Source organism: Halomonas sp. H10-59, assembly GCF_040070555.1.
Taxonomy (GTDB): domain Bacteria; phylum Pseudomonadota; class Gammaproteobacteria; order Pseudomonadales; family Halomonadaceae; genus Halomonas; species Halomonas litopenaei.
On sequence record NZ_CP098828.1, the window covers coordinates 620,044 to 677,164 of the forward strand.

Consider the following 57,121-nt stretch of genomic DNA (forward strand, 5'->3'; position numbering starts at 1 on the left):
CGTCATGGCGTTGTCGTACTCCCGCTGCTTGGCCGTGGCGGGAAGGCGTCTGGCGACACCCGCCCGTGGGCAGGAAAAGGCCCGAATATCAAAGCGCCGTGCCGGAATGAAGTCAAGACGGCAGGGTCAGTCGGCGTCGATCTGGATCGACTGAATGTAGCGTTCGTGACGACGAGTACGATCCTTGACCCGTCCTACCAGCTGGCCGCAGGCGGCGTCGATGTCATCGCCCCGGGTCGAACGGATCGGCGCGGTATGACCCAGTTCGTAGAGCCAGCGCTGGAAGCGCATCACCTGGTTGCGGGAGGGCTTCTCGTAGCCGGAATGGGGGAAGGGGTTGAAGGGGATCAGGTTGATCTTGCAGGGCAGTTCCTTCAACAGCTCCGCCAGTTCACGGGCATGCTCCTGCTGGTCGTTGACGTCCTTGATCACCGTGTATTCGATGGTGACCTGGCGGGTGTCGTCGCACTTGGCCAGATAACGGTGGCAGGCGTCCAGCAGTGAGCGGATGTTGTACTTGCGGTTGAGCGGTACCAGTTCGGTGCGCAGCGCATCATTGGCGGCGTGCAGCGAGATCGCCAGGCTGACGTCGAGTTCGTCGCCCAGGCGGTCGAGCATCGGTACCACCCCGGAGGTGGACAGGGTGACACGGCGTTTCGACAGGCCGTAACCCTGATCGTCGAGCATCAGCTTCATCGCCGGCACGACGTTGTCGTAGTTCATCAAGGGTTCGCCCATGCCCATCATCACCACGTTGGTGACCGGACGATTGGCGCTGTCCTTGCGTGAGCCGCCACTGTTGGAGGCGACCCATACCTGGCCGATGATCTCGGCGCTGGTGAGGTTACGCTGAAAGCCTTGCTTGCCGGTGGAGCAGAAACTGCAGTCCAGCGAGCAGCCGACCTGGGATGACACACACAGGGTGCGGCGCTTGCCGTTGTCGGCGGGGATAAGCACGGTTTCGACGTAGCTGCCGTCCTCGACCTCCACTACCCACTTGCGCGTCCCGTCCTTGGAGGCGCCTTCATAGACGACCTTGGGACCGCGTACCTCGGCGGTTTCCTCGAGGCGTGCGCGCAGCGCCTTGGACAGGTTGGTCATGGCGGCGAAATCGTCGACGCCTTCGTGGTGAATCCATTTCATCACCTGGGCGGCACGGAACTTCTTCTCGCCGATGGAGAGGAAGAAGGCTTCCATCTCTTCTCGGGTCATGCCGAGCAGGTTGACGCGTTGGGGAGCAGCGGTGGTGGTCATGGCAGGTTCAGCGGGTCGGTGGGCAGAAAGGAGCGAACGGATGCCAGGGGCATCCGTTCACCGATGGGGCCGCAATCACGAGGGTCGGACCCCGACGCCCTTAGCGCGGGCAGATCTCGTCTGCGCCGAAGAAGTAGCTCACTTCGCGCTCGGCGGACTCGGGGGAGTCGGAGCCGTGGACGGCATTGGCGTCGATGGAGGAGGCGAAGTCGGCGCGGATGGTGCCGGCGTCGGCTTCCTTCGGGTTGGTGGCGCCCATCAGCTCGCGGTTCTTGGCAATGGCGTTGTCACCTTCCAGCACCTGCACCACGACCGGACCAGAGGTCATGAAGGACACCAGGTCGCCGAAGAAGGGGCGTTCCTTGTGCTCGGCGTAGAAGCCTTCGGCCTGCTCCTGGGACAGGTGAATCATCTTGGCCGCGACGACCTTCAGTTCGGCCTTCTCGAAGCGCGTGATGATCTCGCCGATGACATTCTTGGCGACGGCGTCGGGCTTGATGATGGACAGAGTGCGCTCTGTAGCCATGAAACTCTCCAGTAGTTGGGCCCAGGAAGTGGGCATGGATGCCAGGTAGATGGCGTCGCGCCGCCCCGGGGACCGGGGCGGCGCGACGCGGGAAAACGAAGCGATGCGGCGTGTTGCGCCGAAGAGCGCAGATTATAGCGTCCTCGTGGCGCCTTGAACACAATTGTTCGTCGCTGCGCCGGCGAGTCCTGCCGCTATCACGGCGAATTCAGACGGTAAAGCTCTCGCCACAGCCGCACTCGTCCTTGACGTTGGGATTGTTGAAGCGGAAGAACCGGTTCAGCCCCTCGTTGACGTAGTCGACCTCGCTGCCGTCGAGCATCTCGAGCGCTTCCGGGGCGACATAGACCCGAGCGTCGTGTTCCTCGAACAGGGCATCGTCGGCCTGGACGTCGTCGGCGAAGTCGAGGACGTAGCTGTAGCCGGAGCAGCCGCTGGGCTTGACCGAGACCCGCAGTCCAAGCCCCTGGCCTCGCTCGTCGAGCACGCGGCGGATCTGGTCGGCCGCGGCGGGGGTGATCTTCAGGTGTGCCATATCATTCTCCTGGGTCGGGCGCTGCCGCCTGGGCGGCAGTCACCGAAACTGTCTCTGTCGTGCGCTGCCTGTCGAAGGGTGATGTTCTCAAGGCATGTCTCAAGGCATGGCGCGGGGCTCAGGCCTCACGGCATGGCGCGCTGGCGCAGGCCAATCAGCGCGGTGCGCAGGGCCTGGCCTGCGCGGTCGATGTCGTCTTCGCTGGTGAAGCGTCCGATGCTCAGGCGCAGCGAGGCCAGCGCCAGGCGGCGCGGCACCCCGATGCCCTGGAGCACGTAGGACGGTTCGACGCTGGCCGAGTTGCACGCCGACCCGGTCGACAGGGCGATGTCGCGCAGCGCCATCAGCAGCGACTCGCCGTCGACGCCCTCGAAGCCGAGGTTGATGATGTTGGGCACCGAGGCCTCGAGGCGGGTGTTGCAGTGCACGCCGTCGAGATCGGCGATGGCCTCGAGCAGGCGATCCCGTAGGCTCTGGATGCGCGCCTGATCGGCCTCGCCTTCGTTCGCCGCCAGCGCGAAGGCCTCGCCCATGCCGGCGATCTGGTGGGTCGCCAGGGTGCCGGAACGCATGCTGCGTTCGTGGCCGCCGCCATGGATCAGCGCCTCGAGGCGAAGATCGGGGCTACGCCGCACATAGAGCGCGCCGATGCCCTTGGGGCCATAGGCCTTGTGGCCGGACAGCGACATCATGTCGACCTTGCTTCGCCCCACGTCGAGGTCGATGCGGCCCACCGCCTGGGCCGCGTCGACGTGGATCATGGCGCCGTGGTCATGGGCCACCTCGGCCAGGGCGGCGATGTCATTGATGGTGCCGAGTTCGTTGTTCACCGCCATCAGCGATACCAGCACGGTGTCGGGGCGCATGGCCTCGGCCAGCTGGCCAGGGCTGACGCTTCCGTCGGCCTGGGGCGTCAGCCAGGTGACGTCAAAGCCCTCTCGCTCTGCCGCCTTGGCGGTATCGATGACCGCCTTGTGCTCGATGATGGAGGTGACCAGGTGGCGGCCCTTGTCGCGGTTGGCCCTGAGGAAGCCGGTAATGGCCAGATTGTCCGCCTCGGTGGCGCCGCTGGTCCAGACGATCTCTCGCGGGTCGGCCTTGATCAGGTCGGCGACCTGGCGCCGGCCGTTTTCCACCGCCTGCTCGGCCAGCCAGCCGGGCATATGGCTGCGCGACGCCGGGTTGGCGAAGGTGCCCTCGAGGGTCAGGTGCCGACTCATGACCTCGGCGACACGGGGGTCGACCGGGGTGGTAGCGGCGTAGTCGAGATAGACGGGTGAAGTCATGGCGATGTCATCGTTGGCGGGCAGAGGGGCGAAAGTCTAGCTCAGGGCGCCGAGGTCACAATGTCGTCGTTGTGCTGGCGACGGCGCTGACGCCCGGCGATCTCGGCGATCTCCTGGCGCTCGGCCAGCTCGCCCAGGGTGACGCCGTCGAGGAAGTCCTGGATGCGCTCGGACAGCTCGAACCACAGGTGATGGGTCAGGCAGGTGTCGCCCTTCTGGCAGTCGGACAGACCGCCACAGCGGGTGGTGTCCACCGACTCCTTGACCGCATCGATGACCCGGGCCACCGAGATGGACGCTGCCGGCTCCGCCAGCAGGTAGCCACCGCCTGGCCCGCGCACGCTGTCGACCAGGCCGGCGCGCCGCAGGCGGGCGAACAGCTGCTCGAGGTAGGACAGCGAGATCTGCTGACGCCGGGCGATGTCGGCCAGGCAGATCGGGCCCTGGTCGGCGTTGACCGCCATGTCGAGCATGGCGGTGACAGCGTAGCGTCCCTTGGTGGTCAGGCGCATGGGGCGAACCCTCGACGCCGACATGGGTCGGCGGTCCGGAAAGTGTGGGCGTGGTCGGTAGCCGACGACGCTTGGATCAAAGCGATATTATGGGAAAGACCGAGTGTCGTGGTCAACTATTGGCGCCGTGCCGTCGTCGCCTCGTCTTCCCGCTCGGCCCCGTGCTCGGCGTCATTGGCCGTCTCGCTGCCGCCGGCACTGTCCTTGTCGGTGGTGCCTTGGTTGGAGGTGTCTGGGTCGGAGGTGCCTTGGTCGGAGATGCCTGGCCCGACGTCTTCATTGCCGCTGGCGCTTTCGTTGCCGCTGGTGGCGGTGTCGGAGCCCAGGATATCGGCGTTGGCGTCACGCCCGATCACCGGCGCGCAGGCGCGGTCGACGTCTTCCAGTATCTCGGCGAAGTCCTCGTCGCGAATTTCCGGCATCTGGCCGTCGCGGTAGCTGTGGTCCAGTTGCCTCAGGGTCTTGCACATGCCGCTGATGCGTTCATCCACCGCGTGCATATGGTCGAGCATGGCCTGCATCGACTTGGCCACCGGGTCGGGCATGTCCTGGCTCATGCCGTAGGCGTCGAAGCCGAATTTCTGGCACATCGCCTCGCGACGGGCCGGGTCGACCTCGAGGCCCGGGTCGCTGTCCGGGTCGCGGCGCTGGACGATCTTGCCGGGGATGCCGACCACGGTGGCGCCGGCCGGGACTTCCTTGGTGACCACCGCGTTGGAGCCGACCTTGGCGCCAGCGCCGACGGTGAAGGGGCCGAGAATCTTGGCGCCGGCACCGACGATCACGCCGTCCTCCAGGGTCGGGTGACGCTTGCCCTTGTTCCAGCTGGTGCCGCCCAGGGTCACGCCCTGGTAGAGGGTGACATCGTCGCCGACGATGGTGGTCTCGCCGATCACCACGCCCATGCCGTGGTCGATGAAGAAGCGCCGGCCGATGGTGGCACCGGGGTGGATCTCGATGCCGGTGAACCAGCGGCCCAGCGTCGACAGGGTACGCGCGATCCATTTGAGATTGCGCTTCCACAGCTGGTGGGAGATCCGGTGCAGCAGCAATGCGTGAAGGCCAGGATAGTTGGTCAGGACTTCAAGAAAGTTGCGCGCCGCCGGATCCCTGGCAAATACGCTGTTGATGTCTTCGCGTAGGCGTTGAAACATGCGGCGGTCCCTGAGTCGGTCAAGAGAATCATAGTGGGGGCTGGTGGTGGGCCATTCAAGCCTGCCACCTGTCGAGTCAGTGATCTGGTTAAGCTCAGCGGCTCGATGGTGGACGCCGTGTCGCTCCAGAGCCGCCGGCCTGGCGCTGATCCTGCTGTTGGTTCTGCTGTTGGTTCTGCTGTTGGTTCTGTTGTCGGTTCGGGCTAGTCCTGGGTCGGCTTCTGGCCCTGGTGCGTGTCATGTTCTTGCTGTAATTCCGGCTCGCTTTCGCGGGCGCCCAGCGCCTGGCCGCCTGCGGCCTTCTCGGTGGCACTGAGGATGCCACGCAGGATGTTGAGCTCCATGCGTTCGGGGCGCGAGCGCAGGATCACTCGGCGCAGCCTGGCCATCAATTGGCGAGGCTTCGCCGGGTCGTGGAAGCCGATGGTGATCAGCGCGCGTTCCAGATGAGCGAAATAGTGCTCCAGCTCCTCGTGGCTGGCCAGTGGCTGCGCTTCTTCCTCATCGTCCTGTGCCGGGCCTGGCTTATTCTGGGTCTGGGTCTGGGCCTGGGCCAGCCAGGCAAGGCGGCATTCGTAGGCCAGCACCTGCACCGCCGCGGCCAGGTTCAGCGAGCTGAAGTCGGGATTGGTGGGGATGTGGACGTGGGCGTGGCAGCGTTGCAGTTCGGCGTTGGACAGGCCGCTGTCCTCGCGGCCGAAGACCAGCGCGATGCGGGCCTCGGGCGTGGCCAGCTCGGCGGGCAGACGCTCGCCCAGCTCACGCGGGGTGATCATCGGCCAGGGCAAGGTGCGCGAGCGCGCACTGGCTCCCACCACCAGGGTGCAGTCGGTGACCGCCTGCTCGAGGCTGTCGACCACCCGAGCGTCGTGGACCAGGGCGTCCGCTCCGGAGGCGCGGGACACACTGTCGGCGGTGATGACCTCGCAGCGTGGTGCGACCAGGGCCAGATCGGCGAGTCCCATATTGTGCATGGCGCGGGCGGTGGCGCCGATATTGCCGGGGTGGCTGGTGCCGATGAGAACGATGCGAATGCGCTCGAGCATGGAAGATCCTGTAACGACGCGGCGGGTTGATGCGGTGGTTGGTGCAGTGGTCCATTCAATGACCGATGCAAGGGCGCTGATGGCGGACCGGTCGGCAGCGCCAGGGGCGCCAGTCTAGCATGGGTAGATGCGCGCTGGGGCGAAGTGCGTGGCATTCATGCCCGTGGTCTGCTAGGATTCGCGCCGAGTCAGTTACCCACGTCGACTCCGTTCTTTAACACCACCGACTCCCAAGGCCCGATCATGCATCCGATGGTCCAGTACGCCCTGCGCGCTGCCCGCAGCGCCGGCGAACAGTTTCTGCGCATTCGCGAACGAATCGAGAATGCCCACGACGAGCACAACCTCGACCGTCTGCTCGAGGACACGGCTCGCAACGCCGAATCCCTGATTACCCGCCAGCTGACCCGCGGTTATCCCCAGCACGGGGTCGTCGGTCGCTACACGCCCCACCGTGCCGGTGAAGGCGAAGGCGCGGATATCCTGTGGCGCATCGAACCCTTCCACGGTTACTCGAACCTGAGTGTGGCGTCCCCTGAGTTCGCCCTGTCCGTGGTATGTCTGATCAAGGGCCGTCCGGAGCACGCGGTGGTGATCTGCCCCTTCAGCGATGACGAATACCTTGCCAGCCGTGGCCGTGGCGCCCAGCTCAATGGCAAGCGTCTGCGTGTGTCCAAGATCAAGAGCGCCGCTGGCGCCCGCCTGTCGCTGGGGCTTCCCGATACCTACCTGCGCTCGCGTTTTCTGCCGACCTACCTGACCCTGGTGCAGCAGCTCGGCCCCCAGGCCGAACAGCTTCAAGCCAGCGCCTGTGGCCTGCTCGACATGGCCCGTCTGGCCGCCGGTCGTGCCGACGCCGCCTTCGTGCTGGGAGTCGAGGAGCAGGACCTGGACATCGGTTCGCTGCTGCTCAAGGAGTCCGGTGCCCTGATTGGCACCCCGGATGGCCAGCCCTCGGTGCGTATCGAAGGCGCCCTGATGGCCGCCAACCCGCGCCTGTTCAAGGCGTTGATCAAGCAGCTTGCGCCCCACGTGCATACCGCGCCCAGTCAGCCCGAAGAGGACTGATTCGGCACCGCTCGCGCGAGCGAGCGGTGATCGTGACGCCGTCACAGTAACGCCCCCGCGGCCTGGCCGCGGGGGCGTTGTCGTCTGTGGTGCCGGCCGTTGGTCGCCGCCATGGCGCGGGCTAGGCCAGCGCCTTGGTCAGCGAGAACACGAAGCCGGAAAACTCCGCTCGCTGCATGTCCAGGTGGTGAAACATCACATCCGCCGCCGCTCCCTCACGCTTGTCGGCGATGGCCGAGACGATTTCGAGATGCTCCTCGGCCGACATGCTGCGCATGCCGGCGATGCGGTGGATGTGCCCGCGATAGGGCTCGATCTTGCGTCGGATGTCGGTGATCTGGCCGGCCAGGGTCTCGTTGGCGGCCAGGCGATAGATCGCTTCGTGGAACGCCCTGTTGGCGCTGGTGTAACGTTCGGCGGTGATTGCCGCGGTGTCGATGGTTTCCTGGGCCGCCTGCAGCAATGGGGGAATGTCATCGGCGGTGCTCTGGCGCGCGGCGAGCCTGGCGGCGGAGGACTCCAGCAGCGCCAGCATCTCGAACATGTCGAGAATATCCTTGAGCGAATTGCGCCGGACGAAGGCGCCCTGGTTGGCCCGGTGTTCGACCAGGCCCTCGGAGGTGAGCATCCGAATGACCTCACGGACGGGAGTACGAGAGACCGCGAACTCGGCGGCCAGGTCGCGCTCGTTCAGCCGGTGTCCGGGCGGATAGCTGCCCCGCAGGATGCGATCCTCCAGCTGCTGGCGAATGTGTTCGGTGGTCCTGGTGGGCGATGCCATCGAGCGGTCCCTGCAGTAGACACGTGGACAGAGGGCGGCACCCGGACGTCGTCTTGCCGGATGCCGCGGTCGAGATTACTGGAGATAGCTGCGGTAGACCTCCACCAGCGCACCGGCGGACTCGCCGAACTCCTCGATATACGCCGACAGGTACTTGTCGCGAAGGCTGTCGGCAAGCGCCAGATCCTCCTCGCTGAAGGTGTACACCGTCTCGGCCTGTTCATCGACCGCCTGGCGAAGACGTTCGGACTCCTCGGTGAAGTTGGCGCTCGACCACTCGATGGTGGCCTCGACCGCCCGATGGAGTTCGTCGCGAGCGTCCTGGCTCAGTCCATTGTATTTGCGCAGGTTCATGATGAGCGGATAGGGCGTGCGCACCATCGAGCTCGCAAGCACTACTGGGGCGACCTCGGAGAGCCCGAGATTGACGTAGGAGGAATCGGTGGTGATCACACCATCGACGCCGCCGGTCTGAAGCTGCAGAAACTGCTCGGCGGCACTCATGAACACCACGGTGGCGCCAAGGTCTTCGAGCGCCGGGTCGGTGTAGCCGCCCACGCCACGGATCTTGCGACCTTCGAGTTGATCCAGCCCGTCGATCGACTCGGCCAGGAACAGCGTGGTCTGCCCGGAGGAGTTGATGAACCCCAGCAGCTTGACCTGGGAGGCGGCAAAGGCTTCGCCCAGCGGTTCGAGCACGCGCGGGTCGTTGGCGAAGGCCAGCACGTCGGCGTCGTCCAGGGAGTCGGGCGGAAACGGCACGGTGAAGATCTTCATCATGCCCACGGTACCCACCACGTAGCCGCCGAACAGGCTGTACAGATCTACGGTGCCGCGTGCCGTGCCCATCAGACCGTCGCGTCCCTTGACCAGGGATTCCGAGGGGAAGACGTCGATTTCGAGCAGTGTCGGGTCGAGCTGGTCGGCCAGGTACTGGGTGGTACGCCCGCGGAAGTCCTCGGCGGGAAAGTAGTGGCCCAGACGCAGGGTTTCCGCCGCCTGGGTCGTGGTCGTGGTGAGCAACCCCGCGACCAGGGCCGTCGTCAGGGCGATGGCCAGGGTGGGGGACGGCGCGGGGGGCAGGGGTGAGATGAAGCGACGACAGCAGAGGGAGGGTTTCATCTTGTTGTCCTCTTGAGGAAGGTCCGGCGGAGCTCGGACGTAAGCTCGGTCGCAAGGGGCGGGACATCACTGGGTCAGCGACCGGTGACCAGTTCGGGAAATGCGCACAGGATGACGATGGATACGACGTAGAGGGCGATGAACGGCAGGGCGCCGCGCACCACCTGACTGATTCGGATGCCCTCGACACAGTCCCTGACCACGTAGAGGCACAGGCCGATGGGGGTGTAATCACCGCGAAGCACATGTTGACCATCACCACCACGCCAAACCAGACGGGGTCGAAGCCGTAGGCGAGGATCGCAGGAAAGACGATGGGCACGGCGATGATGACCAACGAGATGGCATCGAGCAGGGTGCCGAGAACGAACAGCATCAGCATGACCAGCAGGAAGAAGGTCCAGGCGCCGAGTTCGGCCTCCACCACCACTCTGGCAAGCTGCTGGGGTAGCTGGGCGTTGCTCAGCGCATAGCTGAACAGCATCGCCGAGGCCAGGATGGCGAGCAGCATGCAACTGGTGCGGGTGGCCTTGATCAGCGCCGTGGTCAGGCTCTTTCGCGTCAGGCCCCTGCGCCCGAGGGCAATGATCAGTGCGCCGCCGACGCCAATGGCGGCCGCTTCGGTAGGGGTGGCGATACCGTGATAGATGCTGCCGATGACCACCACGATCAGGGCGATGACCGGGCCGGCCTGGAGCAGTGACCTGATCCAGCCCAGATCGGCGGCAAAACCGATCGTCGACGCCCGTTTGCCTGACAGGCCCTGGACGACGCAGACGTAAGAGGCGAACAGCGCGGTGATCACCAGCCCCGGCACAATGGCGTGGGAAAACAGCTCGGCAATCGAGGTTTCGGTGACGACACCGTACATGATCAGCGGCAGGCTCGGAGGAATGATCATGCCGAGCCCCGAACTGGCGGCGACGGTGCCGGTGGCCATTTCGGGACTGTAGTGGCGCTTGAGCATCTCCGGGATGGCGACGCTGCCGATGACTGCCGCGACGCCGACGGCGGTGCCGCTGACCGCACCGAAGATCGCGCCGGCGACGATGGCACTGATGGCGATGCCGCCGGGCAGGCGTCCCAGCCACTTGTCGACGCTTTCGAACAGGTCGCGGCCCACCCCGGAAACGTTGACGATCTCGCTCATCAGCACGAACAGCGGTATGGCTACCAGTACGAACTCCGAGGTGGTGCCCCAGATGATGTCGGACATGGCCAGGCTGGCGGCCAGGCCACCCTGGTAGATGATGCCCACCAGGGCCGCGAGCCCCAGGGCGAAGGCCACGGGGACGCCGAGGATCAACAGGATGGCCAGGCTCAGGGCGACGCTGAAAATCATCATGGCGTGGGTCCGTCCTCGTCGGTGGCGGGCGCCTTGAAGTGCGCCAGCTTCTGGTGGATCTGAGCGATCAGTTCCAGCACAAAGATCGCGGAGCCCGCCGGCATCAGCGACTGGGGCAGATACAGCGGTACCGCCAGGGTGGTCGAGGACCGCCAGTTGAGCTGATAGGACAGGAGAGCGAGTTCCAGGGTGGCCCAGAAGGCGAAGGCCGCGAACACCAGGGTGCAGCCGTCGACGACCAGCCCCAGACGGTTCTGGGCGGCGATCGACAGCCGTCCCTCCAGCAGCGACATGCGGGCATGACCGCCTTCCCGATAGACCCGGGCGATGGCCATGAACAGGATGCCGGAGACCAGATAGCCCGAGACCTCGGTGACCCAGACGGTGGGAGCCCCCAGCAGGTATCGACTGATGACCTCCCAGATGATCGAAGCGACCAGGAACACCATGATCAGCAGGGCGGCGAAAAAGCCGGCATCGCCCAGGGTGCGGCACAGCCGGAGGAAGGGATTCATGAGGCACCTTCGGCCGAGCGGCCAAGGTAGAGGGTTCGATGGTTGTCCCTGAGCTCGGCCTTGATCACCTTGCCCATGGTGTTGCGTGGCAGGTCGTCGGCGACCAGTACCCGCTTGGGAACCTTGTAGGCGGCCAGTACATCGCGCAGACGGCGGCGAATGGCATCTTCGTCCAGGGTGGCGCCAGCGGCCGCCACCACCACGGCGGTCACCGCTTCGCCGAAGTCGGCGTGGGGCAGCCCGATCACCGCGGATTCACTGACCTCCTCCATGGCGTCGAGCAGCGCTTCGACCTCGCCCGGGTAGACGTTGTACCCCCCGCTGATGATCACATCCTTGCTGCGACCAACGATGGTCAGGTAGCCATCCTCATCGATACGGCCGTTGTCGCCGGTGCGAAACCAGCCGTCAGGGGTGAACTCCTGGCGGGTCTTCTGTGGCTGCCGCCAGTAGCCCTTCATCACGGCAGGGCCTTTGATCTGGAGGTGTCCGACGTTGCCGCTGGCGAGCGGGGTGTCGTGGTCATCGGTGATCCTGAGGCTGACGCCCTCGATGGGGAGGCCCACCGAGCCGAGGCGACGTTCGCCAACCACCGGGTTGGAGCTGATGATGGTGGCCTCGGTCATGCCGTAGCGCTCCAGGATGGTGTGCCCGGTCAAGGCGTGAAAGCGTCTGGCGGTGGCCTCGCTCAGGGGCGCGGAGCCCGAGACGAAAAGACGCATCCCCGAGGTGGCCGCGGCGCTGAGGTCAGGGTGCTCCAGCAGCCGGCTGTAGTAGGTAGGGACGCCCATCATCACCGTGGCTTCGGGCAGCAGGTGAACCACGGTATCGGCATCGAAGCGCGGCAGCAGGTGCATGCGACTGCCGGACAGCAGCACGCAGTGGGTGGCGATGACCAGGCCGTGGGCATGAAACAGCGGCAGGGCGTGGATCAGCACGTCGCTTGAGCCGAACTCCCAGAGTCGGGTCAGCGCCCTGGCATTGCTGGCCAGGTTGGCGTGGGTGAGCATCGCCCCCTTGGGGCTGCCGGTGGTGCCGGAGGTGTAGAGAATCAGGGCGACGTCGTCGCCTCGACGAGGCTGGACTCGGTGGCGCTCGGCCTGCTCCGACACGAGTGTCATCAAACTGCCAGTGCCGTCCGCCTCCAGGGTGAGCCGCTGGATATTGGGGTGGCGGTTCAAGGCTTCTTCGCTCGCGGCCATGCACGCGCAGGAGGCGACATAGAGCACCGGCGCGGCGTCACTCAGAAAATAGGCGATCTCGGTGGCGGTATAGGCGGTATTGAGTGGCAGATGGATGGCGCCCTGACGCAACACCGCCAGGTACAGCAGCAAGGCTTGCGGGGACTTGTCGACCTGGGCGGCGACGCGATCCCCCGGCCTGACACCGAGCGCTGTCAGGGCGCGGGCCAGGCGGGCACTCTGGGCCATGGCGTCGGCGTAGGACAGGGTGGTGGAAGGCTCGCTGGTGGCTCTGTTGGAAGCCCCGCTGGAGGCCCTGTTGAATGGCGCTGTGGTCAGCAAGGGTCCATGCCCCACCCGCTCGGCGACATCCTGAAACATCCGAAAGACGTTGCGGCAGCTGGCCTCAGTGTTCATCCCAGGCCTCCAGGGTGTCGATGATGCCAAGCGCGTGGAGGTGTTCGGCGCTGGCTTGTGGATGATCGCCTCTAGGCGTGATCAGCGCGGCCACCCGTGAGGGCAGGCTGCGAACGCGTCCTCTGGCGGTGAGTCTCACCTGGCTTGCGCAGGCGGCGAGGGCGAGATAGATGCCACCTGAGAGTTCACCATCGATCACCAGCTCAACGGCGGCACCCGAGCGCACTCGGTGCTCGATGGTGCTGGCCAGGCGCACCAGCGCCAGGCTCTGTAGCCTGGCTTCATCGATGGCCCTCAGGCTGTGGCAGCTCCACTGGCAGCGCAGGATCAGCGAAAGCCCAGCGGGGAGGCGCTGGATTGCCTGAGCAAGGTCTGCAAGATCCAGGTGATCCGGCGGGGCGCTTCCGTGGCAGGTGATCCAAGCGTGCTGCTCCTGCTGCGACCGGCTTACCCGAGCTGACGGCAAGGTGGCGACGGATTCAGTAGCGGAACCGACATTGAGGTCGATTCGACGTGACGAGGCGAGCCACCTGGCGATGTCGTTGCGCAGCGCTGTCGGTGTTCCGCTGGTGGCATGGCCGGCGGGATCGCGCCTGAGTCGGGACGCCGCCGAGATGACGGCGTCCACTCGGTGCTGGTGGAGATTGCGGGCATACAGCAGGCGAGGCCCGCTCATCGCCAGACGGTTGGCTGGCGTGTAGAGACGCTGGTCGGCGCACATGGCCACCAGGCTGGCACCGCCGAAGGTATTGTGCCCCAGCACCGCCAGGACCCCGGGGATGCGCTGGCGTCCGACCAGCAGGTCTCCTATCAGGGCTCGCAAGTCGCCCTGTACCGCCACGCCTTCGTCGACCTTGGCACCGGCGGAGTCGATCAGCATCATCAGCGGCAGGCGATGTTCGCTGGCCGTGGCGATGGCCTGGCGAAAGATCGCGGTTTCCCGCTTGCCGATGGCGCCTCTGGCACGCTCCGGTAGGGTGGTAACGGCGACCAGGCGAGTCCCTTCAAGCTCGATCACGGCACTCTGTGCTGCGGCCGGGGAGAGCGGATCCGACAGCGGAGTCTGGGGAGCGATGTCCTGAAGCAGATGAGAGGTCATGGTGTACGTCACCTTCGGCATGCCTGGTGGGTTGTCTGGTATGCCATTTAAGGCTAGATGGCATGCCCTGGTGCGCCATACCTCCCAGGAGGTAGCGGCTATTAGGCCGCTGGAGGGGGCGATTCATGGCGGTTGGACGGGGGCATCGGATGGCCGCTGTGGAGAGCCGGTGCGGCTCTGGCCCCGCCAACGACGACGCCCCCGCGGCCTGGCCGCGGGGGCGTCATTCGTTGTTGGTGCAGTGAGTTCGGTGCGACCGTGGTCAGGGCGCCAGCGCGGCCACCACCTCTTCGACCTGGAGGCGGGTGCTGTCCAGGCCCTGGCCGGCCAGATACCAGAGTCGCGGCGAGCCGACGGCGATCGCCAGATCGTCACCGACGGCCTGCGTCAGCGCCTCGACATCGAGAGGCGTCTGGCCGATGGCGGCGCTGCGGTCCACCACCCACACCAGGTCGGGCTGGGTGGCGGCGATCTGCGCCGGCGTCAGCGGCGTGAAGGTACGCTCACCACGCGTCACGCTCTCGACGTTCTCGGGAAGTTCAGGCGAGGCCAGTCCCATCAGGTCATGCACGACGGCGTTGTGCTGGACGATAAGCTTTCCGTCGTTGTGGACGACCACCAGTACCTTCGGCGTCCCGTTGATCTCGGCCAACTGCTGATCGAGCGCCTGGCGCAGGTCCGCAAGCGCCTGCTCACCCGCTTGCTGTGCATCGAACAGCGCAGCCAGATCGTCGACCCGATGTTCGAGCTGGTCCCAGGCGTCCTCGCCCTCGGTCGCCACGGCGTAGACAGGGGCAAGAGCTTCCAGATTTTCGCGTTCGGCTTCCAGGCGCCCGCTGATCAGGATGGCGTCGGGTGACAGCGACTCAAGGACTTCCATGTCGGCGACCTTGAGGGTGCCCACGTCGGTGAAAGCGTCGTCGGCATAGTCGGACAGATAGTCGGGAAGCGTTGCCTGGGCGACACCGGCGATACGCTCGCGCTGCGCCAGGTTGTCGAGGATGTCCAGGGCCGCGTAGTCGAGGGCGGCGACCCTTTCCGGCACCGGTTGCGCCCAGGCCTGGGCAGTGACGCTGAGCAGGGTGGCGATGGCGAGAGGCTTGTACATGCTTTCTCCATTGATAATCATTTTCAATGGAGATGTTATCGCAAATGCTCGGGCAAAGGGGGAGCGTCGCCGTGCTACGTTGCGTTGCGTACTGGCGAACGCTCCCTGGCGCTGGGTTCAGGAACCCTGGCTGGCCGGGTCGCCGGAGTCTGTCTTGGCTGACCTGCCTTGTCGACGCTGGGTCCAGCGCTGCTTGGCGTACTTGCGCATATTGGTGACGTTGTCGGTCTCGTCGACGATATCCTGGCCGAGCACCGTCTCGATCACGTCCTCCATGGTGATCAGCCCCACCCAGGTGCCATGGTCGTCATACACCACCGCCAGATGCTGACGATCCCTGAGCATCATGGTGAAGACATGCTCGACGCTGTCGTCGGCCTGTACCGAGGGGGCGTCCTGCATGATCTCTTTCATGTCCACGGATTCATCCGCCTGGTAGGCGTCGGCCTTGTGCACATAGCCGATGGCCTGCTCGCCGCCGTCCATCACCGGAAAGCGGGTGAACGGCGAGCGCACCAGTTCCTGTTCGAACTGGGCCACGGTCATCGATGGGCGCACCGTGACGCACACGGTTCTTGGCGTCATCACCTTGCTGATCTTGATCTCGTGAAGGTTGAGGATGTTGGTGATGGTTCTGGCTTCGTCCTGGTCCAGTGCCTTCTCGTCCAGGCCGATACGTGCCAGCGCCTTGATCTCGCCACGCATGTCGGTGTCGGCGGCATTGCCGCCGATGCGCTGGGTGATCTGTTCGGACATCCAGATGAATGGCTTGAGGAGCAGGATCAGGGTGTTGAGGATGGGCGGCAGCCAGGGCGACAGCTGGCGCCAGAAGGTGGCGCCGATGGTCTTGGGAATGATCTCCGAGAGGATCAGGATGGCCAGCGTCATCACCGCCGAGGCGACGCCCAGCCAGGCCTCGCCGAAGACCACCGCGACCTGGGCGCCGACGCCGGTGGCGCCAACGGTGTGGGCGATGGTGTTGAGCGTCAGGATAGCCGCCAGCGGGCGATCGATATCCCGCTTGAGGGCGTTCAGCTTCTTGTGCAGCGGCTCGTTGGTCTCCTGGACCTGGGCGATATAGCTCGGTGTCAGCGACAGGATGGCCGCTTCCAGTACCGAACACAGGAAGGAGGCGCCGATGGACAGTACGGCAAAGGCGATCAGCAGGAACATGCGGCCTCGTCACGTTTTAATGGGGTGGATGACAAGCATGAAAGGGGGCGCTGGCCAGGGCAAGTGAAGGCGGGCATTTTCTGGAAGGAAACGACCTATCTCGCGTTGCGGCATGGTTTTCGAAGTGAACTGAGAGGCCGCCGACAGCGTTGCCGGCTCGCCGTGATCGGACACCGACCTCGGATAGCAAGAGGCCCCGCCGTGGATGATCCACGACGGGGCCTCGAGGGGCAGTTGCGGTGATATCAGGGCAGCTGCTCTTCCTCGGCGTCTTCCTTCTTCTCCGGGATCAGGTCGCGGCGCTGAAGCTTGAGCTTGATCAGCAGGGCCGCCGCCACGTAGATCGACGAGAAGGTACCCACGCCGATACCGATCAGCAGGGCCACCGAGAAGTTGTGGATCATGTCGCCACCGAGCCAGGCCAGCGCCAGCAGTACCAGCAGGGTGGTACCGGAGGTCGCCAGGGTGCGGGACAGGGTCTGGTTGATCGCCTCGTTGAAGATCGCCGGCATGTCGTCGATACGCGACTTGCGGATATTCTCGCGGATACGGTCATAGACCACGATGGTGTCGTTGAGCGAGTAGCCGATCACCGCCAGCACGGCGGCCAGCACCGTCAGGTCGAACTCCATCTGGAACAGCGAGAAGGCGCCGACCACGATGATCACGTCATGGACCAGTGCCAGCAGTGCGCCGATGGCGAACTTGTACTGGAAGCGGAAGGCCACGTAGAGCATGACCACGCCGAGGGCGACGAGCATGCCGAGACCGCTCTGGTCACGCAGTTGACCGCCGACCTGGGCACCGACGAATTCGGCACGCACCAGGTCCACCTGGGCGCCGCCCTGGGCCAGCAGGCCCACGACCTGGTCGCCGACGTTGGCCTCGAAGGTCTGCTGCAGACGAATCAACACCTCATTGGCGGCGCCGAAGGTCTGTACCGAGATGTCATTGAAGCCGGCTCCCTCGAGGGCGCCGCGCACGCTGTCCAGCGCCGGGGCGGTGGCGTAGCGGACTTCGACCAGGGTGCCGCCGGTGAAGTCGAGGCCCAGGGCCAGGCCCTGCACCACCAGCGACACCAGCGAGACCAGGATCAGGATCGCCGATATGGCAAAGGCGATCTTGCGCTGGCCCATGAAGTCGAGATTCAGGTTGGTGAGGCGTTTCATACCCTCTCCCCGTTGTGTGCAAGTGGACATGGGCTTAGATCCATAGCTTCTTCACCGGCTTGCCGCCGTAGATCAGATTGACCATGGCACGGGTCACCAGCAGGGCGGTGAACATCGAGGTCAGGATGCCCAGCGACAGGGTGACGGCGAAGCCCTTGACCGGGCCGGTACCGATGGAGAACAGGATCAATGCCACCAGCAGGGTGGTGATGTTGGCGTCGACGATGGAGCTGAAGGCGCGCTCGTAGCCGGCGTGGATCGCCTGCTGCACCGACAGTCCTGTGCGCAGCTCCTCACGAATACGCTCGAAGATCAGCACGTTGGCGTCGACCGCCATGCCCAGCGTCAATACGATACCGGCGATACCGGGCAGCGTCAGGGTGGCGCCGAGCATCGACATGGCGGCGACCAGCAGGGTCAGGTTCAACGCCAGGGCGATGTTGGCGATGACGCCGAACACCTTGTAGCGGATCAACATGAACAGCACGACCAGCAGCAGACCGATCTGTACCGAGAGCATGCCGCGCTCGATATTGTCGGCACCGAGGCTCGGGCCGATGGTGCGTTCCTGGGCGAAGTAGATCGGTGCCGCCAGAGAACCGGAGCGCAGCAGCAGTGCCAGCTCGCCGGCTTCGGTGGGCGATTCCAGCCCGGTGATGCGGAAGCTGTTGCCCAGCGCGCTCTGGATGGTGGCCAGGCTGATGATGCCGCGTTCGGTGTAGGGATCACGCACGGTCACCTGCTCACCGTCCTCCATCACCGTACGGTCACGGGTCTTGTGCTCGATGAACACCACCGCCATGTTGCGACCGATGTTGGTGCGGGTGGCGCGGTTCATCAGGGTGCCGCCGGTGCCGTCCAGGTTGATGTTGACCTGGGGGCGACCGTTCTCATCGAAGCCGCGGCTGGCGCTGGACACGCTGTCGCCGGTGATGATGACGTCGCGCATCAGGTCGGCGGTGCGTCCGGGCTCGTTGCGGAAGGGCAGCGCCTCGGTCTCGTTGGACGGGGTGTCGGTGCGCGCCTCCAGGCGGAACTCCAGGTTGGCGGTGGCGCCGACGATACGCTTGGCGGCGGCGGTGTCCTGCACGCCGGGCAGCTCGACCACGATGCGATCCGGGCCCTGGCGCTGTACCAGCGGTTCGGCCACGCCGAGCTCGTTGACGCGGTTGCGCAGGGTGGTCAGGTTCTGGTTGATCGCGTAGTCCTGGATCTCGTCCACGGACGCGTCGGTCAGGGTCATCGCCAGGCTGGCGCCGCGTTCACGCTCGACGTCCTGGTACTGGAAGTCGGGGAACTCGCGGCGAATCAGCGTCTCGGCAGCGTCGCGGTCCTCGGCGTTCATGAAGTCCAGCGAGATGGTGCGGCCGTCGATCTCGGTGTTGCGGTAGCGGATGCGCTCTTCACGCAGGGTCTCGCGCATGGCGCTGGCGTTGACCTCGAGACGCTGATTGACCGCCGCTTCCATGTCCACTTCCAAAAGGAAGTGCACACCGCCACGCAGGTCCAGACCAAGGGTCATGGGCGAGGCCGCCAGCGAAGACAGCCACTCGGGGGTGGACTCTGCCAGGTTCAGCGCGACCACATAGTCATCGCCGAGCTGCTGGGCGATAAGGTCACGGGCGGGAATCTGGTCCTCGGCGTCGTTCAGCCGGATCAGCAGGCTGTTGGGCTCCTGTTCCACCGTCTTGACGTCGATGTCCGCCTCGGCCAGGGCCTGTTCGAGGCTCTGCTGCTGGGACTGGCTGAAACTCAGCTCGCCACGATCACTGCTGATCTGGACCGCTGGGTCTTCGGGAAACAGATTGGGAAGGGAGTAGACCAGGCCGACAAGAAGTACCACCAGGATCAGCAGGTACTTCCATAAAGGGTAACGATTGAGCATCGGGGCTCTGCCCTCAGGTTGCTGACAAATAAGGGAAAGCCGGGGGCGCTCGAGAGGTGCTCCGGGGACTTTCCAAAGCGAAGGGTGCGGCTGCCTCGCCAACGCGCGACAGCCGACCGATCGGCTCCCCCCGCGTCAGCATGGGGCCCCCTTCGGCGCACAGGGCCGAAGGGGAATGACACCAATCAGATGGACTTGATAGTGCCCTTGGGCAGCACGGCGGCCACGGCGTTCTTCTGCACGCTGACTTCGGTGCCTTCGCTGATTTCCATGGCGAGGAACTCGCTGTCGTCGCTGACCCGGGTGATGCGGCCCATCAGACCACCGCCGATGACGATCTCGTCACCCTTGGACAGGCCAGCGATCAGCTGCTTGTGCTGCTTGGCGCGCTTGGCCTGGGGACGCCACAGCAGGAAGTAGAAGATCAGCACGAAGCCGACCAGCATCACGATCTGGGCGATACCACCACCGGCGGCAGCGCCAGCATCCTGGGCCAGGGCCGGGGAGATGAAGAAGTCCAACATGTACGACGGTCTCCTGAAGTCGTGGGGAAAAGGGAGTCAGACGGCCGGCGGCTGCCGACCGGGTCATCAATTCGGGGCGGGGGGAACCGGCAGGCCACGCCTGGCATAGAACCCTTCCACGAAGTCAGCCAATGTACCCGCTTCGATAGCACCGCGCAAACCGGCCATGACACGCTGATAGTGACGCAGATTATGGATCGTGTTGAGCATCGATCCGAGCATCTCGCCGCAGCGGTCCAGGTGGTGCAGATAGCCCCGCGAGAAGTTCTGACAGGTGTAGCAGTCACAGTCATCTTCCAGCGGGCGGGTGTCGTGACGATGCTTGGCGTTTCGGATCTTGACCGTGCCCTCGGCGGTGAACAGGTGGCCGTTGCGGGCGTTGCGGGTGGGCATCACACAGTCGAACATGTCGACCCCGCGGCGTACCCCTTCGACCAGATCCTCGGGCTTGCCGACGCCCATCAGATAGCGCGGCTTGTCCGCCGGCATCCACTCGGGCAGATAGTCGAGCACCTTGATCATTTCTTCCTTGGGCTCGCCCACCGACAGCCCGCCGATGGCGTAGCCGTCGAAGCCGATGTCGCCGAGGCCCTTGAGCGAAGCCTCACGCAGATCCGGGTACATGCCGCCCTGGATAATGCCGAACAGAGCCGACGGTGAGTCGCCGTGGGCATCGCGAGAGCGCTGGGCCCAGCGCAGCGACATCTCCATCGAACGGCGCGCCTCGTCGTGGGTCGCCGGGTAGGGAGTGCACTCGTCGAAGATCATGACGATGTCGGAGCCCAGCGAGCGCTGCACCGCCATCGACTCTTCCGGTCCCATGAACACCTTGGAGCCGTCCACCGGCGAGCGGAAGTGCACGCCCTGCTCGGTGATCTTGCGCGTCTCGCCCAGCGAGAACACCTGGAAGCCGCCGGAGTCGGTGAGGATCGGCTTGTGCCACTGGGCGAAGTCGTGCAGGTCGCCGTGGGCCTCGATGACCTCGGTGCCGGGGCGCAGCCACAGGTGGAAGGTGTTGCCGAGGATGATCTCGGCGCCGATCTCTTCCACCGAGGCAGGGGTCATGCCCTTGACCGTGCCGTAGGTGCCCACCGGCATGAAGGTCGGGGTCTCGATGGTGCCGCGGGGAAAGGTGATGCGACCTCGGCGGGCCCGGCCGTCCTCGGCCAGCTTGTCGAAGCGCATGAAGCATTGCTCGCGCATGGGTCTCTCCGTGCCCCTTGGGGGCGTTGATTCGAGCCTGACGACGGTGGACCGCTCGGCCGAGCAGCCACCGCCTGGCAAATAGGGTCAGCGTGCCGGCGTCAGCAGCATGGCGTCGCCGTAGCTGAAGAAGGCGTAGCGTTCCTTTACCGCCTCGCGGTAAGCCTTCATCACGGTGTCGTAGCCGGAGAAGGAAGACACCAGCATCAGCAGGGTCGATTCCGGCAGATGGAAGTTGGTGATCAGAGCGTCCACGCAGCGCCACTCGTAGCCTGGGTAGATGAAGATGTCGGTGTCGCCGGAGAAGGGCGCGATCTCGCCCGACTGGCTGGCGGTTTCCAGGCAGCGCACGCTGGTGGTGCCGACGGCGATGACCTTGTTGCCGCGAGCCTTGGCCGCACGCACCTGGGCGCAGGCCTGGTCACCCACCTCGATCCACTCGCTGTGCATGTGGTGCTCCTGGATATTGTCGACGCGCACCGGCTGGAAGGTACCGGCGCCTACGTGCAGGGTCACGTAGGCGGACTCGACGCCTCGCTCGGCCAGCCGCTCGAGCAGCGGCTCGTCGAAGTGCAGGCCGGCGGTCGGCGCGGCCACCGCCCCGTCGCGCCGGGCGTAGACGGTCTGGTAGCGCTCGCGGTCGGACAGCTCGTCGTCCCGGGTGATATACGGCGGCAGCGGCATATGGCCGTGGCGTTCCAGCAGCGCGATCATCGGGGTATCGCCGAGAAAGCGCAGCTCGAACAGGGCGTCGCGGCGACCTTCGACCACCGCCTGGATGCCGCCCTCGAAGTGAAGCTCGGTGCCGGGCTTCGGTGACTTGCTCGAGCGCAGATGGACCAGCCCCCGATGGGCGTCCAGCGGCCGTTCGAGCAGCATTTCCACCTTGCCGCCGCTGGCCTTGTGGCCGTGCAGGCGGGCGGGGATCACGCGGGTGTCGTTGAACACCAGCAGGTCGCCGGGCTCGAGCAACTGCTCAAGGTCCGGAAAGCGGCGGTGGTCGAGGTGTCCGCTGGCGCCGTCGACACACAGCAGGCGGCAGTCGCTGCGAACGTCGGACGGGTAACGGGCGATCAGCTCTTCGGGGAGCTCGAAATGAAAGTCGGCGCGCTGCATGGGAATTCGCAAGTCGTCAGGCGGGATGAAGGATGCCAAAGGCGCACAAGGATACCGTTTCCTGACCGCCACGTCAGGAAACGGCGTCGATCTTGTGTCACGACCACGCCATCAGCGTCAGTCCGAATCGGCTAACCGGGTGACGGGCAGCGCAGCCGGGTCGATGGCCAAGGGCCATCGGAGTGGCTACCACAGCAGCAGGATCAGTCCATAGGCCATCAGCGTCACCACCACCGTACTGATCAGGTTGAGGGCAAAGCCGGCACGAATCATCGACTGAATCTTCATATGGCCGGTGCCGAAGACGATGGCGTTGGGTGGTGTGGCCACCGGCATCATGAAGGCGCAGCTGGCAGCGATGGCGGCCGGCACGGTGATCAGCATCACCGGCAGATCCAGCGACAGCGCCAGGGCGCCGAGCAGCGGCAGGAAGGCCGCCGCGGTGGCGGTGTTGGACGTTACCTCGGTGAGGAAGATGATCACCAGCACCACGCCGCCGATGATCGCCAGCACCGGCAGGGCACCGAGGATCGACAGCTGGTTGGCGATCCACTCGGCCAGCCCCGACTTGCTGATCGCGCCGGCCAGCGCCAGGCCTCCGCCGAACAGCAGAAGGATGCCCCAGGGCAGCTTCACCGCGTCTTCCCACACCATCAGCGCCTCGCCGGAACGACGGCCGGAAGGAATCAGGAACAGCGCCATGCCGGCGACGATGGCGATGGTGGTGTCGGACAGCCAGGAGGCGCCCATGTCATTGAGCAGCGGGCGCAGGATCCACAGCGCCGCCGCGGCCAGAAACAGCAGGCCGACACGGCGTTCGGCGGCACTCATCGGGCCCATCTCGGCGAGCTGGTCCTTGATCAGGTTGTCGCTTTCACCCTTGCCGACCTTCAGCGAGAAGCCGCCGCGGGACAGCCACCACCAGGTCAGCGACATCATCACCACACTGATCGGTACCCCGACCAGCATCCACTGGGCGAAGCCCAGGTCGATGCCGCGGTCATCGGCCAGATAGCCCGCCAGCAGGGCGTTGGGCGGCGTGCCGATCAATGTGGCCACGCCACCGATGCTGGCCGAATAGGCGATACCCAGCAGCAGCGCGGTGGCAAAGCGGCGCAGCTCATCAGGGTCGGAATCCTCGAGCAGGCTCAGCACCGAGATGCCGATGGGCAGCATCATGATCGAGGTGGCGGTGTTGGACACCCACATGCTGAGAAAGCCGGTGGCGATCATGAACCCGGCGATCTGGCGCTTGGGCTCGCTGCCGACGACCTTCAGCACGTGCAGGGCGATACGCTTGTGCAGGTTCCAGGTCTGCATCGCGATACCGAGCAGGAAACCGCCAAGGAACAGATAGATGATCGGATTGGCGTAGCTGGCCGCGACCTCCTTGATGCTGCCGATGCCCACCGCCGGGGCCAGTACCAGGGGGATCAGCGAGGTCACCGGGATCGGGATCGCCTCGGTGGACCACCAGCTGGCCATCAGCAGTGCCATGCCGACGCAGCCCCAGGCGGCCTGGGACATGTCGCCGGGCGGGGGCAGCACCAGGGTGGCGATCAACAACAGCGGACCCAGCACCAGCCCGATGCGGCTGGCGATGGACGGATGGGGAACGGCTTCATTGCGAGTGTCAGCCATGGGCGACTCCATTCTGGGCTGGACGCGGGTCTTGTTGACCAGGGGCTTGGTTGACCTGGGGCAGGCGGAGCGCAGTCTACCAAGGTCTAACCCGAGCGGGCGAGCGTCAAGACATGGAGGAATGACCCACCTGCCGCCAGGGTGCCGAAACCGACGGCCGGTGGGGCTTTGGCTGACAACGGCCGAGGCCGATCCCAGGTCGGTGCTCGGCCGGATGCGGCGGGTGCCGCGCCCGACAGGGGCGGGAGTCGCCTCGACAATGCGCCATCCGCCCCGACAGGCGCCACCGAGCGGCTCAGGGGAATTGACCTCTGGCGCCACCCACGTATAATCCTCGCCCGTTGCCGGTGTGGCGGAATTGGTAGACGCAGCGGATTCAAAATCCGCCGCTGGAAACAGTGTGTCGGTTCGAGTCCGACCACCGGCACCATTCCCAATGCAGTTCGTGTATTCCCTCCTTACGCTCGTTTTTCCCTATCTGCAGTTCCCTAGGCGCTAGCGACTCGAGACAGGCCAGAACAGTACCCTCGATGGGCAACCTGAGAGACCGTTCAAGCTCGGGTCAGCAGATCATGAGGGTCGGTGTTGTCACGACCGGACCATCGTCCACGCGAAAGGTCGCGAGCCTCGAAACAAGCCCAGTACCCATTCCGGCGCTTGTCTCGCCTGACCATGTCTGTCAGCCGGTTCGATAAATCGAGCGCCTTATCCGCTCAGGACCTTCAAGACGCTCAAGCCTGATTCGAAGGCATGCACCGCACGCATCTCGGTAGGCAGCGGTGACAATGCGTGCCGATGTTGTATGCCAGATTAATGGTCCTGTCTTCGTCTATTTATCTCCTTTTTCCTCGGTGTTTGTAAGTAATAGTCCTTCCTTGTATCTCCCATGCTCGTAGGGTGCCGCCGAACAATACGGCTAGGATGAAAGTTGATTCAGGCCTTATGACAACAAGATGACAGGGTGGGCCCATGCTCAATAAAACGTTGCTTGCGTTGTCGGTTGCCGGCGCCAGTCTTGGTGTTTGTGCCGATGCCACCGTGATTCATGATGCCAACGGCTACGGTTTCGATGCCTATCGCCAGTTGGTGAGCTTTACCACCCTTGTCGTCGAGGATGGCAAGGTGGTGGCACGAGGCGATGAGCAACTGCTATCGCAGTATCCTGAACCACAGGCAACGATCGATGCGGGTGGCCGCACGCTGTTGCCTGGCCTGATCGACGCCCACGGACATCTGATGGGGCTCGGCTATAGCCTGCTCGAGGTCGAGTTGCGTGGCCTGGCGTCGGCCGAGCAGAGCGCCCGGGAAGTCGCCGACTTCGCCGAGGCAAATCCCGATCTGGAATGGATACGCGGCAGGGGATGGAATCAGGTGCTGTGGGACGGCAAGGCATTTCCCACCGCGCTAGTGCTCGATGAAGTGATTGCCGATCGCCCCGTGGTGCTGAGTCGAGTGGATGGGCATGCGATCTGGGTCAACAGCAAGGCCATGGAAATGGCAGGCGTGGATGGCGAGACCCAGGCACCGGAAGGGGGCGAGATCATTCGTGATGATGCCGGCACACCGACCGGCGTTTTCATCGACAATGCCGAGTTGCTTATCACCGACAAGATTCCCCCGCGCAGTGCACAGGAAATGGCCAAGGCCTTCGATACCGCTGTGGCACATCTGCAGGAGCTTGGCATCACTGGAATGCACGATGCCGGCGCCAGCGCCGCTGAGCTTGAGATGTACCACTCCAGGGCCGATGCAGGTGAGTTGGGGGTGCGCATCTACCCGATGGTGTCATCAAGCGACCCACAGCTTGACGAGATTCTCGCGCAGGGCATCCACGACGACCCCGAAGACTGGCTGGATATTCGCAGCGTCAAGATCTATGCAGATGGCGCCCTCGGCAGTAGAGGAGCGGCGCTGCTGGCGCCCTACAGTGATAGACCCGATTCCAGCGGACTGATGATCCAGAATCAGGACGCCCTGCAGGCGCTGGTCGATCAGGTCAGCAGCCAGGGATTCCAGGCCAATATGCACGCGATAGGCGACCGCGCCAATCGTGTCGCTCTGGACGTTTATGCGCGTAGCCTGGAGCAGGATCCCCAGCGGCGTGAGCTTCGCCATCGCATCGAGCATGCGCAGGTGGTGAGCGTCGATGATATACCGCGATTTACGGAACTTGGCGTCATTCCCTCGATGCAGCCCACCCATGCGACCAGTGACAAGAACATGGCCGGCGACCGGCTAGGCCAGGAGCGTCTCGCCGGTGCCTACGCCTGGCGCTTTTTCATGGACAGCGGTAGTCGTATCGCCGCGGGTTCCGACTTTCCGGTCGAGCCTGCCAACCCCTTTTACGGCTTGCACGCCGCCGTGACTCGGGAAGACCGCGACGACCAGCCCGAAGGAGGCTGGCTGCCCGGGCAGAAGCTCACTGTGGCCGAAGCCCTGCGCGGCTTTACCGTCGATGCGGCCTACGCGGCGCACCAGGAGGGTAGCCTGGGTGGCTTGATGCCGGGGCAGTGGGCGGATTTCGTGCTGGTGGATACCGATATTCTGCGTGCCGATCTGGCGGAACTCTGGCAAACCCGGGTGAGTGAAACCTGGATTGCCGGAGAGCGAGTATTTGTGCGGGACCAATAGGCCGAAAGGCGCCCCACAAGGCATGGAGCAAGGCCGAGATGCTGAGGTTGCGGCGAAGGGGGGAGGGCGCCGGTTTACCCGTTCACGATGGCTCGATTTCAGTCTGACTCAGGGCGGTGATGGCGGTCTCGGCCAGGCCCACCAGCGATGAAATGTCCAGCAGCGAAGAGTGATGATACTCGGCGAGGCCGGGCTGGGTCCGCCAGTAGCGGGAGTCCTGTCCATCGATCTCCCACCCTGGCGGAATGTCCTGGACATCCCGCGGTTCGATGCTGAACGCGGCCACCAGCCCTTCGCCCTGATGCCAGCTCAGCAAGGTGGTCAGTGGCTGGCCGTTGTCGCGGTTGATAAAGCACCGAAACAACCCTTGGGTCCAGACGTTCTGGGGGCTCGGTTGCTGTTCTGGGGCGAGTTCTCCGATGGATAGCTCGCGCCAGATGGTGCCCTTGATCAGTGGCTTCCAGATGCGCTTCGACGCCTTCAGCAGGATTTCCAGATAATCGTTGCGGATCTGATGCGCCAGAATCAGCGTATTGCAGTGGTTGATGAGTTCGTCCCACTGCATGCCGACCGCCAGGTGCTCCAGCTCATGGGCGAGCAGGGCGTCCACGGCGTGTCGTGTGGAAGGGTGCTGCAGGTAGTCGTGAAGCGGGTCGGACAGTTTCAGGTCATGGCGAGAGGTTTTCATATCGGTCCCTGCTGGGAAGAGGGACGGAATGCCACCTCTTGCCCCCGAAAAGCGATGCGACGGCGTCCATGCCGTCGCTGACTTGTCACTCGACCAATCCTTGGTCGGCAAGATCAGAATAGCCCTCGTAGACGGCTGTGCCTTTGACCAGGATCAGGTGGCCATGAGCATGGTTGTGCGATAGCGCTACTTTGCTGTTTTTTGGGCACAACTGGCCCAGTGTGGCGGAAAAACCTGTGGCCAGCTCTTCGCTTCAGCGCACCGTGGCCGTGCGTGAAGCGCGGGGCGAGGCTCGTGTGCCGGCTTTACAAGGGTTCGAGGCTCATCCATGTTGCCATTCTGAATCCACCGTTGGGCAGGAGGCTCATCATGAAGAAGCTGATCAACGATCCCAGAGGCAGCGTTCGCGAGATGCTGGAAGGCATGGTGGCCCTGCATCCTGGGCTTGCGCTGATGGATGAAGAAAACGTGGTCATCGACGCTAGCTTGTCTGAAGACCCTGAGCGCCGGCCGGTGGCGGTGATTTCCGGCGGCGGCAGCGGACACGAGCCTGCCCACGCTGGCTACGTCGGGCGCGGCATGTTGACGGCCGCCGTGGCGGGAGACGTTTTCACCTCACCGAGCGTCGATGCCGTGCTGGCGGCGATCCTTGCCTGCGCCGGTCCACGTGGGGCCCTGCTGGTGGTAAAGAACTATACCGGGGATCGTCTCAACTTCCGCCTTGCCGCTGAACTGGCAAGGGTCCGGGGGATTCCAGTAGAGGTGGTGATGGTCGCTGATGACGTGGCGCTGCGCGATTCACTACCCCGGGAGCAGAGTCGTGGTGTGGCCGGTACGGTACTGGTGCACAAGATCGCCGGTGCCGCTGTGGCCCGTGGTCTACCCCTCGAGGAGGTCGCCGCGCTGGCTCGGGGAGCGGCCGAATCGGTGGCGACCATGGGCATTTCCTTGGGGGCCTGCACGGTGCCGGCGGTCGGCCGGCCGGGGTTCGAACTCGGTGATGACGAGATCGAGTTCGGATTGGGCATCCATGGCGAGAAAGGGGTTCGCAAGTCGGCCATGCTGCCGGCGGATACCATCGTCGATAGCATGCTGGAATCTCTGAGCCAGGCGCTGTCGGTGAAGGGGCGTCGTCTGGGTGTGCTGGTCAATGGTCTCGGCGGCACACCGCCGATGGAGCTTGCCATCGTGGCGCGACGGGCCTTGATCAGGCTGCGTGAGCTGGGGGCCGAGCCTGTGCTGGGGTGGTGCGGCAACTTCATGACGGCGTTGGAAATGCCGGGGTGCTCGCTGTCGTTGATGGTGCTCGACGAAGCCCGCGAGGACTTGCTCACGTCGCCGACCGAGGTACGCATCTGGCCAGGCAGTGCCGAAGTGGCAGCAGAGGTGAAGAGTGTGACTGCCAGCGTGCTTGATGAGCCGCTGCCCGGCGCCGACGAGGCTGGACCACCCTGCGAGCGACTTCAGCGAGCGGTGGCGGCGGTGGCGAGCGCCATGGTGGCCAGCGAGGAGCGCTTGACCGAGCTCGACAGTGCCGCCGGCGACGGCGACCTGGGGGCCAGCATGGTGCGCGCGGCCCAGGCGTTGCGCAAGCTGCCGGACAGCGCCTTTGGTTCGCCTGCCGACTGCCTGGCCAGAGCCGGGGAGGCCCTGAGGCGAGCGATTGGAGGAAGCTCAGGTCCCTTCTACGCCTTTGCCCTGCTGCGTGCGTCGCAGGCATTGCCGAGCGAAGGGGAGGTCGCAGCACAGGATTGGGCAAGGGCGCTCAAGGCCGCCGGTGACGCTATCGCCGAGATCGGAGGTGCTGCTCCTGGGGATCGCACCATGCTGGATGCGCTGATGCCGGCCAGCCAGGCCTTCGAGGCCGCGCTGGCAGAGGGACTGGACGGATCCCAGGCCTTTGGTCGGGCGGTCGAGGCGGCTTGGCGCGGCGTCGAGGCGTCGGCCCACATGCATCCACGCTTTGGTCGCGCGGCCTACCTCGGCGATCGGGTGATGGGCGTGCCCGACGGTGGCGCCGAGGCGGTGGCAAAATGGCTCGAGGCCATCGACCGCTCCTGCGGCCAGCGTTAGAGCACGATCGGTTCGACTCAGGCTGAGAAAGGCAGAAGCGTTGGCCAAGCTTAGAGCGCCACCAGCACCACCCAGGCGGTGGATAGGGTGAAGAGGTAGCCCAGCAGCGCCATCAGGCCGTCTCGTGCCAGCAGCGCCAGGCCGAACAGTGATCAGAGAGAGGGGGCCGCGCCGGCTTTGCTCTAAAGAAGGGGGGCTTCGTGCTAGAGCGCCACCAGCACCACCCAGGCGGTGGATAGGGTGAAGAGATAGCCCAGCAGCGCCATCAGGCCGTCTCGTGCCAGCAGCGCCAGGCCGAACATGGTCTGAGCCGCGCCGGCGAGCGTGGCACTGAATGGAATCAGCTCCATCGGTGGCGTGGCGAGCGCAATGGCCAGACAGGCCAGGCCGATGGGGTAACGGGCGATCTGACCGGTGAATACAGTCAGCCTCGGTTTCAACAACCGATCGATCCAGGCGGCCGGCTTGCGCATCCAGCCGATGGTTCGCTCGACCTTGTCGGTCTCCACCTCACGCCGCGCCAGCCAGGCCGGCAGCCAGACACTCTTTTTTCCGGCTAACAATTGTGCTGCAGCAAGCACGACTAGCAGCGCCATCATGGTGGGCACGCCGGGGATATCACCGATCAGCGGAGTGAGCGTGACCAGGCCTGCGACCAGCAGGATGGGGGCAAAGCTGCGCCTGCCGACGGCGTTGATGACCTCAGCCAGACTCAGGCAGCGCTTGTCCTGGCTGGCAGCCTGTAGCTGGTCGAGCAGTTCGGTCAAGGATTCTGGAGAGGACTCTGAAGCGGTGGAACTCGTCGGCATGGGGCCTCGGGCGTGGGTAAAGCGACGTAGTATGGGGGCTGGAAAAGCAGCCTGTCCATGCCGTGAACCCTGCGCGCTTGTCGCCTCCGGAGGCAGGCGGCGGTGTAGAGGCAGGCTTGCCAGGCCTGTCACATCGGTCGTCAACTGCGTCCGCGCTTGTCGATGCGACGGCGACAGAACGGTGTCCAGGCAAGGGGCGAGGCGGGTGCGAGTTTAATATAAGTAGTTTCTTATTTTTAGAAGTTGTCGTATGCTGAAACTGATACGAGTCCTTCCCTATATCGGGGAGGGCTTTTTTTGTTGCCAGGCCTGATTCTCGATCGTTGTCTTCGACGCAGGCCGACGTTTAGCAGTGAGGTGCCAAGGATGTCGTTGAGACTTGCCAACCGTCTTGATGCGGAGCGTTTACAGCGCCTGATCGATGAAGCCTGCGGAACCGAACGGGCTGCCGCCGACCTGCTGGAAGAGCGACTGGAGCGTGCCGAGATTCGCGACCCGGACGAGATGCCCGATGACGTGGTCAGCATGAACAGCAAGGTTGTGCTCAGGGACGTCGACACGGACCGACTTCTGACGCGCACGCTGGTCTATCCTCATGCGCTGGCGACGACCGAAGATGGTCTATCGGTGATGGCGCCGCTGGGCGCCGAGCTGTTGACCCGTCGGGTCGGGGAAGAGTGGACGACCCAGGTGGCATTGGGGAAGCCAGGGCGCTGGCGGGTGGAAGAGATATTGTGGCAGCCGGAGCGAGAGCGTCAGTTTCATCGCTAGGGCTTGTCTGAAAAGTGCCTGCGCTCGGTAATACGGCGTTAAAAATCGGCTGGTGCGCCAGCCCGGTCAAAATACTCATTTACACCCCGTAAACTGCGCTTTCTCACCGATTTTTGCCTTGTCTAACCTTCGCTCGTCGACTTTTCGCTCATCGACTTCTCGCTCAAGGCCCAGTGAGCAGCGCAGCCGCAGCCTTTGGCATCACCTGGATGAGCAAAGGAGGAGGGAGATGGGCCGATTCACTCACCGGTTCTCAGGGTGTGTCCTCGGGCTGGGGCTTTTCCTCGCGGGTACAGGCGTTGCCGTGGCCGATATTGTCGTGCGGTTCTCCGGGACTCAGGGCATTCCCTTCACCGCTCAGTGGGAGTGGACGGGCCTAGGGCAGGAGCACAGGAGCGGGACCTGGGCGGGACGGGCGCCTCGGGTAGAGCGCCTGCCTGACGGAAGGTTCAGCATGACCGTCATCCAGCAGGCGTCCGGGGGCCGGCTGGAGGTGCTGGTCACCGGGCGTGGCAATCGTTCTTCCTCGTCCAGCAGTGGTGCCGGGGCGACGATGTTGTTCTCGTTGCAGTGAGCCTGGCCGCAAGGCCATGTCGTGATCGGTTCAGCGAGGCTCGAGCTCCCGGGGCAGACGGCTGCGATGTGAATTCTTGGTCATGGGGGGCGGGATGCCCAGGTGCTTGCGCGCCCAGTGTGCGGCCTCGGCGCGGTGATGCACCTTGATCTTCTTGAAGATGTTGTACAGGTGAGACTTGACCGTATGCTCACTCAGGAACAGTTGGGTGGCGATATCCTGGTTGGACGCGCCGTTGCCGATGAAGCCGAGAATTTCCAGCTCCCGCTGGGTCAGGCCGGCGACGGGACGGTAGGTGTTGAACTGCTGTCGTCGGAAATATTCGAACATCTGCTGAAGCAGCGGACGCGACATCCACAGGGCGCCATCGAGGAGTTGGATGATTCCCTTGCAGATATTGTCCAGTTCGTCGCGGCGATAGAAGATGCCCTGAAGGTGCAATGACGCCAACAATTCAGCGGCTTGTTCCTGGTTGGCCAGGTTGAACGCCGCCAGCAGAATGTCGGGAAACTGTGCCTTGAGCTCGTGGCAGCGATGCATGTCGCTGTGCGATAGCTGATCGGCGTCCAGTAGCCACAGTTGCACACCAGGAGGTGAGTTCGACAGTTCCGCTTCCAGGCCGGACACCGCCTCCGGGGCAAGAGGACTGACCTGGCAGTCGAGTACCTGGCTCAGGTGATGGGTGAACAACTGCGACTGCACGTTGGGGTGCGTGATCAGCCGGACGATCGGACCTTCCTGAAGGGCAGACATCGTCCCCTCCCTGTTCCCATGCGATGATTGATCGTTATCGTTTTTTGGTGATGCCGATTTAGTATCGTTATCGATACTAATATGCTTGTAAATGACCATTGGGCGTGAACTTTGTCATTTCCGAAGAATGGTTTTTTTGATTCAGGCCGCAAAGGATGGCCGCTGAGCGCCGTGGGTCGTAGGTGTCAGCACGCTGAACTGTGCGCCATTCGTCGTCTAGTCCATCGGAATTCTCACGAGGGAGTGTGATGCCGCTGTCATTGTGGATGTCTCTGGCCGCCATCTGTGCCATGGGGGCCATGTCTCCTGGTCCAAGTCTGGCCCTGGTGCTTCGTCATACCCTGGGAGGGGGACGCAGCTCCGGGGTGGTGGCGGCGATCGCCCATGCGCTGGGCGTCGGCCTCTACGCCTTGCTGACCGTCTGGGGGCTGGGGGAGGTGATCGAACGCCATCCCTCCGCCTTTCGCGTGATCACGATCGGTGGGGCACTGTATCTGGCCTGGCTTGGCATAAAGGCGCTGAGGGCCGGGCGTGGCGGAGCGCTGGGCGCCCGACCCACCGCCGCCAGTCACCGCGTCGCTGCGAGAGAAGGGCTGTTGGTTGCCCTGGGTAATCCCAAGCTGATCCTGTTCTTCGTCGCGCTGCTCAGTCAGTTTGTCAGCCCCGAAATGTCCTCGATCGAGCGTGCCATCATTGTGCTGACGGCGATGCTGATCGACGGTGGCTGGTACGTCATCGTGGCGTTGGGGCTGTCGCACTCCCGCGTGCTGCCCTGGCTCCAGGCTCGCGCCCACTGGATCAATCGCATCAGCGGGGTGCTGCTGCTGGGGCTGGCGCTGAGGGTGCTGGCGGGATAAGGCCGCCGCCGGCTGCGAGCATTTCGTGGCCGAGGCTGCTGGCGATGTCGGTTCATGCTGGCGCTGAGCGATGGAGGATGGCGTCCAGCGGACTTGCCGTCGGCAACACGCCATAGGCCGGGCTTGGGTGCTGGCCCAGGCGGGTGCGGCAGAAGGTATCCGCCACCTCGTGCGGCGCGTGCTGGACCAGCAGCGCTGCCTGGGTGCACTGGGCCAGCCACTGGGTCAGCCAGCGGGCCCTGGGCACCAGGTCTTCGTTGGTCTGTGGCTGAGGCAGCTGGGCCAAGGCGCGATCCAGATCCGGATGTCCACCTCGGGCATGCTTGAACAGCTGATACAGGGCCGCCATGGCCTCGGGGTGTCGCGCCATGACCCGCAGCACGTCGAGGCAGATCACGTTGCCGGACCCTTCCCAGATGGAATTGACCGGCGCTTCGCGGTAGAGCCGCGCCAGCGGTGCTTCCTCGACGTAGCCGATGCCTCCGAGGCACTCCATGGCCTCGGCCATGAAGCCGGGGGCGCGCTTGTTGTGCCAGTACTTGGCCAGGCTCGGCAGCAGCCGGGCCAGGGCGCGCTCCTGCTCCTCCCCGCGGCTGGCGCCGTCGAAGGCCTGAGCGGTGCGCAGCATCAGCGCTACGCCGGCCTCCACCTCCAGCGCCAGATCCGCCAGTACCGCCCGCATCACCGGCTGCTCGGCCAAGGGCGCCCCGAAGGCATGACGCTGACAGGTATGCTGCCAGGCCTCGCGCCAGGCCTGGCGCATCATGCCCACCGGGGCGCTGGCGGCGTCGAGACGGGTCTGCTGAACCATTTCCAGGATGGTGGCGATGCCGCGCCCAGGGTCGCCGAGCGGGTGGGCCCAGGCCCCCCGATATTCGATCTCGGCGGAGCCATTGGCGCGATTGCCGCACTTGTCCTTCAGTCGCTGAATCTCGATGGCGTTGCGCTCGCCATCAGGGGCGAAGCGAGGCACCAGGAAGCAGCTGAGGCCTTCGTCTCGCTGAGCCAGGGTCAGGAAGGCGTCGGACATGGGGGCGCTCATGAACCACTTGTGTCCGTACAGGCGCCAGCCGTCCTCGCCATGTTCGGCTCGGGTGGTGTTGGTGCGCACATCGCTGCCACCCTGCTTCTCGGTCATCGCCATGCCGAAGGTCAGGGCGTGCTTGTCGCTCGCCGGTAGTGCCCTGGAATCGTAGTCCTCGACGAGCAGCCCAGAAGCCCACCAATCCGGCAGTGAGCGTTCTCGACGCAGCACCGGGTAGGCGGCGTGGGTCATGGTCACCGGGCAGCAGATGCCGGTTTCGGCCTGGGTCAGCAGATAGAGTCCCGCCACGTGCGCCTGATGACCGCCGTGCCCCTCCTCCGTCCAGGCCATGGTATGGACGCCACGAGTGGTAGCCAGGCGCATCAGGGCGTGGTAGGCCGGGTGGTAATCGACGGCGTCGAGTCGGCGACCGTGACGATCGAACAGTCGCAATGAGGGTGGGTGGCGGTTGGCCTCGTCACCCAGTCGCTGGGTCTCCGCACGACCGACATCCTGGCCCAGCAGGGACAGTCGGCAACTCACCCAGGCCGGCGCCAGATGGGCCAGCCAGAACTGAAGCACGGCGTCGTCGGCGAAGGCGTCGAAGGGAAGAGAGTACGGCTGATTGTCGACCCGGTGGCTCGCCAGGCACTCTCGCGGAGCTTGGTCATGCATGGCCCAGTCCTGATGACGAAAGACCTGATAGTCAGCATGGTGTGCTGTGCCCCTCGGGTCAAACGAGAGGGATGACGCAACGGGACGGGATGGGTAGTCTTGGGGCTTTCTCGGTGGAGCCCTTCGATGTGCCCTGTTTCCTCTTTCGACTCGGCTCCCACGGCCTCTGGCGTGACGAATGCTGGCGAGGCGTCCCCTGATAACCAGCGCGAGGCGCCCGCAGCGGTGATTGCCCGGGAGCGTGTGCAGGTGGTGGATGCCCGCAATCGTCCCTGTGGCAGCGCCTGGCGCGCTGAAATGCGCCGCTATCGGTTCTGGCACCGCGCCACCTACATCGTGGTACGCAATCGCCGTGGTGAACTATGTGTGCAGCATCGAACGCTGACCAAGGAAGCCTTTCCCGGCGGACTGGACCTGGCGGCGGGAGGCGTGGTCGGCGCCGGGGAGGCGGTCCACGTCTCGGCACGTCGTGAGCTGGCCGAGGAGCTCGGTATCCGCGCTGTAGCGCTGCGCCATTGCCTGGAGTTTCGCTACGATGAAGACGGGTATCGCATCTTCGGCAGCGTCTACTGCGTAGAGTGGGACGGCCCCTTGTCGCTGCAGGCCGAGGAGGTCGCCAGCGTGGCCTGGATGTCACCGCGTCGAGCCCTCGAGCTCGCCGGCGTGACGCCGGATACGCGGCTGGCCCTCGAGTTGCTGCTCGAGCGCGAGGGGGACAACTGAATGCCGCTTTGCCGCCAGGGCGTTGCGACTGGCGCAATGGCGTCTGGCATGTCATCGTGAAGACAGTAAGCGCGAGTTCATCCCATGACCCTGCATGATGTCGAGTGCCGCACCCATAGCGGCGAGCCCTTCAACCTCCGCGCCCTGCGTGGCCAGGTGCTGCTCGTGGTGAACGTGGCGAGCAAGTGCGGCTTCACCCCTCAGCTGGCGGAGCTGGAGGCGCTCTATCGTGAACACCGCGAGCGCGGCTTCACCGTGCTCGGGTTCCCTTGTAACCAGTTCGCACGGCAGTCGCCGGAGTCCGCAGAGCAGTTCTGCGCTTTCGGTGAGCGTGAGTTCGGTGTCACCTTTCCCTTGATGGAAAAGGTCGAGGTCAATGGCGCCAAGGCCCATCCGCTGTTCAAGCGCCTGAAGGCCGAAGCCCCAGGATGGATGGGGACGCGCGCCATCAAGTGGAACTTCACCAAGTTTCTGGTCGCTCGAGACGGCCGTGTGCTCAAGCGCTATGGGCCTCGCGATGGGGGCGACGCCATGATGCTGGACCTCGAGCGGGCACTGGACGAATCCTGACCTCTTTGCCGGTCAGCGTATGTCTCCTCCGCGCGCCACCACCAGCCGTTCCACCAGTTCGTTGTAGCGATGGCGCACCATCATGGTGGTCAGGCCCGAAAACAGTGCCCAGAACTTGCGTCGCCAGCCCTTGAGGCGAAGGTTGTGGGCGACCAGACGGCGCATCAATTGGTGGTCATCGAACTTGCGCCACTCACCGGCGACCGACATCTGCTGACGCGACAATACCGGCGCCAGCTCGATCCGAAAGACCCATTCCAGGTCCTTGAGGGCGATACCGTCGCGCTCGATCACCTCGACCATCCGCGCATAGTCGGACTCTCTGGGCTCGCGTTCGAGCCACATGGGCGCCAGGGCAAGCCACAGCTCGCCGCGTTCATCGACCAGGGTCTGTGCATCCATCGGGCGGTCTCCTCAAGCGGTGGGCAGCATCCTGCCCGACCCCGTGCCGGTGGGCAAGAGAGCGACGCGATCGCCAGCAGAGCCGGACAGGGCCCTGGTGTGTTCAGGCGCAATGCGCGGCAAGGAAAAGCGCGGGAAGTCAGGGGCATGTGCACAAAGGCGGACAGGGCGGCGCTGTGCCGCTAGAATATCGCGACCACGCTCTACACATTGGATGGCTCTCCCTCGGGAGCCGCGAGTAACGAAGAGGTCTGTCGTGATCATCAAGCCCAAGGTACGCGGATTCATCTGCACCACCACCCATCCCGTCGGTTGCGAGAAGAACGTCCTCGAGCAGATCGAGGCGACCCGTGCGCGCGGCCTCGATGCATCCAAAGGGCCCAAGAAGGTGCTGGTCATCGGCGCCTCCAGTGGCTACGGTCTGGCCGCGCGCGTCACCGCGGCCTTCGGCTACGGCGCCGATACCCTGGGGGTGTTCTTCGAGAAGCCGGGCAGCGAGAAGAAGCCGGGCACGGCGGGCTGGTACAACTCTGCCGCCTTCGACAAGTTCGCCAAGCAAGAAGGGCTCTACAGCAAGTCCATTAATGGCGATGCCTTCTCCCACGAGGCGCGTGACAAGGCGATCGAGCTGATCAAGGCCGACATGGGCCAGATCGATCTGGTGGTCTACTCGCTGGCTTCCCCGGTGCGCAAGCTGCCCGATTCCGGCGAGCTCAAGCGCTCTTGCCTGAAGCCCATCGGCGAGACCTATCGCGCTACCGCCATCGATACCAACAAGGACACCATCATCGAAGCCCAGGTGGAGCCGGCGACCGAGCAGGAGATCGCCGACACCATCGACGTCATGGGTGGCCAGGATTGGGAACTGTGGATGGAGGCGCTGTCCGAGGCCGGCGTGCTGGCACCCGGCGCTCGCAGTGTGGCGTTCAGCTACATCGGTACCGAGATCACCTGGCCGATCTACTGGCACGGCGCCCTTGGCAAGGCCAAGGAAGACCTGGACCGGGCAGCCTCCGCCATCGATGACTCGCTCAAGCAGAGCGGTGGCGGCGCCAACGTGGCGGTGCTGAAGTCCGTGGTGACCCAGGCCAGTGCGGCGATTCCGGTCATGCCGCTGTACATCGCCATGGTGTACCGCGTGATGAAGGAGCAGGGTCTGCACGAAGGCACCATCGATCAGCTCAATCGTCTGTTCGGCGAGCGCCTCTATGGTGGCGAGGCGACCACCGATGACGTCGGGCGCCTGCGCCTGGATGACTGGGAGTTGCGCGACGATGTCCAGCAGGCGTGCAAGGACCTGTGGCCCCAGGTGACCAGCGACAACCTGTTCGACATCACCGACTACGCCGGCTACAAGCACGAATTCCTGAAGCTGTTTGGCTTTGAGCGCGATGACGTCGACTACGACGCCGACGTTGATCCTGTCGCCGAGTTCGACGTGGTGCAGCTGTAAACCAGAGGACTGCCGTTCGGCGATGAAGGAGGCCGCGACCGAGAGGTCGCGGCCTCCTTCGATGAGAAGCCCGCAGACCTTGGGTGTCGACCTGGTGTAGCCCATGCGCAACGGACATGGGCGCTGAATCTCGCAGATCAGTGGCGTAATATATGCCTCGCGCACACTCCTCGAGACCCCCCATGCCACACACCGTCAGCACAACACGTTTGCCGGATTTGCTTCGACAGGTCGGGGTCGTGGTCATGCCGGGGTTTTCGCTGCTGGCGCACGCCTGTGCCACCGAACCGCTGCACGTGGCCAACTTGCTGCACGGGCGAACCCTGTATCGATTGACCAGCTACGCCAGCGGCGGCGACGCGGTGACCAGCGCCTCCCAGCAGACGGTGTTGCCACGCGCCGCGCTGGGGGAGGCGGAGTCGCAGCCCGACATGGTGCTGGTGTGTGGTCCGGCCAAGCTGCCGGGGGGCATTCCTGATGACCTGGCCGCCTGGCTCAGGCGACTGGCGGCGTCCGGGGTGGTGCTTGGCGGTATCGGCGGTGGCACCGAAGCCCTGGCCCGGCTGGGCCTGCTGGATGGCTACCAGGCAACGCTACCCTGGCAGCGTTTCGAGGCCTTCGCGGCGGCCCATCCCAGGGTGCGCCTGTCACAGCAGCTGTTCGAGATCGACCGCGACCGGATCACCTGCGGCGGGGGGACCGCCGCCATGGACATGATGATCACCCTGGTGGAAAGCCACCACGGCCCAGGCCTTGCTACTCGTATCTCCGAGTACTTCGTGATGGAGCGCATCCGCATGGGGGACGAGCCCCAGCAGATCCCCCTGCGTTCACGCCTGGCCCATGCGCCGGACAGCCTTGTCGAGGCGGTCCAGCTGATGGAAGCCAACATCGAGGAGCCGCTGTCTACCCATGAACTTGCCGAGCATCTGGGGATCTCTCGCCGTCAGTTGGAGCGGCTGTTCAAGAAGTACCTGAAGTCGGTGCCGAGCCGCTACTATCTGGACCTGCGCCTGCAGAAGGCCCGTCGAATGTTGCGCGATACCGACCAGCCCGCGGGCGAGATCGCCCTGCAGACCGGCTTTTCTTCTGCCGCCCACTTTTCCACGGCCTATCGCAACCACTTCGGCATGACCCCGAGAGAAGAGCGACTGGGCTGACGCTCGAGGCTTTCTGTATCCGGTATGTCTTCAGGCCTTGATGAGCGACGCTTGTCGGAATGGTCTGCTCCTGAGAGTAACGGCTGCTGTCTTCATCGTGCTTCTCCCCTCCGTCGCGTTTCAACTTCTCGCTCCGGCACCTCTCGCTTAGCCCCTGCTCACTCCCGCATTTCTAGCCCCGTCTGTACTCGTTCCGTCTGCACTCGCCCCGTCTGTACGTGCTCCACTCGCCTCTGCGCTCTACATCATCTCCAGCACGACTCCTCTCGCTCCTTTCTCGCTCCTTTCTCCCCGGCTTCTGTCGTCCTATCGTTTCGCCTCTTGCTATCTCTACTGTGCACTGCCCGATGTGCCTACCCGCTAACAATTGGCGTATTTCCTTCTTTTGCGTCGCCGAGTGCATAGACCGGCACAGCATTGGCACGTAAGGAATCTCCAATAAATGCTACATAGATACCGTAACTCCTGGAGCCGTTACGGCTTGTCCGCTGGCTGAGGTCAGGCAACGGCCAAGCAAATGGCTCTGCTTTCGTCCCGGGAATGTCGATGGGCGTGTCGATAGCGGCCCGGGACGAAAAAAAATGAAGAAGGCGTGTAAGAAAGTCGCAGGTAACACCTACCAACCACCATGAACAACAGACGAGTTGCTCGGAAGCCTGCCGCTAGTGAGGTCGGAATTCTGTGCATATTCGAATGAAACGTGAATGAAACGGTAGCAGCAAAGTGGAGGTGTCAGGATGCCATCCACGCAAACTAAAAAAGTGAAGACGGAGAGTTAGACATGAACCACACCACCATTTCTCGACTGGGTTTCTATGTGGCCCTGTACGGCGTCGTCGCCATTCTTTTCTGGATCGGCTTTTTCAAGTATCACCCCGATGAAGCTGCAGCGATCCAGGGCATTGTGGCCAGTTCGCCACTGATGGCCTGGCTCTATGATGTCGCCAGTGTCAATCAGGTATCGGCTGCGATCGGAACCGCCGAGATTATCGTCGGCCTGCTGGTAGCCGCCTATCCCATCTCGAAAAAAGCCGGCCTGGTGGGTGGTGCCTTGGCAAGCGTGATCTTTCTGACAACGACCAGCTTCCTGTTGACCACGCCGGGTGTACTGCACGTCAGCAGCCTGTCCGGTGACACCCTGGCGTTCCCGTCCCTGTTCGGAGGCTTCCTGGCCAAGGATCTGGTACTGCTTGGCGCATCGCTGGTGATCACCGGCTCAGCCTGGCAGGCAGTGAGTGCAGAGCGCAGTGCACAGCATGCCAAGGACGACGCTCTGGTTGCTGATGCTGCATAGAAATGAAAGGGCTTTTCGGTCTCGGGAGTGTGGCTTTCCCGGGCTGGAAAGCCCGCTCCGCGCCTGGTCCCTTTGTGAAGGGGCGCTGGTGGAGGACATGGCTACCAAGGTGTGTGGGCGCAAGAGTCCGTGTCGGCGCTCTTTTCTAATCAAGAAGTTTGGGTGAATTAAATCAGCAGCTTAAACGAATATTGTGCCTGAGTGATTAGATGGACATATTTGCAATTGCCAATATGAGGGATGCCGATTAGATTTGATGTTGCCGGGTAACAAAACGTTACGACGAGAGTCGGAAAGACGGAAAGTGGTTAGACCGAAGATAGAAGTAGAGGGCAGAGTGTCGGCGCGTCCAGGAAGATGATCCCAAGGGATGCTCGATAACGCACAAAATATCAGAACGATTCAACGTCGAAACACTATCGACGACTCCAAGGAGAGTGACATGAAAACCAAAATGATCTTTGCCGCAGTGATGGCCTCCATGTTTGCCGCTGGCAGTGTCTATGCCATGGACTCCGACACCCTGCAAAAGCGCATGCAGGAAATCGAAGAGCGCAGCACCGAAGCCTCTGAAGAGCAGAAGGTCGAGGCCCTGGAGCAGGAAGTGGCTGAGCTCAAGGACCTGCTGCAAATGACCGTAGAGAGCCTGGAAGAGTCCCAGTAACACAAGCTGGAGAAAGACACGCTGGAACGCTGACGTAAAGGGCGCTCGCTCTGCAACCCGAGAGGATCGCCCTGGCAGCGCATGAACTAGCCAAAAGGACATGCAAGCGTGAAGGGAAATGTCGGTAAGGTGATAGAAAAGGCGTGCTCATCTTGATGACTCCCTTATCTACAGCGGCAGGGACGCCGTCTTGCCTTGCGGGTTTGAAGCGCTCTTTGGGTTGGTTGTGACAAGACGTTGGGCATCAATACGCTGGCGGTTTCCGCTGGGTAGATGCCGCCAGCCAAAAGCGCTAGTGGTCAAACCAATGTTCGGACTGTGCAAGTCTGGTCATGCAGAGCAAGCGTCGGTTGCGTGCTGAAATAGTGCCCTTTAGATTGATCTTGTCGATTTGTGAACAGTGTTTTTCGAACGGATATCGATGCCTGTTCGCCGACACGTGGACGTTCATGGACCGAGCGCCTCAAGGACTTGAGTCGAAGGATTGGCTCACTGGCCGCAGGGACGCGGTCTTGCAGAGCGATTGAAGCGTGACATTGGATGTCCGGCGGAAGAGCTCGGGAGTGGTCGTCGAAGCGCCTACCTGTCGGTGGCCGTGACGCACCTTGGCTTTCACTAACGTTGGTTGATTACCGCTTCCTGCCACCACCCGGCAGCGCCATCCAGGGGCGGCGGTCAGGACAAGTGGTCGAAGGATGTTCGACGAAAACGAGGAGAGAGACATGAAAACCAAGATGTTGGCAACTGCAGCGCTGGTCTCGATGATGGCCGTCGGCTCAGCCTTCGCCATGGATTCCGATACCTTGCAGAAAAACATGCAGCGGATCCAGGAGAATGCCGAAAGCGCAGAGCGCCAGGCCAAGATTGCAGCCCTCGAGCAGGAGGTTGCAGAGCTGAAGGAACTGCTGCGCGAGACCATCGCGGCGTTCCAGGAAGCGAATATGTAAGTCGTCAGCAAAGACGGCAGCAGTGTTGTCGCGTTTCGCGACCGCTACGTGAAAGGCTCACTCAGGTGGGCCTTTTTAGCGTTTGAAGGATGCTGCGTTCGAATGCCCCTGCGTTCATGACATGCTCAACCGTGGCTATGCTGCTGCGGTCTGCTGGTATCCAGCACTCGTCCATTGATGGGAGAAAGGTCAGGGCAGCCGATACCGATTCCTATGCTGGTGCCGATGGACGGAATCCTCGATAGTAACGTCATGTCCGAATCTGCCCCCTTCAGGGCCGGCCCTGTACTGCGCATCGCTGCTGCGGGGCACTAGTCTGCAATCTCCCCCCTTTGCTGGAGATTGGACATGACCACAGCACTTCTCGTCATCGATGTTCAGGCCTCGTGTCTCGCGCGCCCCTACTGGGATGCCACTCGACTCGGTGATTGGCCGGAAGCTCAGCGCTCCTTGATCGACCTGGCACGCGAGACAGGCATGTTGATGGTGCGAATCATCCATACGGAGCCGGGAAGCCAGGGCGCATTTGATCCCGACAATGGGTTGACCCGAGCTATGGAGGGCTTCGAAGACCCCGCTGATGTGACCTTTTACAAGACCGCCCACAACGCCTTCACCGATACAGGGCTGGACCGCTGGCTACGCGGTCGAGGGGTGTCTCGGCTATGGGTCAGCGGTATTCGTACCGAGCAGTGCTGCGAGACCACCACCAGGGTGGCCTCCGATCTGGGATACGCCGTGGACTTCGTCAGTGAAGCGACCCTGACCTTTGCCATGCAGCGGGGAGCGCGAACCTTCAGCGCCAGCGACATCCGCGAGACATCGCCGAGCGGGTGGGGGGAACGACGAACGTCAGCTGCGCCGGCTGTGGAAGCGCTTTGAAGCCGACACGCCGGCCCAGTGGCGCCGCCAGCATCGCCAGTGGACGCAGGCTCAGCCGGACTGATGTTCAGTAGGCCCAGGTTCTGCTGGTCGAGATTCGGCTGGTCGAGGTTCTTCTGGTTGAGGTTCTTCTGGTCGCGGTTTCGCTGGTCGAGGCTCGGCGTGGTCGGCCTTGGCGGCGATCAACGCGCGAAACAATGAGCCCATCATCACCGGAGTGTCCTGTTCGATGACAAACCCTGCCTGGTCCAGCAATGGCCGGGCCTGGCGAGTGATATCGGTGGCGATGGCGGATGTCAGCAGATTGAGCCCCCTGCGCGCCAGTCCCGAGGGCCGCTCGTCGCTCTGGAACTTGTCCATCACGCATAGCTGGCCGTCGCCTTTGAGGACGCGATGGGTCTCGGCGAGCCCCTTTGCCGGATCCGGCATCACCGCCAGGATCAGGTGCATCACCACCACATCGAAGCTGTTGTCGGCGTAGTCCAGCCGCTCGGCGTCCATGGTTCTGGCCTCGACGTCGATGCCAAGCCGACAGGCGCGATCCTTGAGACGTTTGACCATCGCCGGGCACAGGTCGCTGGCGTGGATCTCCAGGTCGCGCGGTAGCCACGGCAGGTCCAGGCCGGTGCCGGCCCCCACCAGCAGTACCTTCATCCCCGACTGCCAGCACACCTGATTCAGAGCGCGCCGCCGCGCCCTGGCAAAGGTACGCTGGGCCACCGCGTCGTAGATGGGGGCATAAAGCGAATAGCGCCAGCGGTTCCAGACGGTGGTGTTGAGCATGGCGGAGCCCCTGGAGGTGGTAGTGATCGGGTCAGGTCCTGCGGGAGTCTTCAGCCTAGACGAAGCCTGGGTAGGCGTCATGACGATGGTGCAAGGGCAGGGCGCAAGGACAGAGCTTTGTGAAAAAGCGGGTCCCATTGCTGAAAGCCGTGGAGCGAGGGCGTCCCTATACTCGAAGCATCGATCCATTTCATGCTTTGCAGTAGCGCGCAAACTGCGCGCTCCCGTCCGACGACGGGCAACGCCAACCACAGCGGAGATCCCCGATGAGCCATACCCCGAGCCGTGCCGACTTCGACCAGTACATGGTGCCCAACTACGCTCCTCAGAAGGTCATCCCGGTGCGCGGCGAAGGCAGCCGTCTGTGGGATCAGGAAGGCCGCGAGTACATCGACTTCGCCGGCGGCATCGCGGTGAACTCGCTGGGTCACTGCCACCCGGTCCTGGTCGAGGCCCTCAAGGCCCAGGCCGACAAGCTGTGGCACCTGTCCAACGTCTACACCAACGAGCCGGCACTGGAGCTGGCCCGGGAGCTGACCGAGCGTACCTTCGCCGACAAGGTCTATCTGTGCTCTTCCGGTGGCGAGGCCAACGAGGCCGCACTGAAGCTGGCGCGTCGCTGGGCCCATGACAAGCACGGGGCCCACAAGGACAAGATCATTTCCTTCCGTCAGTCCTTCCATGGTCGCACCCTGTTCACCGTCAGCGTGGGTGGCCAGCCCAAGTACTCCCAGGGCTTCGGGCCGGTGCCCGGAGGCGTGCTCCACGCCGAGTTCAACAATCTGGACAGCGTGCGCGAACTGGTCGGCGACGACACCTGCGCCATCATGGTCGAGCCGATGCAGGGCGAGGGCGGCATCGTGCCGGCCACGCCCGAGTTCCTCCAGGGCCTGCGTGACCTGTGTGACGAGTACGACGCCCTGCTGGTGTTCGACGAGGTGCAGACCGGTGTGGGCCGCTCCGGCTCGCTGTACGCCTACATGGACTACGGCATCACCCCGGACATCCTGACCAGCGCCAAGAGCCTGGGCGGTGGTTTCCCGGTGGGCGCCATGTTGACCACCGATCGCGTCGCCCCGGTGCTGGTGCTGGGCACCCACGGTTCTACCTACGGCGGCAACGCCCTGGCCTCGGCGGTGGCATTGGCGGCGATTCGTCATATCGACACGCCGGAAGTGCTCGGTGGCGTCGCCAAGCGTCACGACCTGTTCCGCGAGCACCTGGAAGCGATCAACCGCAAGCACGGTGTGTTCAAGGAAATTCGTGGCATGGGACTGCTGATCGGTGCCGAGATGGCCCCCGAGTATGAAGGTCGCGCCAAGGACATCCTGCCGCTGGCCATCGAGGAAGGTCTGATGGCGCTGATCGCCGGCCCCAACGTGCTGCGAATGGCGCCGTCGCTGGTGATTCCCGAGGCCGACATCGTCGAGGGACTCGAGCGTCTCGAACGCGCCATCGCACGGATGGTCAGCGCGTCGTGAAAGGTGCCGATCAACATGAGCTGACGGGAGGGCATCCGATGCTGGCCGTTCGCCCTGTGCGGCTAGGTGACCTGCCGGCGCTGGAGCGCCTGGCGGGTTCCGCCCAGCCACGTTTGACCAACCTGCCGGCCCACCGTGATCGCCTGGAAGAGCGCATCGCGCGCTCCCAGCGGGCGTTTGCCAGTGAGGCCGAGGTGCCCGGCGACGAGCACTACACCTTCGTGCTCGAGGATCGCGAGCGGGGTGAGGTGGTCGGTACGGCGACCATCCGCGCCCTGGCCGGGGCCACCGAGGCGTATTACACCTATCGCCAGGAAACCCTGATCCACGCCTCGCAGCAGCTCAATGTTCGCCGTGAGGTGCCGACCCTGGCGCTGTCCCATGAGGTCTCGGACGCCAGCCTGCTGTGCGCGCTGTCGCTGGATCCGCGCTACAAGGGCACCAGCGCCGAGAGCCTGCTGCGCCGTGCCCGGCTGATGTTCATCGCCCAGTACCCCGAGCGCTTCGCCGAGGTGCTGGCGATGGCCTTCCCGGGGTATCTGGACGACGACGGCGAGTCGCCGTTCTGGAACAGTGTCGGTCGCCACTTCTTCGTGCGCGACTACCACGAGATCAACTACACCGCAGGCGTGCGCTCGAAGAGCTTCATCGCCGAGGTGATGCCGCAGTTCCCGCTGTACCTGGCGCTGCTGACGCCCCAGGCGCGCGCTGCCATCGGGCGCGAGCACCCGGCCCACGAGGCGGCGCTGGAGGAGATGCTGGCCGAGGGCTTCCTGCGCTCGCGCCACGTCGACCTGTTCGACGCAGGCCCGGTGATCAAGGGTGACCGCATGCGCCTCGAGTCCTTCCGTCGCGCCGCCTGGCACCCGGTACGCATCCGCCCAGAGCACGCTCTACCCGATGCTGAGCCTGCGATGGTCGCCAACCAGCGCCTGGACGGCTTCTGCTGTACGGTGGCGCGCTACGCGCTGTCGCCCACCGGCCAGCTGATGCTGTCGCCGGCCCACGCCGAACTGCTGGGCGTGGAAGAAGGACGTGCGGTGCTGGCGGCACCGCTGGGGCTGAGCGATGACGGGCTCGACCCGGGCTACGATGAGGGAGAGCTGTAATGCGCATGCGACCGATCATGGAAGGGGACCTGGACGAACTCCAGGCGCTGGCCCGGGAGACCGGGGTCGGCTTCACCTCCCTTCCCGACAACCGCGAGTTTCTGGCGGACAAGATCGCCTCCGCGACGAGCGCGTTCAACGAGCAGACCCCGGTGGACCAGCGTCTCTACTTCTTCGTGCTGGAAGACGAGGAGAGCGGGCATCTGGCCGGCTGCTGCGCCATCGAGGGGCAGGTCGGGCGTGAAGTGCCGTTCTATCACTACCGCGTGGGCACCCTGGCGCACTCGTCCAAGCAGCTCGACCTGCATCGCACCGTCGATACGCTGTTTCTGAGCTCGGATCACACCGGCGACGCCGAGGTCGCCTCGCTGTTCCTGCGCCCGGAGTTCCGGGGTGCCGATCGCCGCCATCAGCGCAACGGCGCGCTGTTGTCGATGATGCGTTGGCTGTTCATGGCCGAATTTCGCGATCGTTTTCCCGAGAAGGTGCTGGCCGAGATGCGCGGACGCTTCGACGAGAACGGGCGCAGCGCCTTCTGGGACTGCCTGGGGGCCAACTTCTTCCCCATGGACTTCAACGAGGCGGATCGGCTGACCGGCCTTGGCCAGAAGAGCTTTATTGGCGAGCTGATGCCCAAGTTCCCGATCTATACGCCGTTTCTCTCGGAGCAGGCGCGTGCCTGCATCGGTCAGGTCCACGAGCACACCCGCCCGGCCCTGGCCATGCTCAAGAAGCAGGGGCTGCGCTGGGAAGGCTATATCGACATCTTCGACGGCGGTCCCACGGTCGAGGCCTACATCGACGACGTCAAGGGCGTGCGCTTGTCGCGACACGTGCGTGTCGAGGTCGACCCCAACGCCGACAGCGCCGAGCGGCCACAGTGGCTGGCGGCGACCACCCGCATGGCCGACTTCCGTGCCGCCTGGGTCGGGCGCGGTCCCGACGCCGACGGCGTGCTGGTGCTCAATGACAACGAGGCGCGCAGGCTGGAGGTCGCCTCCGGCGACACCCTGCGCGTGCTGAATTCCGACGAGGAGGCGTGATGCAACCCGCACAACAATTGCTTATCGATGGACAGTGGATGTCCGGCGACGCCGAGGCCTTCACCAAGCTCGACCCGATCACCGGCGCCGAGCTGTGGCAGGGCAAGGCCGCCAGCGACGAGCAGGTCGCCCAGGCCGTTGCCAGCGCACGCAAGGCTTTTCCCGACTGGGCATTGACCTCGCTTGACGAGCGTGAAGCCCTGGTCGAGCGCTTCCGTGGCGTGCTTGAAAGCCACCGCGAGGACCTGGCGGCGAGCATCGCCCACGAGACCGGCAAGCCGCTGTGGGAAGCACGCACCGAGGTCGGCGCCATGATCGGCAAGGTGGCGCTGTCCATCCGAGCCCGCGAGGAACGCACCGGCGAGCGCGAGCGTGACCTGGGTGACGCCCGAGCGGTACTGCGCCATCGCCCCCATGGCGTGATGGCAGTATTCGGTCCCTACAACTTCCCCGGCCATCTGCCCAACGGGCATATCGTGCCGGCGCTGCTGGCTGGCAATACCGTGGTGTTCAAACCCAGCGAGCAGACCCCGCTGACCGCCGACCTGACCCTGCAGTGCTGGCTCGAGGCCGGCCTGCCGGCGGGCGTCATCAACCTGGTCCAGGGCGCGGCACAGGTCGGCCAGGCACTGTCCGCCGATGCCGGTATCGATGGCCTCCTATTTACCGGCAGCGCCAAGGTCGGTGGTCTTCTGCACAAGCAGTTCGCCGGCCAGATGGGCAAGGTGCTGGCGCTGGAACTCGGCGGCAACAACCCGCTGGTGGTCAAGGACGTGCCGGACGAGGACGCCGCGGTGCTGACCATCCTGCAGTCGGCCTTTCTGTCCGGGGGCCAGCGTTGCACCTGCGCCCGCCGCCTGATCGTGCCAGAGGGCGAGGCCGGTGATCGCCTGATCGACGCCCTGAGCGGTGCCATCGAGCGCCTGCGCGTGGCCGAGCCCTTTGCCGAGGAGGCGCCGTTCTACGGTGGTCTGGTCAGCGTCGAGGCGGCCGAGGGGCTGCTCGCCGCCCAGGCAGACCTGGAGGCTCGCGGTGGCAAGGTGCTGTCGCGCATGCGCCAGGTCGAGCCGGGCACCAGCTTGCTGACACCGGGACTCGTCGACGTGACCGGGGTCGAGGTGCCGGACGAGGAACACTTCGGGCCGCTGCTCAAGGTCTACCGCTACCAGAGCTGGGACGACGCCATCGCACTCGCCAATGACACCCGCTATGGCCTGTCCGCCGGGCTGATCGGTGGTGAGCGGGCCGATTGGGACGACTTCCTGCTGCGCATCCGCGCCGGTATCGTCAACTGGAACCGCCAGACCACCGGCGCCTCCGGCGACGCGCCCTTCGGCGGCGTCGGCGACAGCGGCAACCATCGCCCCAGTGCGTATTACGCTGCCGACTACTGCGCCTACCCGGTCGCCTCCGTCGAGAGCGAAGCCCTCAACCTGCCCGAGAAACTGCCGCCGGGGGTGAGCCTGTGAGCGATATGAGCCAGCGGGACGTGGTCGAGGTCAACTTCGACGGCCTGGTGGGGCCGACCCACAACTACTCGGGGCTGGCCCACGGCAACGTGGCGTCGATGTCCCACGGCGGCCTGGTGTCCAACCCCCGCGAGGCGGCGCTGCAGGGCCTGGCCAAGATGAAGGCGCTGAAGGACGCAGGCTACGTGCAGGGCGTGTTGCCGCCACAGCAGCGCCCTGACCTGGGGGCGCTGCGCTCGCTGGGCTTTGCCGGCGACAACGGTCAGGTGCTGGCCCAGGCCGCCAGCCAGGCGCCGCAACTGCTGCGCGCGGTGTGCTCCGCCTCCAGCATGTGGACGGCCAACGCCGGCACCGTGACACCGAGCCTGGATGCCGCTGACGGTCGAGTGCACTTCACCCCGGCCAACCTGCAGTCGAGCTTCCACCGCTTTCTGGAGCCGGAGACCACCGGTCGGGTGCTGGCGGCGATCTTCGCCGATCCCGCCCACTTCGCCCATCACCCGGTGCTGCCGGCGACGCCGGCGTTCTCCGATGAAGGCGCGGCCAACCATACCCGGCTGTGCGGCGAGCACGGCGAGCCAGGGGTGCACCTGTTCGTCTACGGGCGTCAGGCCTTCGGCGGTGACGGCGTCGAGCCGCGTCGCTTTCCGGCGCGCCAGACCCTGGAGGCCAGCCAGGCCATCGCCCGCCAGCATGGGCTCGCTGAGCATCAAGTGGTCTACGCCCAGCAGCACCCGGATGCCATCGACGCCGGGGTCTTCCACAACGATGTCATCGCCGTGGGCAATGGCCCGGTGCTGCTCTACCACGAGCTGGCCTTCCGTGACGAAGAGGCCACCCTCGATGCGCTGCGCGAGAAGATGTCGACGCCGCTGATTCCGGTGCGGGTACCGCTTGAGGCGGTCAGCCTCGAGGACGCGGTGGCCTCCTACCTGTTCAACTCCCAGCTTCTGTCCAATGACGACGGCAGCATGACCCTGGTGGTGCCGGGGGAGTGTCAGGAGCGTGAGGCGGTGTGGCGGTGCATCCAGGATCACCTGCTGGCCGGCAACAACCCGATCGGCGAAGTGGTGGTCAAGGACGTCAAGCAGAGCATGCGCAATGGCGGTGGTCCGGCCTGCCTGAGGCTCAGGGTGGTGCTGAGCCAGGCCGAGCGCGAGGCGCTGTCCGGCCGGGTGCTGCTCGACGACGCCCTCTACGCCGACCTGGTCGCCTGGGTCGAGCGTCACTATCGCGAGCGTCTGGCACCGGAAGACCTGGCCGATCCCAGGCTCGCCGAGGAGACATTGGCGGCGCTGGACGAGCTGACGTCCCTCCTCGCGCTGGGCCCTGTGTACCCCTTCCAGGGGGCTGGCAACTGAGCACCGATGGGCTGAAATAGCCATGCGTATCCTGGTTGCTGTTTGTCGATTCGACCCCACCTCTTGGTGGGGTTTTTTATTGAGCGAGAGCGCCAGGTGGGCCTTGGTGCAGCGCTTCTGCCCAGGGCATATAACGCAGCGAAAAGACCGCGTCCGGATGGCAGTCGTTGCCGCGCTGACGGGGGCGTGCGGGCATTGCCTGGAAGTCGGATTCGGTCGCGCTGGTGCGGGCGAAGGCTTCGCGGACGACGCCGATGCGACAGCTCAGGGCGTCGCGGTAGGCCTGGCGCATGGGCGGATCCAGGTTGCGGGCGCCTTCGTCGTCCTGCCACCACACCTGCCAGCCGCTTTCGGCGATGTCCTCGGCCCAGGCCGCGTAGACCCCTGGCGTCACGAAGCCTCCGCTGAACATGCTCAGGTGCAGCGGGCCCGTCAGTTGTTGGCTGGCGCTGGCCAACTGGCGCGTCAGTTCCTGGCGTACGCCGGGTTCACGAAACAGCCAGTCATCGAGTTCTTCCGGCAGGTACCAGCCCACCGGCGTCAGTGGCCATTGGCGCTGGATCTGCTGCTGTCGGGCGTGGGCCTTGGCCAACTGCTGGTACCAGTAGTGACGGAAGCGGGCGTTGTCGGGGAGGGTTTCGTAGTACTCGGGGTCCTGATAGAGACCGATAATCAGCTCGAGTCCCTGGCGTTCGGCATCGACCAGGGCGTTGGCCAGCCAGCCATCGGCGCCACCGAAGGTCTCTTCGCCGTACTGGGTCCACTGCACGATCAATGTCTCGACGCCGTTCTCACGGGTACGCCGCCACAGCGTCTGCCACTGCTGTCGGCTGAGCGAGGCGTCGCGATTCTGAGGCTGGTAGAACAGGGTTTCGCTGCGGTAGGCCTCGGCGGCTCTTGTCAGGGGGCTGTCGTCGGCGGCAGCGACCGTCCCCACGGGCATGGCAAGGACCACCGTCAGGGTCAGTGGCGCGACAATGCCAGCGAATGGGACTGGCACCGCGGTGCCTTTGAGGTGTCCGGCCACAAGAATGCTTGAGTTCATCACAGGCTCAGCTCCAGATGGATCATCCAGCCGTCGCGTTCCTGGTAGAGGTTGCCCCCCAGGGATTGCTGGTACTCGGTGGAGACGCTCAGCCTGCGGCGAAAGGCGTTGTAGTGATCCTCGTCGTACCACAGCTCCCAGCGCAGTCCGGCGGCGAGTCGTACATCTTCGTCCCAGCCGGTGGTGTCGTGGCTGGTGGCCTGGAGACTGGCGTAGGGCATCAGCGTCTGGGCCGAACGGGTCGGCAGCTTGAAGGTGCGGCCCTGGCGGTAGCGACCAAACAGCTGGACATCGCCACGTTGGGTCCACCAGGCGGCGTCGAGATAGAGCGAGCGCTCATTCCACTGCTCCTGGCTTACGCGCCATTCGCTGCTGTAATCGCCCTGATCCAGAAAGGAGCCGGTGGCCCTCAGCAGCAGATTGTAGTCGGTGTGCTCGTCATCGTTTTTCTGGGACTCGGCGAACATCTCGGCATACAGGTTCAGGTTGTGACGGGCCAACGGCTTGGCCCGCAGTCCCAGGCCCAGGGAGCGTCCTCGCCCGTAGTCGTCACGATCATCGCCGCCGATGATGGCCCTCATGTAGCCGGCCAGCTCCCGTCCCTGGTGGATCGGATCGTGGCCAAGCGCGTGGTCCCATTGAACCACCTGGGTGTTGATATCGTGGCCGCTATCGTCGTCGTTACCGTGGTTCGATGGGTCACTGCGTATCCCCGGCGTCGGGCTGGTTGGCGACCAGCTGCTGGTCAGCGTGATCCGGTCGCGCCGCGTCAGCGTCTCGTGGGTCCTTCGCAGCCGGTAGCGGCGCTCGGCCATGGCCTCGAGGCTGTCCTCGCCCACCGCCAGGTCGAAGGGCTGCAGGTCGATGGCGTCCTCGATGCGCGTCATGGAGCGGGCGTTGTCGCCAATGGTGCTGTAGAGGTTCCCCAGGGTGGCGGCGCTGACGTAGTCCTCTGGATAGGCCGGACGGGCGCGCTCCAGCAGCGCAATGGCCTCTGACCGAGCACCTGCTTCCTCCGTTGTAGCGAGCGTCAGTCCCAGCTCCCGGGCAAGTCTTGGCGAGCCAGGCGAGGCCGCCTGGGCCTGGGTCAGCCAGCGTCGAGAGAGGGTTGGGTTGCCTGCCTGACGGGCCACTTGGCTCGCGCCTTCCAGGGCGGCGGTGTCGGTCTTGGGCTTTCCGCCGGCGGATGCCACTGCGACTCTGGCCAGTGCCATGGCGCCGGCGGCGTCGTGGCGGGCCAGGGCGATGCGCGCGCCGAGCAGCCTCGCCTCAGGGCTGTCGCTATCCTTGGGCCACCAGCGCCAGGCGCCCTCGGTGTCGCCACTTGCCAGGGCACTGCGCGCGCCGGCCAGGCGATCTGTCAGGTCGAGTTCTCCGTCGCTAGTAACGTCGCGTTCGAACGCTCGCCACTGACGCCAGGCGGCGTCGGGGTCGCCGGCGGCAAACAGCGCGAAGGCCAGGCGCTTGCGGGCCTGGATCTCTGGCTGCGTCATTGCAGCGGTCCCCGCGCCAGCTTCTGGCTGGCGCGGGCTGAGCTGTGTGAGCGCCCTCTGAAAATAGGCGGCGGCCTGGGCGGGCCTGTCTTGCGAGCAGATCCCGAGGGCCGCCCAGGGTGGCGTGCTGGCGTCGGCCACGCTGCGAACGACGGTGCAACGATCGTGGCGGGCAAGCTGTTCGAGCAGGTTGGTGCGCTCGGTATCGGCCAGTCGGGGCTGGCGTACCAGCGCCTCCAGCGTCGCGTCGGTGACGCCGGCATTGTCGTCGGCGTAAAGCTGGGCCAGTCGCGCCAGTGAGGTCGCCGATAGCCGCTCGGGGGCAAGCTTGAAGGCTTGCTCCAGCAGTCGCCGGGCCGCCTGGGGCCGCTGTGATGCCAGATACAGATAGCTTGCCTGTTCAAGCGAGCCGGAATCGCCGGTCAGATGATAGTGCTGCTGCCATAGCTCGGCGGCCTCGGGGCGTCCCAGCCGCTGGGTCAACTCGGCGCGCTCGCGCAGGATCGCCGGCGTCTGCGGCTGACGTGTCAGCAGGCGCAGCGCCTTGTCATCCAGCCCGTCGGCGCGATAGCGATCCAGCAGCACCCGATCGCGTCGCTGGTGCCAGGCTCCCGGCAGTTCCGTGGTTTCCAGCAGGTCGAGGGCATCGAGACGATCGGCGAGTATCAGCCAGCTTTGCGGATCTTCCTTTGCGTCGCACTCGGTGAAGGTGCTCAAGGCCTCGGGGTCGCCATGATCGCTGAGCCAGCTCACCAGCGTCAGGCAATCCATGTCCTGGCGGCTGGCCAGTTGGCGTACTCGGTCGGTGTCGCCCACTGCCAGCGAGGTCTGCAGCAGCTTGCGGGAGTCGCTGGCGTCCAGCTGATCCGACTGCTCCAGGGTGGCCAGCCAGCGCTGGGCGATCCCGGGGTAGCCCAGGGCGATGGCGCGATCGGCGCCTGCGCGCAGCACGAAATGGCGGACGTCGCCCTCGGGAAGCCTGGCGATCACGGCATTGATGCCGCGTGCATCATCGGTTTGAATCATGGCGATCGACAGGCGTCGCCAGTCGTCGTCGTTCAGCGCATCTTCCATGGTGTGGGGCACCAGCGCATCGATTACGCCGTTCCAGTCCTGGATCTGCTCGGCCAGGGCGGCACGGTAGCGGTCCCGTGCCAGGGCGTCCTGCCGGGCGGGCACCGTAGCAAGCCATTCCAGCGCTGCCCGGGCGCCGCGGGTTGCGCGCAGATAGTCGGCCTGGGCGCTCCACAGGGCCTCCCGGGCGCTGCCCGACGTTTCGCTGAGCCAAAGCGTCAACTCGCCCTCGCTGGCGTGGCCGTCGGCGATCCAGGCCTGGCGCAGGGCATTGATCTGGACCGCCGCCACGTTGGCGTCCAGCGCCCCCAGCGCCGCCATGGCGCCATCCAGATTGCCCTGCTTCGCCAGTGCCTGGGCCAGCAGGCGATAGGCCTCGACGTTCTCGGGTACCTGACTGATCAGGTGCTCCATCAGCTGCTGGACTTGCGCCCAGTCGCGCTGTTCTGCTGCCCGGTAGGCCTTGTCGAGATAGGGGTAGCTGTGAAACTCCTCGAACTGGCTCAGCCCCCAGGCCGGTGGCTGAGCCAGCAGCGGAGCCAGCGACACGGCGATCAGCAGCGATATCGCCCTGGTCTTCATACCGCCACATCCTCGAGGCTGCGGGCCGCCTGTCGGCGGTGGTCCGCCTGGAGCGCGAGCGCTCGCTCCAGGTCATTCGACGTAATCATCCCGCGCGCGACAAGGAAGTCGCCCAGACGACCCTGTTCAGGATCGAAGTCGATCATCGCCTGGCCGAACAGGGCGGGTGTGATAAGCCCTTGCTCCAGCAACAGTTCTCCGAGAAGGTACTGGCGAGCGCAGTAACCATCGAGGCGTGCGGCGTCGGCGTCTGCATCCAGCTCAAGCAGCCGGTCCCGGTCGACGTCACCAAGCTCTCCCAGGTACCAGTGGCGCAGGCCAAGGGTGACGCGTCCGAGCGGAACCAGACGCTGCTCGACAGGACGCTTGATGCGACGGCCAATGGCGCCGATGGCGACCGGACTCAAGGCGGTCTCGGTGGCGATGATCAGGCTGTCGCCGCTCTCGCCGATGGGCAGCGTGGCGTAGCGCAGGGCGACATGCCGGGGCAGGGCGTCGATCAGCGCGGGCGACAGCACCAGCGGATGGATCTCGACGCTGGCGATGCCCCGCCGTCTGGCTTCAAGCCTGGCCAGCGTCGCCCCGGACACCAGGTCTCGAGCAATCAGCTCTCTGGGTCGCCGACGTGCTCCGACGTCAACACCTATGCGCTCGATATCGCTCGCGGTGACAACGCCATCCTCGATCAACAGGGCTTCGAGAGAGACTTCCACGGCGTCGTCGAGCTGGGGGAAGTCGTGGGTGGTCTTGTCCCAGGCGAAGGTGCGGTGACGCGCCCGGGTGAAGAACAGCTTCCAGGCCCGCACGTTGGCCAGAAAGTTGACCAGATTGCTCCACAGCATGCGTGGAAAGGACAGCAGGCCCTGACGCCAGCCGTAGTAGATCTTGACGAAGTAGAAGCGCTGGAAGGCCCTGTTGACCAGCAGCAGGCCATTGATGGTGAGCAGGGTCTCCAGCAGCCAGCCACCGAGGATCGACTGGAAGTGCCAGGCCTGTGGCGACAGCACGGCGTACAGCCAAAGCCCTGCCAAGATCAGCATCAGCAGGGTGGCGACCAGCGCCAGGGGGTAGGCCACCAGGCCACGACGGTCGCGCCACAGAAAGTAGTTGAGACGCCAGTTGGTGTGACTCCAGCCTAGATGCTGATAACCCTGGAAGACGATACCGGTGATCCAGCGGGACTTCTGCCGGACCACCGCGCCCAGCGCCGTGGGGAAGTGCTCGCGCACACAGATCACCTTGCTGTCACGCTTCGACAGGCCGAGGGCCTGTTCGCGCCGAGGCGACAGCTCGTCGCGCTCGACGCTGTAGCGCACGAAGACACAGGACAGTCCGCTTTCGTGCAGGCGAAAGCCGATATCGTAGTCTTCGGTCAAACTCCAGATGTCGAAGGTGATGCCGTCATTGAGCTCTCTCAAGTGGGCCAGCGCACGACGACTGAAGCAGGTGCCGACCCCGGCGCTGGGCACCTGGCCGCACATGGCCTCGCGAATCAGCACGTCCTTGCCGTGGTACTCGGAGAACTCGTCGATGTAGTGGCCGCCGGAGAGCTGATACCAGCGTGGACGGAAGGGGTAGACCGGGACCTGGATCAGGTCCTTGTCCGGCAGCAGATAGTTGTAGAGCCTAAGCTCCATCGGCGAAATGACGTCTTCGGCGTCATGCAGGATGCAGCCGGCAAACTCGATCCCGGCGGCCTTCTCGAAGCGCGCGATGGCCTCGATGATGTTGTTCAGGCAGTCGGCCTTGCTGGTGGGGCCGGGGCGTACCGTGACCACCTTGTGCACGTTGCTGAAGCTCTGGCAGACCGCGTCCACCTCGGCCTGGGTCTCGGGGTCGTTGGGGTAGGTGCCGACGAAGATCTGATAGTTCTCGTAGTCCATGGTACTGGCCATCAGCTGGGCCATCTGGCCGACCACGCCGACTTCCTGCCAGGCCGGCACCATGACCGCCAGCGGTTTCTCCCGGGCCTGATAGAGACGCTCCTCGTTGGCCCTGGGGTTATCGCGATAGATCGACCAGTAGCGCCAGCTCCGCCGGGTCCAGTAGACCAGGTCGAGAAACAGATCATCGATGCCCATGGCCAGCATCAGCAGGCATAGCCCAATGGCGACGTACTTCAGGGCGAACAGCACATGGATGGTGGCGTCGACCAGCCACAGTGACAGCTCGGGGGATAACTCAGGCATCGCCGGCCTCGAGTGTCTCGACGGCGCGGACAAGCCAATCGTCAAGGTCTTCGATGATCTGCCTGGCGGCGTCGCCACTACCGTAGGGATTGGGGATCGCGGCCATGCGCCGGCGCGCCTTTTCATCGTCGAGCAGGCGCGCCGAGGCGGCCACGATGGCGTCGCTGTCACTGCCGGTGAGGATGACGGTACCGGCGCTCAGGGCATCGCATCGCTCGGTGTGCTCACGCATCACCAGCACCGGCACACCGAGGGCGGGAGCCTCCTCCTGGATGCCGCCGGAATCGGTGAGGATCAGACAGGCGCGGCCCATCAGCCAGACGAAGTCGCGGTAGTCCTGGGGGGGCACCAGCAGCACGTTGGGGATGCCCGCCAGGGCGTGTTCGACGACGTCCTTGATCGCCGGGTTGAGATGGACCGGGTAGACCAGGTCGACGTCGGGGTAGCGAGCGGCGAGTGCGGCGATGGCGGTGCAGATGGTACGGATGCCATCGCCGTGGTTTTCCCTGCGGTGGCCGGTGATCAGCACCAGCCTGGCGTCGTCGCGCAGCGCGGCAAGCGGTGAGGGGGCTGCCGGGCGATAGCCTTGGCGGTCGAGGCGGCTTTTCATCCAGGCCAGGGCGTCGATGACGGTATTGCCGGTCACCAGGATGGAATCCGGCGCCACCTGCTCACACAGCAGATTGTGACGCGCCGACGCGGTGGGGGCGTAGTGGCGCTGGGCGATACGCGCCACCATGCTGCGGTACGCCTCCTCCGGCCAGGGCGACGCGATATTGCCGGTGCGCAGCCCAGCTTCCACGTGAGCTACCGGGACCCGCCGGTGGAAGGCCGCGAGGCTCGCGGCAAAGCAGGTAGCGGTATCACCATGGACCATCACCA

The 57,121-nt window shown here is 64.6% G+C and carries 49 protein-coding genes, 1 tRNA gene and 2 pseudogenes (2 of these 52 running past the window's edge); 20 read left to right on the forward strand and 32 right to left on the reverse strand.

All coding sequences use genetic code 11. The annotated features are described in order from the left end of the window. From pilW to trmJ, 8 genes and pseudogenes are all read right to left on the reverse strand, one after another. Positions 1–6: the 5' end (the start) of a type IV pilus biogenesis/stability protein PilW gene (pilW, locus tag NFG57_RS02850; protein ID WP_348815312.1), read on the reverse strand. The gene continues 726 nt to the left of window position 1, outside the view; the window shows 6 of its 732 coding nt (coding positions 1–6); its start codon is at positions 4–6; the stop codon falls past the left edge of the window. 120 nt (positions 7–126) lie between these two features. Beyond that, entirely contained in the window at positions 127–1,254 is a 1,128-nt protein-coding gene (rlmN, locus tag NFG57_RS02855) for a 23S rRNA (adenine(2503)-C(2))-methyltransferase RlmN (protein ID WP_108448518.1), read from the reverse strand. Positions 1,255–1,354: 100 nt separating this feature from the next. Further along, positions 1,355–1,780 carry a nucleoside-diphosphate kinase gene (ndk, locus tag NFG57_RS02860; protein WP_348815314.1) on the reverse strand — a complete coding sequence of 142 codons (426 nt, stop codon included), beginning with the start codon at positions 1,778–1,780 and terminating at the stop codon, positions 1,355–1,357. A gap of 208 nt (positions 1,781–1,988) precedes the next feature. Next, positions 1,989–2,315 carry an iron-sulfur cluster assembly accessory protein gene (locus tag NFG57_RS02865; protein ID WP_045992748.1) on the reverse strand — a complete coding sequence of 109 codons (327 nt, stop codon included), beginning with the start codon at positions 2,313–2,315 and terminating at the stop codon, positions 1,989–1,991. Between the two features lie 125 nt (positions 2,316–2,440). Further along, the gene (locus NFG57_RS02870; protein WP_213228215.1) at positions 2,441–3,601 is read right to left on the reverse strand and encodes an aminotransferase class V-fold PLP-dependent enzyme; all 1,161 of its coding nucleotides are present in this window, start codon (positions 3,599–3,601) and stop codon (positions 2,441–2,443) included. A 41-nt stretch (positions 3,602–3,642) separates the two neighbouring features. Continuing rightward, positions 3,643–4,113 (reverse strand): Rrf2 family transcriptional regulator, encoded by a 471-nt coding sequence (locus tag NFG57_RS02875; protein WP_045992750.1) that lies wholly within the window; start codon positions 4,111–4,113, stop codon positions 3,643–3,645. A gap of 371 nt (positions 4,114–4,484) precedes the next feature. Continuing rightward, positions 4,485–5,267: pseudogene (gene cysE / locus NFG57_RS02880) on the reverse strand (serine O-acetyltransferase); the annotation flags it as partial. Positions 5,268–5,470: 203 nt separating this feature from the next. Beyond that, entirely contained in the window at positions 5,471–6,313 is an 843-nt protein-coding gene (trmJ, locus tag NFG57_RS02885; protein WP_348815316.1) for a tRNA (cytosine(32)/uridine(32)-2'-O)-methyltransferase TrmJ, read from the reverse strand. 243 nt (positions 6,314–6,556) lie between these two features. Between trmJ and NFG57_RS02890 the strand changes: the two genes are divergently transcribed. After that, entirely contained in the window at positions 6,557–7,381 is an 825-nt protein-coding gene (locus NFG57_RS02890) for an inositol monophosphatase family protein (RefSeq protein WP_045992751.1), read from the forward strand. A 121-nt stretch (positions 7,382–7,502) separates the two neighbouring features. Here NFG57_RS02890 and NFG57_RS02895 read toward each other — a convergent pair whose 3' ends face one another. The 3 genes from NFG57_RS02895 to NFG57_RS02905 all read right to left on the reverse strand — a co-directional run bounded on the left by NFG57_RS02895 (position 7,503) and on the right by NFG57_RS02905 (position 9,529). After that, positions 7,503–8,162, reverse strand: a complete 660-nt coding sequence (locus NFG57_RS02895; RefSeq protein ID WP_045992752.1) for a GntR family transcriptional regulator — start codon at positions 8,160–8,162, stop codon at positions 7,503–7,505. Between the two features lie 75 nt (positions 8,163–8,237). Then, a complete protein-coding gene (dctP, locus tag NFG57_RS02900) occupies positions 8,238–9,284 on the reverse strand; it encodes a TRAP transporter substrate-binding protein DctP (RefSeq protein ID WP_348815317.1) in 1,047 nt (348 codons plus the stop codon). A 74-nt stretch (positions 9,285–9,358) separates the two neighbouring features. Further along, positions 9,359–9,529: a hypothetical protein gene (locus tag NFG57_RS02905; RefSeq protein WP_348815318.1), complete on the reverse strand. Its 171-nt coding sequence runs from the start codon at positions 9,527–9,529 to the stop codon at positions 9,359–9,361. 707 nt (positions 9,530–10,236) lie between these two features. On the opposite strand from NFG57_RS02905, the gene NFG57_RS02910 reads away from it, so the two are divergent. After that, positions 10,237–10,692, forward strand: a complete 456-nt coding sequence (locus NFG57_RS02910; RefSeq protein ID WP_348815319.1) for a hypothetical protein — start codon at positions 10,237–10,239, stop codon at positions 10,690–10,692. On the opposite strand, the gene NFG57_RS02915 is transcribed toward NFG57_RS02910, so the two are convergent. From NFG57_RS02915 to NFG57_RS02965, 11 genes are all read right to left on the reverse strand, one after another. Next, on the reverse strand, positions 10,626–11,144 hold the full coding sequence (locus NFG57_RS02915; RefSeq protein WP_045992755.1) for a TRAP transporter small permease: 519 nt from the start codon (positions 11,142–11,144) through the stop codon (positions 10,626–10,628). The two genes, NFG57_RS02910 and NFG57_RS02915, sit on opposite strands and share 67 nt — an antisense overlap. Then, the gene (locus NFG57_RS02920; protein ID WP_348815320.1) at positions 11,141–12,742 is read right to left on the reverse strand and encodes an AMP-binding protein; all 1,602 of its coding nucleotides are present in this window, start codon (positions 12,740–12,742) and stop codon (positions 11,141–11,143) included. Before NFG57_RS02920 ends, NFG57_RS02915 begins: the two co-directional genes overlap by 4 nt. Beyond that, positions 12,732–13,841, reverse strand: a complete 1,110-nt coding sequence (locus tag NFG57_RS02925; protein WP_348815321.1) for a hypothetical protein — start codon at positions 13,839–13,841, stop codon at positions 12,732–12,734. Before NFG57_RS02925 ends, NFG57_RS02920 begins: the two co-directional genes overlap by 11 nt. A 262-nt stretch (positions 13,842–14,103) precedes the next feature. Beyond that, positions 14,104–14,949, reverse strand: a complete 846-nt coding sequence (locus NFG57_RS02930) for an ABC transporter substrate-binding protein (protein ID WP_348815322.1) — start codon at positions 14,947–14,949, stop codon at positions 14,104–14,106. Between the two features lie 117 nt (positions 14,950–15,066). Continuing rightward, a complete protein-coding gene (locus NFG57_RS02935; protein ID WP_222515670.1) occupies positions 15,067–16,122 on the reverse strand; it encodes a CNNM domain-containing protein in 1,056 nt (351 codons plus the stop codon). 245 nt (positions 16,123–16,367) lie between these two features. Beyond that, positions 16,368–17,291 (reverse strand): protein translocase subunit SecF, encoded by a 924-nt coding sequence (secF, locus tag NFG57_RS02940; RefSeq protein WP_045992759.1) that lies wholly within the window; start codon positions 17,289–17,291, stop codon positions 16,368–16,370. 34 nt (positions 17,292–17,325) lie between these two features. Further along, positions 17,326–19,176 (reverse strand): protein translocase subunit SecD, encoded by a 1,851-nt coding sequence (gene secD, locus NFG57_RS02945; RefSeq protein ID WP_348815323.1) that lies wholly within the window; start codon positions 19,174–19,176, stop codon positions 17,326–17,328. A gap of 185 nt (positions 19,177–19,361) precedes the next feature. After that, a complete protein-coding gene (gene yajC, locus NFG57_RS02950; RefSeq protein ID WP_045992761.1) occupies positions 19,362–19,700 on the reverse strand; it encodes a preprotein translocase subunit YajC in 339 nt (112 codons plus the stop codon). A gap of 66 nt (positions 19,701–19,766) precedes the next feature. After that, complete coding sequence (gene tgt / locus NFG57_RS02955; protein WP_045992762.1) at positions 19,767–20,903, reverse strand: tRNA guanosine(34) transglycosylase Tgt; 1,137 nt, start codon at positions 20,901–20,903, stop codon at positions 19,767–19,769. Positions 20,904–20,990: 87 nt separating this feature from the next. After that, entirely contained in the window at positions 20,991–22,019 is a 1,029-nt protein-coding gene (gene queA / locus NFG57_RS02960) for a tRNA preQ1(34) S-adenosylmethionine ribosyltransferase-isomerase QueA (protein ID WP_124804912.1), read from the reverse strand. A 186-nt stretch (positions 22,020–22,205) separates the two neighbouring features. Further along, the gene (locus tag NFG57_RS02965) at positions 22,206–23,660 is read right to left on the reverse strand and encodes a DASS family sodium-coupled anion symporter (protein ID WP_045992764.1); all 1,455 of its coding nucleotides are present in this window, start codon (positions 23,658–23,660) and stop codon (positions 22,206–22,208) included. Positions 23,661–24,003: 343 nt separating this feature from the next. Here NFG57_RS02965 and NFG57_RS02970 point away from each other — a divergent pair. Together NFG57_RS02970 and NFG57_RS02975 are read left to right on the forward strand one after the other, a co-directional pair. Continuing rightward, positions 24,004–24,090 (forward strand) — tRNA-Leu (locus NFG57_RS02970). Between the two features lie 539 nt (positions 24,091–24,629). Next, a complete protein-coding gene (locus NFG57_RS02975; protein ID WP_348815324.1) occupies positions 24,630–26,291 on the forward strand; it encodes an amidohydrolase in 1,662 nt (553 codons plus the stop codon). 82 nt (positions 26,292–26,373) lie between these two features. Here the strand turns inward: NFG57_RS02975 and NFG57_RS02980 are convergent, their stop codons facing one another. Further along, positions 26,374–26,979 carry a hypothetical protein gene (locus tag NFG57_RS02980; protein WP_045992774.1) on the reverse strand — a complete coding sequence of 202 codons (606 nt, stop codon included), beginning with the start codon at positions 26,977–26,979 and terminating at the stop codon, positions 26,374–26,376. 369 nt (positions 26,980–27,348) lie between these two features. Between NFG57_RS02980 and NFG57_RS02985 the strand changes: the two genes are divergently transcribed. Beyond that, a complete protein-coding gene (locus NFG57_RS02985; RefSeq protein ID WP_348815325.1) occupies positions 27,349–29,052 on the forward strand; it encodes a dihydroxyacetone kinase family protein in 1,704 nt (567 codons plus the stop codon). A gap of 203 nt (positions 29,053–29,255) precedes the next feature. On the opposite strand, the gene NFG57_RS02990 is transcribed toward NFG57_RS02985, so the two are convergent. After that, complete coding sequence (locus NFG57_RS02990; RefSeq protein ID WP_108131261.1) at positions 29,256–29,861, reverse strand: exopolysaccharide biosynthesis protein; 606 nt, start codon at positions 29,859–29,861, stop codon at positions 29,256–29,258. 366 nt (positions 29,862–30,227) lie between these two features. Here NFG57_RS02990 and NFG57_RS02995 point away from each other — a divergent pair, with 366 nt between their 5' ends. Then, positions 30,228–30,632: a GreA/GreB family elongation factor gene (locus NFG57_RS02995; protein WP_045992777.1), complete on the forward strand. Its 405-nt coding sequence runs from the start codon at positions 30,228–30,230 to the stop codon at positions 30,630–30,632. A gap of 604 nt (positions 30,633–31,236) precedes the next feature. Here the strand turns inward: NFG57_RS02995 and NFG57_RS03000 are convergent. After that, on the reverse strand, positions 31,237–31,959 hold the full coding sequence (locus tag NFG57_RS03000; RefSeq protein WP_108131263.1) for a response regulator transcription factor: 723 nt from the start codon (positions 31,957–31,959) through the stop codon (positions 31,237–31,239). 248 nt (positions 31,960–32,207) lie between these two features. On the opposite strand from NFG57_RS03000, the gene NFG57_RS03005 reads away from it, so the two are divergent. After that, on the forward strand, positions 32,208–32,816 hold the full coding sequence (locus tag NFG57_RS03005; RefSeq protein ID WP_083970155.1) for a LysE family translocator: 609 nt from the start codon (positions 32,208–32,210) through the stop codon (positions 32,814–32,816). A gap of 52 nt (positions 32,817–32,868) precedes the next feature. Here NFG57_RS03005 and NFG57_RS03010 read toward each other — a convergent pair whose 3' ends face one another. Beyond that, on the reverse strand, positions 32,869–34,515 hold the full coding sequence (locus tag NFG57_RS03010; RefSeq protein ID WP_348815326.1) for an acyl-CoA dehydrogenase family protein: 1,647 nt from the start codon (positions 34,513–34,515) through the stop codon (positions 32,869–32,871). Positions 34,516–34,686: 171 nt separating this feature from the next. Between NFG57_RS03010 and NFG57_RS03015 the strand changes: the two genes are divergently transcribed. Together NFG57_RS03015 and NFG57_RS03020 are read left to right on the forward strand one after the other, a co-directional pair. Beyond that, entirely contained in the window at positions 34,687–35,238 is a 552-nt protein-coding gene (locus NFG57_RS03015; RefSeq protein ID WP_231498436.1) for an NUDIX domain-containing protein, read from the forward strand. 84 nt (positions 35,239–35,322) lie between these two features. Continuing rightward, positions 35,323–35,808 carry a glutathione peroxidase gene (locus tag NFG57_RS03020; protein WP_045990894.1) on the forward strand — a complete coding sequence of 162 codons (486 nt, stop codon included), beginning with the start codon at positions 35,323–35,325 and terminating at the stop codon, positions 35,806–35,808. A gap of 12 nt (positions 35,809–35,820) precedes the next feature. Here the strand turns inward: NFG57_RS03020 and NFG57_RS03025 are convergent, their stop codons facing one another. Then, positions 35,821–36,210 (reverse strand): hypothetical protein, encoded by a 390-nt coding sequence (locus NFG57_RS03025; RefSeq protein WP_108131267.1) that lies wholly within the window; start codon positions 36,208–36,210, stop codon positions 35,821–35,823. 256 nt (positions 36,211–36,466) lie between these two features. On the opposite strand from NFG57_RS03025, the gene fabV reads away from it, so the two are divergent. From fabV to NFG57_RS03055, 6 genes are all read left to right on the forward strand, one after another. Next, on the forward strand, positions 36,467–37,663 hold the full coding sequence (gene fabV / locus NFG57_RS03030; protein ID WP_045990896.1) for an enoyl-ACP reductase FabV: 1,197 nt from the start codon (positions 36,467–36,469) through the stop codon (positions 37,661–37,663). A 182-nt stretch (positions 37,664–37,845) separates the two neighbouring features. Then, positions 37,846–38,823, forward strand: coding sequence for a GlxA family transcriptional regulator (locus NFG57_RS03035; RefSeq protein ID WP_213228183.1), 978 nt, complete (start codon positions 37,846–37,848; stop codon positions 38,821–38,823). Positions 38,824–39,604: 781 nt separating this feature from the next. Continuing rightward, a complete protein-coding gene (locus tag NFG57_RS03040) occupies positions 39,605–40,117 on the forward strand; it encodes a DUF417 family protein (protein WP_108448003.1) in 513 nt (170 codons plus the stop codon). Between the two features lie 442 nt (positions 40,118–40,559). Further along, on the forward strand, positions 40,560–40,781 hold the full coding sequence (locus tag NFG57_RS03045; RefSeq protein ID WP_045990898.1) for a hypothetical protein: 222 nt from the start codon (positions 40,560–40,562) through the stop codon (positions 40,779–40,781). A 722-nt stretch (positions 40,782–41,503) separates the two neighbouring features. After that, positions 41,504–41,728, forward strand: a complete 225-nt coding sequence (locus NFG57_RS03050) for a hypothetical protein (protein ID WP_124802861.1) — start codon at positions 41,504–41,506, stop codon at positions 41,726–41,728. A gap of 348 nt (positions 41,729–42,076) precedes the next feature. Next, complete coding sequence (locus NFG57_RS03055; RefSeq protein WP_348815327.1) at positions 42,077–42,610, forward strand: isochorismatase family protein; 534 nt, start codon at positions 42,077–42,079, stop codon at positions 42,608–42,610. A 171-nt stretch (positions 42,611–42,781) separates the two neighbouring features. Here NFG57_RS03055 and NFG57_RS03060 read toward each other — a convergent pair. Next, positions 42,782–43,393 (reverse strand): annotated as a pseudogene (locus NFG57_RS03060) (class I SAM-dependent methyltransferase); the annotation flags it as partial. 266 nt (positions 43,394–43,659) lie between these two features. Between NFG57_RS03060 and NFG57_RS03065 the strand changes: the two are divergent. Genes NFG57_RS03065 through astB form a run of 5 tightly spaced genes read left to right on the forward strand, consistent with a single transcriptional unit; the run spans position 43,660 to position 49,856 of the window. Then, positions 43,660–44,874, forward strand: a complete 1,215-nt coding sequence (locus NFG57_RS03065; protein WP_045990902.1) for an aspartate aminotransferase family protein — start codon at positions 43,660–43,662, stop codon at positions 44,872–44,874. 38 nt (positions 44,875–44,912) lie between these two features. After that, positions 44,913–45,983 carry an arginine N-succinyltransferase gene (locus tag NFG57_RS03070; RefSeq protein WP_222515663.1) on the forward strand — a complete coding sequence of 357 codons (1,071 nt, stop codon included), beginning with the start codon at positions 44,913–44,915 and terminating at the stop codon, positions 45,981–45,983. Beyond that, a complete protein-coding gene (gene astA, locus NFG57_RS03075) occupies positions 45,983–47,026 on the forward strand; it encodes an arginine N-succinyltransferase (protein ID WP_045990904.1) in 1,044 nt (347 codons plus the stop codon). The genes NFG57_RS03070 and astA overlap by 1 nt, the downstream gene beginning before the upstream one ends. Then, complete coding sequence (gene astD / locus NFG57_RS03080) at positions 47,026–48,495, forward strand: succinylglutamate-semialdehyde dehydrogenase (protein ID WP_348815328.1); 1,470 nt, start codon at positions 47,026–47,028, stop codon at positions 48,493–48,495. The genes astA and astD overlap by 1 nt, the downstream gene beginning before the upstream one ends. A 5-nt stretch (positions 48,496–48,500) precedes the next feature. After that, positions 48,501–49,856, forward strand: a complete 1,356-nt coding sequence (gene astB / locus NFG57_RS03085; RefSeq protein ID WP_222515818.1) for an N-succinylarginine dihydrolase — start codon at positions 48,501–48,503, stop codon at positions 49,854–49,856. Between the two features lie 76 nt (positions 49,857–49,932). On the opposite strand, the gene NFG57_RS03090 is transcribed toward astB, so the two are convergent. The 4 genes in view from NFG57_RS03090 to wecB are tightly spaced (at most 44 nt apart) and all read right to left on the reverse strand, a layout consistent with a single transcriptional unit that may run on beyond the window. Continuing rightward, positions 49,933–50,856: a DUF4434 domain-containing protein gene (locus NFG57_RS03090; protein ID WP_348815329.1), complete on the reverse strand. Its 924-nt coding sequence runs from the start codon at positions 50,854–50,856 to the stop codon at positions 49,933–49,935. Positions 50,857–50,900: 44 nt separating this feature from the next. Continuing rightward, positions 50,901–54,050 carry a tetratricopeptide repeat protein gene (locus tag NFG57_RS03095; protein WP_348815330.1) on the reverse strand — a complete coding sequence of 1,050 codons (3,150 nt, stop codon included), beginning with the start codon at positions 54,048–54,050 and terminating at the stop codon, positions 50,901–50,903. Further along, on the reverse strand, positions 54,047–56,239 hold the full coding sequence (locus NFG57_RS03100) for a glycosyl transferase family protein (RefSeq protein WP_348815332.1): 2,193 nt from the start codon (positions 56,237–56,239) through the stop codon (positions 54,047–54,049). The genes NFG57_RS03095 and NFG57_RS03100 overlap by 4 nt, the downstream gene beginning before the upstream one ends. Then, a protein-coding gene (gene wecB, locus NFG57_RS03105) for a UDP-N-acetylglucosamine 2-epimerase (non-hydrolyzing) (protein ID WP_348815333.1) crosses the window boundary here: on the reverse strand, positions 56,232–57,121 show its 3' portion. The gene runs 268 nt beyond the window's last position; only the last 890 of its 1,158 coding nucleotides appear in the window; its start codon lies beyond the right edge, outside the window — the gene reads right to left on this strand; the stop codon is at positions 56,232–56,234. The genes NFG57_RS03100 and wecB overlap by 8 nt, the downstream gene beginning before the upstream one ends.

Bases quoted from the DNA above. Each gene is read 5' to 3' on its own strand.
- NFG57_RS03045 (WP_045990898.1), top strand. From the start codon at position 40,560: ATGAAAACCAAAATGATCTTTGCCGCAGTGATGGCCTCCATGTTTGCC.
- NFG57_RS02990 (WP_108131261.1), bottom strand. From the start codon at position 29,861: ATGCCGACGAGTTCCACCGCTTCAGAGTCCTCTCCAGAATCCTTGACC.
- NFG57_RS02925 (WP_348815321.1), bottom strand. From the start codon at position 13,841: ATGACCTCTCATCTGCTTCAGGACATCGCTCCCCAGACTCCGCTGTCG.
- astD (WP_348815328.1), top strand. From the start codon at position 47,026: ATGCAACCCGCACAACAATTGCTTATCGATGGACAGTGGATGTCCGGC.
- NFG57_RS02890 (WP_045992751.1), top strand. From the start codon at position 6,557: ATGCATCCGATGGTCCAGTACGCCCTGCGCGCTGCCCGCAGCGCCGGC.
- NFG57_RS02895 (WP_045992752.1), bottom strand. From the start codon at position 8,162: ATGGCATCGCCCACCAGGACCACCGAACACATTCGCCAGCAGCTGGAG.
- NFG57_RS03000 (WP_108131263.1), bottom strand. From the start codon at position 31,959: ATGTCTGCCCTTCAGGAAGGTCCGATCGTCCGGCTGATCACGCACCCC.
- NFG57_RS03005 (WP_083970155.1), top strand. From the start codon at position 32,208: ATGCCGCTGTCATTGTGGATGTCTCTGGCCGCCATCTGTGCCATGGGG.
- ndk (WP_348815314.1), bottom strand. From the start codon at position 1,780: ATGGCTACAGAGCGCACTCTGTCCATCATCAAGCCCGACGCCGTCGCC.
- astB (WP_222515818.1), top strand. From the start codon at position 48,501: ATGAGCCAGCGGGACGTGGTCGAGGTCAACTTCGACGGCCTGGTGGGG.
- NFG57_RS02875 (WP_045992750.1), bottom strand. From the start codon at position 4,113: ATGCGCCTGACCACCAAGGGACGCTACGCTGTCACCGCCATGCTCGAC.
- secD (WP_348815323.1), bottom strand. From the start codon at position 19,176: ATGCTCAATCGTTACCCTTTATGGAAGTACCTGCTGATCCTGGTGGTA.
- NFG57_RS02980 (WP_045992774.1), bottom strand. From the start codon at position 26,979: ATGAAAACCTCTCGCCATGACCTGAAACTGTCCGACCCGCTTCACGAC.
- dctP (WP_348815317.1), bottom strand. From the start codon at position 9,284: ATGAAACCCTCCCTCTGCTGTCGTCGCTTCATCTCACCCCTGCCCCCC.
- NFG57_RS02915 (WP_045992755.1), bottom strand. From the start codon at position 11,144: ATGAATCCCTTCCTCCGGCTGTGCCGCACCCTGGGCGATGCCGGCTTT.
- NFG57_RS03020 (WP_045990894.1), top strand. From the start codon at position 35,323: ATGACCCTGCATGATGTCGAGTGCCGCACCCATAGCGGCGAGCCCTTC.
- NFG57_RS02985 (WP_348815325.1), top strand. From the start codon at position 27,349: ATGAAGAAGCTGATCAACGATCCCAGAGGCAGCGTTCGCGAGATGCTG.
- NFG57_RS03035 (WP_213228183.1), top strand. From the start codon at position 37,846: ATGCCACACACCGTCAGCACAACACGTTTGCCGGATTTGCTTCGACAG.
- NFG57_RS03065 (WP_045990902.1), top strand. From the start codon at position 43,660: ATGAGCCATACCCCGAGCCGTGCCGACTTCGACCAGTACATGGTGCCC.
- secF (WP_045992759.1), bottom strand. From the start codon at position 17,291: ATGAAACGCCTCACCAACCTGAATCTCGACTTCATGGGCCAGCGCAAG.
- yajC (WP_045992761.1), bottom strand. From the start codon at position 19,700: ATGTTGGACTTCTTCATCTCCCCGGCCCTGGCCCAGGATGCTGGCGCT.
- NFG57_RS02995 (WP_045992777.1), top strand. From the start codon at position 30,228: ATGTCGTTGAGACTTGCCAACCGTCTTGATGCGGAGCGTTTACAGCGC.
- NFG57_RS02865 (WP_045992748.1), bottom strand. From the start codon at position 2,315: ATGGCACACCTGAAGATCACCCCCGCCGCGGCCGACCAGATCCGCCGC.
- NFG57_RS03095 (WP_348815330.1), bottom strand. From the start codon at position 54,050: ATGAAGACCAGGGCGATATCGCTGCTGATCGCCGTGTCGCTGGCTCCG.
- NFG57_RS03010 (WP_348815326.1), bottom strand. From the start codon at position 34,515: ATGCATGACCAAGCTCCGCGAGAGTGCCTGGCGAGCCACCGGGTCGAC.
- NFG57_RS02930 (WP_348815322.1), bottom strand. From the start codon at position 14,949: ATGTACAAGCCTCTCGCCATCGCCACCCTGCTCAGCGTCACTGCCCAG.
- NFG57_RS03070 (WP_222515663.1), top strand. From the start codon at position 44,913: ATGCTGGCCGTTCGCCCTGTGCGGCTAGGTGACCTGCCGGCGCTGGAG.
- NFG57_RS03100 (WP_348815332.1), bottom strand. From the start codon at position 56,239: ATGCCTGAGTTATCCCCCGAGCTGTCACTGTGGCTGGTCGACGCCACC.
- NFG57_RS03050 (WP_124802861.1), top strand. From the start codon at position 41,504: ATGAAAACCAAGATGTTGGCAACTGCAGCGCTGGTCTCGATGATGGCC.
- NFG57_RS03055 (WP_348815327.1), top strand. From the start codon at position 42,077: ATGACCACAGCACTTCTCGTCATCGATGTTCAGGCCTCGTGTCTCGCG.
- trmJ (WP_348815316.1), bottom strand. From the start codon at position 6,313: ATGCTCGAGCGCATTCGCATCGTTCTCATCGGCACCAGCCACCCCGGC.
- NFG57_RS02870 (WP_213228215.1), bottom strand. From the start codon at position 3,601: ATGACTTCACCCGTCTATCTCGACTACGCCGCTACCACCCCGGTCGAC.
- NFG57_RS03025 (WP_108131267.1), bottom strand. From the start codon at position 36,210: ATGGATGCACAGACCCTGGTCGATGAACGCGGCGAGCTGTGGCTTGCC.
- NFG57_RS02975 (WP_348815324.1), top strand. From the start codon at position 24,630: ATGCTCAATAAAACGTTGCTTGCGTTGTCGGTTGCCGGCGCCAGTCTT.
- queA (WP_124804912.1), bottom strand. From the start codon at position 22,019: ATGCAGCGCGCCGACTTTCATTTCGAGCTCCCCGAAGAGCTGATCGCC.
- NFG57_RS02935 (WP_222515670.1), bottom strand. From the start codon at position 16,122: ATGTTCCTGCTGATCGCCTTTGCCGTACTGTCCATCGGCGCCTCCTTC.
- NFG57_RS03040 (WP_108448003.1), top strand. From the start codon at position 39,605: ATGAACCACACCACCATTTCTCGACTGGGTTTCTATGTGGCCCTGTAC.
- rlmN (WP_108448518.1), bottom strand. From the start codon at position 1,254: ATGACCACCACCGCTGCTCCCCAACGCGTCAACCTGCTCGGCATGACC.
- NFG57_RS02920 (WP_348815320.1), bottom strand. From the start codon at position 12,742: ATGAACACTGAGGCCAGCTGCCGCAACGTCTTTCGGATGTTTCAGGAT.
- NFG57_RS02965 (WP_045992764.1), bottom strand. From the start codon at position 23,660: ATGGCTGACACTCGCAATGAAGCCGTTCCCCATCCGTCCATCGCCAGC.
- astA (WP_045990904.1), top strand. From the start codon at position 45,983: ATGCGCATGCGACCGATCATGGAAGGGGACCTGGACGAACTCCAGGCG.
- tgt (WP_045992762.1), bottom strand. From the start codon at position 20,903: ATGCGCGAGCAATGCTTCATGCGCTTCGACAAGCTGGCCGAGGACGGC.